The sequence below is a fragment of the Ensifer sp. 38_S197 genome, assembly GCF_056924495.1.
The window spans coordinates 1,233,115-1,289,978 of sequence record NZ_JBXOVZ010000002.1 but is presented as its reverse complement, the minus strand read 5'-3'; the positions used below and the strand labels follow the sequence as shown (position 1 = coordinate 1,289,978).

The following is a 56,864-nucleotide window of genomic DNA, read 5'->3' as shown; positions in this document are numbered from 1 at the left end:
GGCGAGCCACGCCATCGGCACCTTCTCGCCATCGCCGAACCCATGGGCCGCCGCCACCGACCAACTCCCGGTCGCAAGCGCCTTGGCGCCGGCTTCGGCCACGGCCTTGGCGCTGCCGGCGTCCCAGATGTTGTAGAGCACCACCGGATCGCCCTTCCGGTGCAAGGCAGCAAAGGCGACCGCCTTTTCCTTCTGGTTCATCGTATTTCCTCCACGAATCCCATGAGCGCGTATTCCCGGAACGGTGACAGCCGCCTTCCGCCCGGAATTGCGCCGTTTCACTGAATGAGAGTCTTGCCTTCGTGCCGGAGCAGCCATTGCTTCCGCCAGAGCCCGCCGCCATACCCCGTCAGTGAACCGTCCGAACCGATGCAGCGGTGGCAGGGGATGACAATGGCGATCCGGTTGGAACCGTTGGCCTTGGCCACGGCACGAACGGCCCGGATCGTATCGACCTCGCGAGCAATGTCACCATAGGATCGCGTTTCACCGGCGGGAATTTTTGCGAGCTGCGCCCAAACGTTGCGCTCGAAGGTGGTGCCGCCGGGCGCAAGCGGCGTTTCGAAAGCACATGCCTGGCCAGAGAAATAGGCTTTCAATTCGCTTTCGATCTGGTCGATCGGCGCTGTCCTGCCAGGCACGATGGCCGAACGTGTGCCTTTTTTCAGTTTCTCCAGTTCCGTTGGCAGCGCCTTGCGATCGTGAAACTCGAGCAAATGCAGATGCGTGGCATCGGCGACGGCTACCATGGGCCCAAGCGGCGTTTCGATCCAGTCGGAGAAGAGCAAGGCTCTTCCCTGCGCCGCCGCCGGTGCGTCACCGAGCAGGTTCTGGAATGCGGCGCGAAAGCCGCTCGGCAATTCGTAACCGGCTTCAAGCTGGGCATCGATCACCCTTCCGCCGTCTGCGAGCTGGCGGGCGGCGAGCCCCAGGCGGCGATGGCGCGCGAGGTCGAGGAAGGTGATGCCGAGATTGCGCTTGAAAGCGCGCCGGACGGTCGACGGATCAAGTCCGCGGCGAACGAGATCATCCTCGCTCCAGCGGCGCTCCGGTGCCGCCTCCAGCGCCTGCAGCAGGTCCTCGACGAGCGGATCCTTGGCGCCGTAGGTGGCGAGCGGCCGGCAACGCTGGCACGGACGGAAGCCTGTCTCCAGACAGGTCCCGATGGAGCCCACGAAGATCGTGTTCTCACGCTTCGGCTTGCGGGCGGGGCAGGACAGGCGGCAGAAGACGCCTGTCGTCTTGACGCAAACGAAGGCGGCGCCTTCGTATTCGGTGCTTCGCGCAATCAGGGCGTCGTAAAGCGTTTCGTCGGAGGGAAGATCGAACAACATGCCGCCGTTCTACCATGCCTGCATCCACGGGGGCGCCGGTTTTCGGGCGCCTATTTTCAGATCAGCACCAGCATCACGACGCCGAGCACGATCAACAGGCAGCCGAAAAGTTCGAGCCGGTTAATCCACTCGCGGAAGATGAAGAAGGACGAGGCGAAGGTGAAGAGCATTTCCACCTGAGCCACGACCTTGACGACGGCCGCCTGCTGCAGCGTCATCGCCATGAACCAGCCGAAGGAGGCGGAGGCACCGACGAAGCCGACGACGACGGCCGGTTTCCAGCCGGCGGCGATGCGCGGCAGCTCGTCACGCTCGCGAAACACGATCCAGATCAGCATGAGCACGGTCTGCAGCAGGATGACGAAACCGAGCGTATAGCTCGCCTGCATAATATAGTCGGGCGCCGGCAGGCTCGGCGCGAGCGCCAGTGAGGCCGAACGATAGGAAACGGCCGAAAGGCCGAAGAACGTGCCCGAGAGCAGACCGATGCCTGCCGTACGGGAGAATACCGAGGTTACCAGCGTGCGCGGACTCAGGGTCGTGCGCGCCACCGAGATCAGCATCACGCCGACGACCGAGATGGCGATCGCCACCAGGGTCCCCTGGCTTGCCCTTTCCCCGAGGAAGATGAGGCCAAACAACGCCGCCTGCGCCGGCTCCGTACGGGAATAGGCGGTGCCGACGGCGAAGTTGCGGAAGGAGAAGAGGTGGACGAGCAGGAAGGTCGCAGCGATCTGCGCCAGCCCGCCGATGACGGCCCAGAGGAAGAAGGTGCCGTTCGGTACCGGCAGCTGGCGACCCGCCACCTGCCAGAGCAGAAACAGATAGAGGAAGGCGAAAGGCAGGCCGAAGCCAAAGCGAACGAAGGTCGCGCCCGTCGTCCCCATGACGCCTTTCAGATGTTTCTGCATTGCGGAGCGGACATTCTGAAGGAATGCCGCGGCGACGGTGATGAGGACCCAGGTTTCCATGGCTGCGAGCGAGAGCAATTCAGGAAGAGCGTGAAACGGTCGTTCGCCTGAAATTGCGCAATTTCAGAGCGTTGGATCACTTCACTGTTGCAAGGAAGATCGGGCCATCTAACACGCGGGTCCGGCCATTGCCAAGAACTCAGTCCGCCTTCTCGGCGGCCTCCACGGGAAGATTGACCTGTTTGAAGGTGAGCGGCGGCGCTTCTTCTTCAAACGTCTTCACCCGCTGATCGTAGTGCGGCGAGATCGTTCCCAACACACGGTCCCAGAACGAGAAATAGTTGCCGTAGTTGTAGCGGAACGCGGAATGGTGCTGATCGTGGAACGTCGTGCACAACAGCGGCGAAGGGTAACGCGCCGTCGATGCTGCGAAATATTCGAAGCCGCAATGCCCGAACATGCCGTTGAAATGTTCGAACAGCCGGTGCCCGACGAGGATCACGGGCGGAAACGGGACGATGAAGACGACGGCGGCCGAATAGCTCTGCAAGAGGAAGTTGTCGAAGACATCCTCCGAATAGGTGCTCCAGATCGTTGGCGCGACGCTTTTGTGGTGCAGGGCATGCAACGGATAGAGCCACTTGGTGTGCAGCAACCGGTGCATGAAATAGAACCAGGTGTCGTAGAGGAACATGCACAACACGAAGAGCGGTACTGCTGCCCACCAATTGAAGGCCCAGAGCGCCGGTGCCCAACCCTTCTGCTGGACGTAGAGGCCGATCGTCAGCGGCAGGCAGGCGCTGAACATCGACGCCAGGCTCTGGCGAATTTCGGCGTTGCGCCGCTTGTCGGAGCCGCGCCCCTTCTGGATCTTTCGCTCGGGATTGCGTTCGTTGAACCAGGTCAGGCCGTAGCCCAGGGCAAAGTAGGTGACGACGGTGAACGTATAGAACCCGAACAGGAAAAGCAGATAGAACAGTTCGTCAGACATTGGCACCTGCATCCCCGAGCCAAAACCGTGTGCCGGAAGATGACACGCCGTTTTGACAATTCAAAGTGGAATTCCATGCACTGGCATTGCGGCCCGAGCAGCGATTTGCATTTTTCTCGTTTGCCGCCACCTTTCCCCATGCCATAAGGCGGTCATGAAAAAGCTCGACCGCCTGCCGAACCATTCCGACTTCGCCCATGTCACCGACTGGGTGTTCGATCTCGACAACACGCTCTATCCGCACCACGTCAATCTGTTCGCGCAGATCGACCGCAACATGACGGCCTATGTGGCGAAGCTGTTGTCGCTGGACCCGGCCGATGCGAAGAAGCTGCAGAAAGACTACTACCGCGACCACGGCACGACGCTCAAGGGCCTGATGGTCAACCATGGCGTCGACCCGAACGAGTTCCTCGAGCAGGCCCACGCGATCGACTACTCGATCGTTCCGCCGGATCCGGCGCTTGGTGAAGCCATCAGGTCGCTTCCGGGCCGCAAGTTCATATTCACCAACGGCAGTGTCGCCCATGCGGAGATGACGGCCCGGGCGCTCGGGATCCTCGATCATTTCGACGACATCTTCGACATCGTCGCCGCCGACTTCGTGCCGAAGCCGGCCGGTGAAACCTATGACAAGTTCATGAGCCTGCACCGGGTCGATACCCGGAATGCCGTGATGTTCGAGGACCTGCCGCGCAACCTCCTGGTGCCGAAGGCGCTCGGGATGACGACGGTGCTGCTGGTGCCGCGCAATCTCGAATACACCTTTGCCGAATCCTGGGAAAAGTCGAACGACACGGACGAGCAGATCGACTACGTGACGGAAGATCTGACCAGCTTCCTGCGCCGTCTGGTCACCGATCTCTAGATCGGGATTGGAGTGCGAAGCGGGCGGAAGCCCGCAAACAGATTCCCCCGCTTCGACACAATTCGGCCGCCGAAAAACCCCTTTTCGGCCAATGACTTATTACAAAAGTTTAACTGGTGCAGCGCGCGCTGCCGTCTATCCTTTCGATCAGGGCAACCCGATCGAAAGGAAGCATGATGTCGAAGAAGACCCTGATCCTCGGTGTGACCGCGCTGGCCGTCGCCATCACCGGAATGGCCGCCCCCTCCTTTGCAGCGCGCGAAAAGCTGACGCCGGAACAGCGGGCCGAGCGCATGATCCAGCGGCTCGACGCCAACAAGGACCAGAAGGTTTCGCTTGCCGAGTTCCAGGCGCGTGTCGCCACCAACTTCAAAACCTTCGACGCCAACGGTGATGGCCAGATCAGCGCCGACGAGATGAAGGCGAAGCGCGAAGCCTTCCGCGAGGCGCGCAAGGCCTGGCGCGAAGCCAAGGACAAGGGCGGCACGGAGCGCGAAACAGCCCTTGCCAAAAAGGAAGTCCACCCCGCCATGCTGCCGGGTCTGCGACCGAAAGCTTTCAAGCGTGTCGACACCGACGGCAACGGCTCCCTCAGCACCAGCGAAGTTTCGAACGCCGCCGAGGCCATGTTCAAGCGCCGTGACAAGAACGGCGACGGTGTCATCGACGCCGCCGACTTCACCAGGAAGATCTGAACCGGATGACGATGCCCTCTCCCGCCCGGCAGAGCGTGTCGTCTGCGTGGCGCCTCCCCCTCGCATCGGACGCGATCGCCAGGGGGAGGCGTGAACTCCCGATCCTCCCAAACGACAATGCCGTGCGCCAGCTAGGGCGCACGGCATTGTCGTTTCATCTGACGGCCCAATCGGACAGCTATCCCCGGAACGCCGTGCGTTCGGATGAACGCACCAGCGTCGCCCAGCGCTCTGCTTCCAGAGCACCTTTTCGCCTCCGGTGATTCCGCCTGGACACAGAGGCTCTAGCGTCGTCCGCTCGCCATCGGCACCGACTTCGGATCGACGGTTTCATAAAAGCGGGAAATGATCTCCCAGGCCTCTTCCGCCGTTTCGACGAAATGCACCAGATCGATGTCATTGGGCGCGATCGTGCCGAACTCGGCAAGCGCCTCGAAATTGATGATCGAACGCCAGAACTTTTCGCCGAAGAGAATGAGCGGCACCAGCGCGAGGCGCCCGGTCTGCATCAGCGTCATCGTTTCAAAGAGTTCATCGAGCGTACCGAAACCACCGGGGAAGACGGTGACGGCCTTGGCGCGCAAGAGGAAATGCATCTTGCGGATGGCGAAGTAGTGGAAGTTGAACGACAGTTCCGGCGTCACGAAGCGGTTCGGCGCCTGCTCGTGCGGCAGTACGATGTTGAGGCCGATCGACGGTGCACCGACATCATCGGCGCCGCGGTTGCCCGCCTCCATCACGCCCGGTCCACCGCCTGTGACGACCACATATTCCTTGTAGTGCAGCTTGGCCGAATGCTCGGAGCAAATCCGTGCGAACTTGCGCGCTTCCTCGTAATAGACCGAGGCGGCTTCAAGGTTCTTGCGCTGCGTCTCGTTCTTTGCCGCCCAGGCGTCGCCGCCGGGCTCGGGAATGCGGGCGCCGCCGAACATCACAACCGTCGAGTTGATGCCGCGTTCTTCCAGCATCATTTCGGTCTTCAGCAATTCGAGTTGCAGCCGAACCGGGCGCAATTCCTCGCGGCAAAGGAAATCGTCGTCGATGTAGGCGAGACGATAGGAGGGCGAGGCCGACTGCGGCGTGACCGGAACCGTCAGCACTCGCTGCCGGCTCTGCGAGCTGTCGGCCAGAGGATCCCAAACCCCGTCCTTGCGGCGCAGGGCGCGCTTCTTCATGCGTGCCATCGTGTCGTCTTTCCCGTCGCGTTCCGGACAATCGGCATCTCGTCCAGACGCGTCCTATCCTCATTTCTCGATCATGAAGGCCGTATGCGCATTTCCTGGATCGGATCCGGAAATGGCGCAGCAGACCAAGGCGCTGCCGCGGCCCTTGCGCATCTCGCACAGGCGCGCGGCGCTGTAGTGCCGGAGTCGCCCGACTTTGCCAAGCCCTCGCGGCCCAAGGGACCTGAAAAGCCCTTCAACTTTTCAGGATCACGCGCCGAAGGGCCGCGCGTTCTTCCGCTCACGCCAAGGTCGCGCGACGCCTACTGCATGTTTCCTTTAATCGTAGCCGATAAAAGGACAAAAACATGCAGCAATTCAAAGTGCTACAGCGACCTTTGCGCGTGTGATAAGACGCGCGGCGCTGTAGACCTGCTGCATTATTTTGTCCTCAAATCGATTCCGATTTAAGGAATTATGCAGTAGAGCTTTCGCAGGATAACCGCCGAACTTTAAGGAATTCCGATGACCAACCACGACCTCGCCTCCCTGTCGCAGACGATCGAGACCGCCTTTGAAGACCGCGATTCCGTGAACACCGCTACGCGCGGCCCGGTGCGCGATGCCGTCGAGACAGCGCTCAACCTGCTCGACAGCGGCAAGGCCCGTGTCGCCCAGCGCGGCGAGGATGGCGTGTGGACGGTCAATCAATGGCTGAAGAAAGCGGTGCTCCTGTCCTTCCGCCTCAACCCGATGGAGATCGTCAAGGGTGGCCCGGGCCAGTCCGTCTGGTGGGACAAGGTACCGTCGAAGTTCGATGGCTGGAGCGTCAACGAATTCGAGAAGGCCGGCTTCCGCGCCGTTCCGAATTGCGTCGTGCGCCGCTCGGCCTATATCGCCCCCAACGCGATCCTGATGCCCTCCTTCGTCAACCTCGGCGCCTATGTCGGTGAAGGCACGATGGTCGATACCTGGGCGACCGTCGGCTCCTGCGCCCAGATCGGCAAGAACGTGCACCTTTCGGGCGGCGTCGGCATTGGCGGCGTACTGGAGCCGATGCAGGCCGGTCCGACGATCATCGAGGACAATTGCTTCATCGGCGCCCGCTCGGAAGTCGTCGAAGGCTGCATCGTGCGTGAGGGCTCGGTTCTCGGCATGGGTGTCTTCATCGGCAAGTCGACCAAGATCGTCGACCGCGCCACCGGCGAAGTGACCTACGGCGAGGTTCCCCCCTACTCCGTCGTTGTCGCCGGCTCGATGCCGTCGGGCTCGACCATGGCCAACGGCCAGCCGGCGCCCAACCTCTATTGCGCTGTCATCGTCAAGCGCGTCGACGAGAAGACCCGCTCGAAGACCGGCATCAACGAACTGCTTCGAGACTGATGCGATGACACCGGAGGGGCCACAGCCGAGCATGATCTGGCTGTTCTTCAGCCCCTCCGGTCGCATCGGCCGCCTGCCATTCTTTCTATCGTGGCTGTTCTGGTTCCTGATCGGCGGTTTCGTCGTCGCCAGGATGCTCGCCAACGAAGAACACGAGACGGCGCTGGCCCTCTGGACGCTGGCGTTCGTCGTCTCGGCTCTCATTTCGCTGCCGTCGATCGCCATGCTGGCGATCAAGCGCCTGCACGATATCGGCTACCCTGGCCCGCTGTCGCTCTGTCTGTTCATTCCCGTCCTGAGCCCCGTGGTTTTCATTGCGCTTTGCCTGTGGCCGGGAGAACCGGGACCGAACGAGTTCGGCGCCCATAGCGACGAACCCGGCCCCTGACGTTCGCCCCTGTACAAGAACCGCGCGACCGCGTATGTAGCGCGCCATGACAGGCCCGCGACGTGTTGGCCGCGGCAATTGGCGCCTGTGACGATCCTCTCGTCCAGGGCATGACGACCGAAATCCGAAAGACAAGATATGATTGAGTTCGAAGGGATCGCGCCTGCGATCGCCGAGGCGTTGGCAAAACGCGGTTACAACGAATTGACGCCCGTTCAAAAGGCGATGCGCGATCCGGAACTCGCCGACAGGGACGCACTCGTCTCGGCGCAGACCGGCTCCGGCAAGACGGTCGCCTTCGGCCTGGCGCTGGCGCCGACCTTGCTCGGCGACGAGCGCCGCTTCGGCCCGGCCGCCGCTCCGCTGGCGCTGGCGATCGCGCCGACGCGCGAACTGGCGCTGCAGGTCAAGCGCGAGCTCGAATGGCTCTACGGTGAGACCGGCGCGACCATCGCTTCCTGCGTCGGCGGCATGGACATGCGCACGGAGAAGCGAGCGCTGGAGCGCGGCGCGCACATCGTCGTCGGCACGCCCGGACGTCTCTGCGACCATATCCGCCGCAACTCGCTCGACATTTCGTCGCTCCGCGCCATCGTGCTCGACGAGGCCGACGAGATGCTCGACCTCGGCTTCCGCGAGGACCTCGAATTCATCCTCGAGGAATCCCCCGACGATCGTCGCACGCTGATGTTCTCGGCAACCGTGCCGAAATCGATCGCCACCCTTGCCAAGAACTACCAGCGCGATGCCGTACGCATCAGCACCGCTTCCGAACAGAAGCAGCATGTCGATATCGAATATCGCGCGCTGACGGTGGCGCCGAACGACCGCGAAAATGCGATCATCAACGTGCTGCGCTACTACGAGGCCAGAAACGCGATCGTCTTCTGTTCGACGCGCGCCGCGGTCAACCATCTGACGGCCCGCTTCAACAATCGCGGTTTCTCGGTCGTGGCGCTTTCGGGCGAACTCAGCCAGAACGAGCGTACCCATGCATTGCAGGCCATGCGCGACGGCCGCGCCCGCGTCTGCATCGCCACCGACGTCGCCGCCCGCGGCATCGACCTGCCGGGCCTGGAACTGGTCGTTCACGCGGATCTCCCGACCAACTCCGAGACGCTGCTTCACCGCAGCGGCCGCACCGGACGCGCCGGCCAGAAGGGCGTCAGCGCACTGATCGTGCCGGTCAACCAGCGCCGCAAGGCCGAGCGGCTGCTCGACGGCGGCCGGATCACCGCGACCTGGGCGCGGCCACCGTCGGCCGACGAAGTCAGCCAGCGTGACGACGAGCGCCTGCTGGCCGATACGAGCTTTGCCGAGCCGATCCGCGAAGACGAAGAGGCGATCGTGGCAGCTTTGCTCGAGCGGCACGGCGCCGAACAGATGGCCGCCGCCTTCGTGCGCCAGTTCCGCTCGGGGCGTTCGGCTCCGGAGGATCTGGTCGAGGTCGCCGTTGGCGACAATCGCGCTAAGACGCGCCGCGACGAGCGGTCGGGTCCGCGTGAGGATTTCGGCGCCGAGCGCGCCGACTTCAGCGACGGTAGCTGGTTCTCGCTGTCGGTCGGCCGCAAGCAGAGTGCCGAGCCGCGCTGGCTGATCCCGATGCTCTGCCGCCACGGCAAGCTGACCAAGCGCGACATCGGCGCCATCCGCATGCAGCAGGAAGAGACCTTCGTCGAGATGACGGCCGAGGGCGCCGAGCGCTTCCTGTCGGCGATCGGCAAGGACAAGACGCTGGAAAAGGGCATCCGCGTGAAGCCGCTGGCGGGTGCGCCCGATCTTTCGCAGCAGCGTCAGGAAAAACCGGCCTTCGCCAAGAAGCGCCCGCGCCCAGAGGACGGCCCGCGCGACGAGCGCAAGGACTTCAAGCCGAAGCGCAAGTTCGACAAGAAGCCCGCCTATTCCGACGGACCGGCTTACACCGAAGATCGGCCGCCGGCGAAGGCCGCCGACAAGCCCTGGGGCAACAAGAAGAAGGGCAAGCCGGATTCCGGCAAAGACGGCGGCTTTAAGCCCAAATCCAAGTCCAAGGGCAACGCCAAGAACCGCCAGGGCTAAGCCGGCACGGCAGAGTAATAAACAGTCAAAAGCGCCGCGAGCCGATCGCGGCGCTTTTTCGTTTTGAGATCAACGATCCGCGATGTTCAGGCTTCCAGGAAGCGCAGGCCGGCGACGGCGACGATGATCATCGCGATACAGGTGATGCGCATCCAGGAGACCGGGTCGCCGAAGAGCACGATGCCGAGCACCGTGATGCCGACCGAACCGATGCCGGTCCAGGCGGCATAGGCAGTGCCCGCCGGCAGGTCACGCATCGCTATCGTCAGGAGATAGACGCTGCCGAGGGCAGCGGCGATGCCGATGGCGCTCGGCACCAGCTTCGTCCAGCCCTCCGCATATTTCAGTGCCAAGCCCATGACGATCTCGATGAGGCTCGCCGCTATCAGAATGATCCATGCCATGTTCGTCTCCATTTGGAATTCTCACATGGCGAAGAAGCTGGTAGCGTAGGCACCGAATGACAATTACGCACCTTTTGGTAACTATGGAAAATTCCGACAAGCCAGCGTCCGCGACCTCCGTTCCCGACGTCTTCGATCCGACCTGTTCGTCACGCCATGCGCTGGAACTGATCGCCGGCAAGTGGCCGATGCTGATCCTCTCGGCGCTCGAAGGCGGGCCGATGCGCAATGCCGGGCTGATGCGAAGGCTCGGAGACATCTCGCAGAAGATGCTGACGCAGACGCTGAAGGAATTGGAGCGCAACGGCCTGGTCATCCGCGAGGACAAGAAGACGGTGCCGCCGCACGTGGAATACAGCCTGAGCCCGCTCGGCCGCTCGCTCAGCGAAACCCTGCTGGTGCTCGACCGCTGGGCGGAGACGCATTTCGGCGCACTGGATGCGGCACGCGAGCGCTACGATGCCGAACGAAACCGGTGAGGATCAGGCGGCATCGAGTTGCGACTGGGCAACGACCTTGACCAGCCAGTCGGCAAAGACGCGCAGGCGGCTGCTGAGGTGCCGGTTCGGCGGATAGACCAGATAGATCGGCATGGGTTCGACCTCCCAGTCCTGGAGAACCGGCCGCATGGCCCCGGACACCAGGTCGTCGCGCACCATGAAGCGTGGTGCCTGGATGACGCCCAGGCCAGCGCGTGCGGCGGCAAGATAGGTCGTCGTTTCATTGGCCGCCACCGCGTAGCGGCCATTCACCTCGATCTCCTCATTGCCGCGCTTGAAATAGAACGGCATCTGCTGCCCAGTTTGCGGCCGGAAGTAACCGACGACGTAGCAGTTCTTCGAGAGATCGGACGGGTGCTGCGGTATTGCGTGACGCTGGAGATAATCCGGAGCGGCGCAGGCGACGAAGCTCATCTCGGTGATGCGGCGTGCGATCAGCGACTGGTCGGTGAGCGTGCCGACACGGATGGCGCAATCGACGTTCTCCGCGACATAGTCGATGGTTCTGTCGGAAACGCCGAGATCGATCTGGATATCCGGATAGCGCTTATGGAACTCGGGCAAGGCCGGGATGACGATCAGATTGGCAATCGCGCTGGCCATTTCCACCCGCAAACGCCCCTTCGGCAAGGTCTGGGCGCTGGAAAGGCTGCCGTCGAGTTCGTCGAGATCGGTCAAAAGGCGTGCGGCGCGTTCGTAATAGAGCGCACCATCGGGCGTTACCAGCACGCGGCGGGTGGTGCGGTTCAAAAGTTTTGTGCGCAGGTGCGCCTCCAATCCCTGAATGAGATTGGTGAGGGTCGCCTTGGGCATATTCAGCGAAGCGGAGGCGCGGGTGAAATTACCGGTTTCAACGACCCGGAGGAACGCGCGCATGGCCGTGAGCTGGTCCATTTTCAAGAGCCGTGATTGTTCGAGAATACGAATAGTGTAGTCAGTTTGAAAATACTATTCCAGACAGAAGACAATGTTATTCTCCTATCGTGGCGTGTTGCCGCCACATGTGGGTTGACCTCTGGCCGAAGGCAAGAGAGATGGGCGAACTGTTCAAAGTGGAGACGATGCAGACCGGCCAAGGCTGCTGCACGGCACGCGTCTACCGCGGCGAAGCTTTGCTCAATCCGCCGCCGGTCGTGTTGCACCTGCACGGCGGCTCCTTCGTCGGCGGAACGATCGCCGCCGGCGAGCGCGTCGCCGAGGCGCTTGCGGCGGCTGGAGCGGTGGTGATCTCTCCGGAATATTCCGCGGCTTGCCTCAATCCATTTCCCGCGGCGCTCGATGTCGCCTACGCCATGCTGTCGTCGATGCGCTCGCGCTGCCCGCAGTTCGCGCACAAGAAGTCGTCGCTGTTCGTGGCCGGCGAAGAGGCAGGCGGCAATGTTGCCGCCGGCGCCGCGCTGATGGCGCGTGACCAGTATCTGACCGATCTCAAGGGCCAGATCCTGCTGTCGCCGATGCTCGACCCTTGCCTGGCAACGGAATCGTTCCGGCAGCACTGTCCGCAGTCCTCGGCGCAATCGATCGCCGATGGCTGGCAGCGCTACCTCGGGCAAAGCGGTGGCTTCACCCATCCTTACGCCGCGCCGGCCCACTGCACGCGGCTTGCCGGCCTCGTGCCTTCGCTGATCGTGACCAGCGAAGAGTGTCCGATGCGCGACGAGGCCGAGGCCTATGCCGAGCGTCTGCGCAAGGCAGGTGTGATGGTTGAATCCCATGTCCTGCCCGGACGAGCCGGATGGCTGCCGCAGAATGCGGGTTCCGGCGAAGGCTGGTCGGCACAGCAGAAAGAGATTACCGGCATCTTCTCCCGCTTCTTCCAGAAGGCAGGGGCAAAGCCGGCGGAAATGACGGTGCGTTAGACGGGGGTGGTCACCCAGCCCAATCCCTCGATCTGACGTCGAAAACAAAGCGCCGGCTCCCAACCGGCAAGGAGAGAAAGATGACATCGACAGTGACCCGTCGGGCCCTTTGGGGCGCCGGCCTGAGTATCCTTTTGTCTGTCGCCGGCGGTGGTGCCGTCATGCTCGGCTTGCCGCAGCATTTCGAGGCCGACGCCGCCACCGAGACCGCCGCGGCGCCACCTCCGGCCGTGCCGGTTTCGGTGGCGCGGGCGCAGTCCAAGCGCATCACCACCTGGGAAGAATTCTCCGGCAGGCTCGAAGCGATCGAGCGCGTCGAGGTTCGCCCGCGTGTCGGCGGCGCCGTCCTCAAGGCGCACTTCCGCGAAGGCGCGCTCGTCAAACAGGGCGATCTCCTGGTGACGATCGATCCGGAGCCCTATGCGGCGGCCGTCGAGCGGGCGAAGGCCCAGGTCGAAGCGGCCGAAGCGCGCGTCGCGCTTGCCAAGATCGAACTCGAGCGTGGCCGCAAGCTGGTGACCACGAGCGCCATTCCGCAGAGCGGCGTCGACCAGCGCGCCAGCGCCTATGACGAAGCCCAGGCAGAGGTACGCTCGGCCAAGGCGGCGCTGCGCACCGCCGAACTCGACCTGCAATATACCGAGGTGCGCGCGCCGATCTCCGGCCGCGTCGGCCGGCTCGACGTCACCGCCGGCAACCTGGTCGCCGCCGGCTCCGCCTCGCCTGTGCTGACGACGCTCGTTTCGGTCGATCCGATCTATGCGAGCTTCAACGCCAGCGAAGAGGTGGTCACGACGGCACTCGCCAAGCTCGCGGCCTCGGCCGGCGGCAACGCGATCGAACGTCTTCCGGTCCAGGTCGGCACCGCCGCCGACGAGGGCACGCCGATCACGGGCCATATCCAGCTCATCAACAACGAGGTGGATGCGGCAACCGGCACGATCCGGGTGCGTGCGGCGCTCGAAAACGCCGACGGCAAACTGATCCCAGGCCAGTTCGTCCGCATCCGCATCGGCGAGCCGGACCCCGAGGAAAAGCTCGTGATCAGCGACCGCGCCATCGGCTCCGACCAGGACAAGAAGTTCGTCTTCGTCGTCGGCACCGACAACAAGGTCGAGTATCGCCAGGTGAAGCTCGGGCCGAATTCCGACGGTCTGCGCATCGTCGAAAGCGGCCTGAAGTCCGGCGAGAACATCGTCGTCAACGGCCTGCAGCGGGTCCGCCCCGGCGTCGTCGTCGCGCCGCAGCAGGTCGAGGAAACGACCGCTTCGATCGCCAAGTAGATTAGTCGACCCTTCGTGCAGGCGAAGGGTCCGCCAGCCAAGGCATCACTCAGCAGACAGCGCCGCGCGGCGAGGATTTCGCCGCGCACGCTTGAGGTCTGCCCGAACTCGTCCCAAGGGGGATACCATGAACTTCTCACGCTTCTTCGTCGACCGCCCGGTCTTCGCGGGCGTCCTTTCGGTCCTGATCTTCGTGGCCGGTCTGATCGGCATGACCGGTCTGCCGATCTCCGAATATCCCGAAGTCGTTCCGCCGCAGATCGTCGTGCGCGCGCAATATCCGGGCGCCAACCCGGCGGTCATCGCCGAAACGGTGGCAACCCCGCTCGAAGAACAGATCAACGGCGTCGAAGGCATGCTCTACATGCAGAGCCAGGCGACCGCCGACGGCCTGATGACGCTCACCGTCACCTTCGAGCTCGGCACTGATCCCGACCAGGCCCAGCAGCTCGTGCAGAACCGCGTCTCGCAGGCCGAGCCGCGGCTGCCCGAGGAGGTACGCCGCCTCGGCGTCACCACCGTCAAGAGCTCGCCCGACCTGACGCTGGTGGTGCACCTGATCTCGCCGAACGGGCAATATGACATCAACTATCTGCGCAACTACGGGGTTTTGAACGTCAAGGATCGGCTGGCCCGCATCGAAGGTGTCGGCCAGGTACAGATCTTCGGCGGCGGCGACTATTCGATGCGCGTCTGGATCGACCCGCAGAAGGCCGCCGAACGCGGCCTGGCGGCAAGCGACATCGCCAATGCGGTCCGCGGCCAGAACGTCCAGGCGGCCGCCGGCGTCATCGGCGCCTCTCCGTCCGTTCCCGGCCTCGACCTGCAGCTTTCCGTCAACGCGCAAGGCCGCCTGCAGACCCCTGAGGATTTCGCCAACATCGTCGTGAAATCCGGCGCCAATGGCGAAGTCACCCGCCTCGGTGACGTCGCCCGTGTCGAGATGGGTGCCGCCGATTATTCGCTGCGCTCGCTGCTCGACAACAAGCCGGCCGTTGGCATGGGCATCTTCCAGGCACCGGGCTCGAATGCGATCCAGATCTCGGAAAACGTGCACAAGGCCATGGCCGAGCTGAAGCTCACCATGCCCGAGGGCGTCGACTACGAGATCGTCTACGACACCACCCAGTTCGTGCGTGCCTCGATCGAGTCGGTCATCCACACGCTGCTCGAGGCGATCGCCCTCGTCGTCATCGTCGTCATCGTCTTTCTGCAGACCTGGCGCGCCTCGATCATCCCGCTCGTCGCCGTGCCGGTCTCGATCGTCGGTACCTTCGCGGTGATGTATGTCTTCGGCTTCTCGATCAACGCGCTCAGCCTCTTCGGCCTGGTGCTGGCGATCGGCATCGTCGTCGACGACGCGATCGTGGTGGTGGAAAACGTCGAACGCAACATCGAGCGGGGCCTGTCGCCGGTTCAGGCAACCTATCGCGCCATGCAGGAAGTCTCCGGTCCGATCATCGCCATCGCGCTGGTGCTCGTCGCCGTCTTCGTGCCGCTCGCCTTCATTACCGGCCTCACCGGCCAGTTCTACCGCCAGTTCGCGCTGACGATCGCGATCTCGACCGTCATCTCGGCCCTCAATTCGCTGACGCTGTCTCCGGCGCTGGCTGCCCTTCTGCTCAGGGACCATCATGCGCCGAAGGATTGGCTAACGCGGGCGATGGACAAGCTCTTCGGCTGGTTCTTCCGCGGCTTCAACCGCTTCTTCGGAGCAAGCTCGGAAGCCTATGGCCGCGGCGTCGGCCGGATCCTGACGCGCAAGTCGCTGATCATGGTCGTCTATGTCGTGCTGCTCGGCGTCACCTTCACGCTGTTCCGCGCCATCCCCGGCGGCTTCGTGCCGGCCCAGGACAAGCAATACCTGATCGGCTTCGCCCAGCTTCCGGATGCCGCGACGCTCGATCGCTCGGAGGACGTGATCAAGCGCATGAGCGAGATCGCGCTGAAGCATCCGGGTGTCGAAAACGCCATTGCCTTCCCGGGCCTGTCGATCAACGGCTTCACCAACTCGTCGAACTCCGGCATCGTCTTCGTCGCCCTGAAACCCTTCGAGGAACGCCAGACACCCGAACTGTCAGGCGGCGCGATCGCCATGCAGCTCAACCAGGAATTCGGCGCGATCCAGGATGCCTTCATCGCCATGTTCCCGCCGCCGCCCGTCCAGGGTCTCGGCACGACCGGCGGCTTCAAGCTGCAGATCGAGGACAAGAACGGTCTCGGCTACCAGGCACTCGACGAGGCGGCCAAGGCTTTCCTCGCCAAGGCCCACCAGACGCCGGAACTGGCCGGGCTCTATTCGAGCTACCAGATCAACGTGCCGCAGCTCTATGCCGACCTCGACCGCGTCAAGGCGCGCCAGCTCGGCGTGGCCGTCACCGACGTCTTCGAAACCCTGCAGATCTACCTGGGCTCGCTCTACGTCAACGACTTCAACGCTTTCGGCCGCACCTACAGCGTGCGCATCCAGGCGGACGCCAACTACCGCAGCCATGCCGACGACATCGGCAAGCTGAAGGTGCGTTCGCAGTCCGGCGAGATGATCCCGCTGTCGGCGCTCTTGAAGGTCGAGCAGACGGTCGGAGCCGAGCGGGCGATCCGCTACAACGGCTTCCTGTCCGCCGACATCAACGGCGGCCCGGCACCGGGCTTCTCCTCCGGCCAGGCACAGGCTGCCATCGAGAAGATCGCCGCCGAAACCCTGCCGCCGGGCATCAGCTTCGAATGGACCGACCTTACTTACCAGCAGATCCTGGCGGGCAACTCCGGCATCCTGGTCTTTCCGCTGGCGCTGCTGCTCGTCTATCTCGTGCTCGCCGCCCAGTATGAAAGCCTGACGCTGCCGATCTCGATCATCCTGATCGTGCCGATGGGCATCATGGCGGCGCTGATAGGCGTCTGGCTGACGGGCGGCGACAACAACGTCTTCACCCAGATCGGTCTGATCGTGCTGGTCGGCCTGTCGGCGAAGAACGCTATCCTGATCGTCGAGTTCGCCCGCGAACTGGAACTGTCCGGCAGCACGCCGGTCAAGGCTGCGATCGAGGCGAGCCGGCTGCGTCTCCGCCCGATCCTGATGACCTCGATGGCCTTCATCATGGGCGTGGTGCCGCTGGTGACGTCCACCGGCGCCGGTGCGGAAATGCGCTCGGCCATGGGTATCGCGGTCTTTGCCGGCATGATCGGCGTCACGGCCTTCGGCATCTTCATGACCCCGGTCTTCTACGTGCTGATCCGCAAGCTCACCGGCGAGCGGCCGCTGAAGCACGCCGGAGCCCAAATCGAAGCGCCGCATCTCGCGCCCGGCGAGTAAGGCCCTCCCCTCCTTTCGCGATCTTCAGGCGGGCCGGATCACTCCGGCCCGTCGAAGCTGCGGCGCCGCGCCTCCGCCCAGGCCCGGCGCCGTTTTGCGTCCTGCGTGACGGTTCCCATCCCACGTGACAGTTCCTTGGCGATCGGATAAACCAGCAGCCTCCATTCCTTTGGCCCAGCGGCCATGCAGACGGCATAGCGTTAGATGACCCCCACCGATCCGATCGCCAATCTCGCCACCCTCATTCGCTGCCCCTCGGTCACCCCGGCCGAAGGCGGAGCGCTTTCCGCCCTCGAAGCCATGCTGAAGCCGCTCGGCTTTACGGTCGATCGCGTCTTGGCGAAGGACGTCGGCACGCCCGATATCGAAAACCTCTATGCGCGGCTCGGAACCGAGGGCCCGCACCTGATGTTCGCCGGTCATACCGATGTCGTTCCGGTCGGCGACGAAGCCGCCTGGAGCCACGGACCATTCTCGGCCGAGATCGCCGGCGGCGAAATGTACGGCCGCGGCGCCGTCGACATGAAGGGCGGCATCGCCTGCTTCGTCGCGGCGGTCGCCCGCCACATCGAAAAGCACGGGCTCCCGAAGGGCTCGGTCTCCTTCCTCGTCACCGGCGACGAAGAGGGACCGGCGATCAACGGCACAACGAAGCTCTTGCAATGGGCGGCTGACAAGGGCGAGCGCTGGGATGCCTGCCTCGTCGGCGAACCGACCAACCCGGAGAGCCTCGGTGACATGATCAAGATCGGCCGGCGCGGCTCGCTCTCCGGCCGCATCACCGTCAACGGCGTGCAGGGACATGCCGCCTATCCGCATCTCGCCGACAATCCGGTGCGCGGCATCCTGCAACTGACGCAGGCGCTGATGGATCCGCCCTTCGACAACGGCACCGAGAGTTTTCAGGCATCGAACCTGGAGGTGACGACGATCGACGTCGGCAATAGCGCGGTCAACGTCATTCCGGCCAAGGCCACTGCCGCCTTCAACATCCGCTTCAACGACACCTGGACGGCCGAAAGCCTGATGGCGGAGATCGCCGCGCGGCTCGATCGCGCCGCCGCCGCCGGCAGCCTGCGCCCGGATCGTGCCCCCGTCCGCTACGAGATCACCTGGGCCGAGAGGCCGAGCCACGTGTTCCTGACGCGCAACAACGCATTGATCGATTCGCTTTCCGGTGCGGTCGAGGCGGTCACCGGCCGGCAGCCGAAGCTGTCGACGACAGGTGGTACCTCGGATGCGCGCTTCATCAAGGACTATTGCCCGGTGGTCGAATTCGGTCTGGTCGGCCAGACCATGCATATGGTCGACGAGCGCGTCGCCGTCGCCGACCTGGAGACTTTGACCAATATCTACGAGACCTTCATCTACAGCTGGTTCGGTCATGCCGCTGCTTGACGAGGTGCTTGCCTATATCAAGGGCCTCTGGCTCTTGACGCAGGGCAACGAGGAGGGTTTCCGCTGGCTCGACTTCAGCGAGAGCGGCCTCTGGCGATCCTTCGCGTCGATGCTCTGGTGCCTGCCGGCGATCGCCGTCACCTGGGCGTCCTGGCGGCTCTATTATCTCTCGGCGATGCCCGCCGGCACGACCATCGGCGCCGGCTTTATCTTCAAGCTGCTCGTCGTCGATCTCGTCAGTTGGCTGCTGCCGCTGGTGCTGATCGCCTTTTTGTCGCGTCCGCTCGGTTTTGCCGGAGCCGTCGTCCCGATCGTCGTCACTACCAACTGGCTCTCCGTTCCGCTTTCCTATGCGATGGCGATGCCCGCGGCGATACGGCTCACCATTCCCGGCAGCCAGGGCCTGACGAGCCTGATCTGGCTGACGCTGCTCGTCGTCAGCATCGCCGTGCTCTTCCGGCTTCTGCGCATGGTGACGGGCAACCAGACCCTGCTGGCCTCGGCGCTGACCGCCCTCTTCCTGCTACCCTCGATGATGATCGGCGATCTCTTGCAGCGCATCTTCGGCCTGATCCCGAGCTAGAGCTTCGAGATCAGTAATCCACCTGAAGGAAATAAAGCCCCTCGGGCGGGGCTACGGGGCCGCAGGCCTTGCGGTCGCGCGCTTCGAGCGCCGCCTGCAGGTCGTCCGGCGTCCACTTGCCCTCGCCCACCAGCTTCAGCGAACCGGCAAAGGAGCGGATCTGGTTGTGCAGGAAGCTCTGCGCCGTCGCGCGGATCTCGATGACGCCGCCGATGAGCGCGACGTCGAGCCGGTCGAGCGTGCGCACCGGGCTCGTCGCCTGGCAATGAGCGGAGCGGAAGGTGGTGAAATCGTGATGACCGACGAGGCGCTGCGCGCCTTCGTGCATCGCCGCGTGGTCGAGCGGCTTCGGCACCCACCAGGCCCGCCTGGCTTCGAGCGCCAGCGGCGCCGGCCGTGAAATGATCCGGTAGAGATAATGTCGGCGCAGGGCCGAGAAGCGCGCGTCGAACTCCGGCGACACTTCTTCGGCTTCCAGGATCGCCACCCGCTCGCCGGCAAGCCCCAGATGCGCGTTCAGCGCGTTGCGCAGCGTATAGGGTTTCCATGGCCGCGTGAGATCGGCGTGCATGACCTGGCCGCTGGCGTGCACGCCGGAATCGGTACGGCCCGCACCGCGGATCGAGACGGTCTCACCGGTCAAGGACAGGATCGCCTTTTCGATCGCCCCCTGCACGGATTGACCGTTGTCCTGCCGCTGCCAGCCGACATAGTCCGAGCCGTCATATTCGACGGTCAGCTTGAACCGCGGCATCAGCCGACCCTCGTACCGGCGGCCACCGGCGTTCCACGCAGGAAGTCGGCGGCGCCGAGCGCCTTGCCGCCGGCGCGCTGCAGGCGCGTAAGCCGCACCGCACCTTCGCCGCAGGCGATCGTGAGGTTGTCGTCGAGCACCGTGCCGGGCTCGCCGGAGCCTGAGGCCGGTTCGGAGTTCAGCACCTTGATGCGTTCCGGCTTGCCGGCAATCTCGAGCTCGAACCAGGCGCCCGGGAAGGGCGACAGGCCGCGGATATGGTCGTGCACCTCGCGGGCACGACGGGAGAAGTCGATGCGGGTTTCCGCCTTGCTGATCTTCTGGGCGTAGACGACGCCTTTTTCGGCCTGCTCCGTCAGCGGCAGATCGCCGGCCGCGAGCTTCGCCATCGCCTCCCGCATCAAGGTAGCGCCGACCTGCATCAGCCGGTCGTGCAACTCGCCCGCCGTCATCGTCTCGCCGATCTGGACCGCCTTCGTCAGCGCGACCGGGCCGGTATCCAGCCCCTTGTCCATCTTCATCACCATCATGCCGGTCTCGTGATCGCCGGCCATGATGGCGCGCTGGATGGGCGCCGCACCCCGCCAGCGCGGCAGAAGGGAGGCGTGGCCGTTGTAGCAGCCGTATTTGGTGCCGGTGAGAATCGCCTCCGGCAGAAGCAGACCATAGGCGACGACGACGGCGACATCGGCCTCGAAGTCGCGGAAGGTCTGGCGATCGGCCTCGTCTTTGAAGTTGACCGGCGTCAGCACGCGTACACCCAGAAGCTCCGCCGCCTGGTGTACCGGCGATTTCTGCAAATCGAGCCCGCGACGGCCGCCCGGTCGCGGCGGCTGCGTGTAGACGGCGACGATCTCATGGCCGGCTTCGGCGAGTGCTGCCAGCGTCGGCACCGAAAACTCCGGCGTGCCCATGAAGATGATGCGAAGCGACAAGGCGGTGGACTCCGTCCTCTCAGTTCAAATTGCGCAATTCCGGACGGAAAACCGTTTCACACTTTTCCTGGAATTGCTCCAGAGATTCAGGCCTCTTCAAACGGGTTTCCCGCCCGCAAATCAAGCCCTCGGCGCAATTCGTCTCGGCCGCTGCCCGTTCGGCGGCTCAGATCGCTTTCGCGCCGCGGGTCTTGGCGGCCTTGGTAAACTTGCGGATCACCATGTCGCGCTTGAGCTTGGAAATATGATCGATGAACAGCACGCCGTTCAGGTGATCGATCTCGTGCTGCAGGCAGGTGGCGAGCAGGCCATCGGCCTCGATCGTCTGCTCCTTGCCGTCACGGTCGAGATGCTTGACGGTGATCGAAGCCGGGCGCTCGACCTCCGCGTAATAATCCGGGATCGACAGGCAGCCTTCCTCGTAAACCGAGCGCGCATCGGACGAAGCGACGATCTCGGGGTTGATGAAGACCAACGGGGACTTCTCCTCACCCTCCTTCGATACGTCGAGCACCAGCATGCGCTTGGCGACGCCGATCTGGATCGCGGCAAGGCCGATACCAGGGGCGTCGTACATGGTTTCGAGCATGTCATCGGCCAGGCGGCGGATGTCCGCGTCGATGGTTTCGATCGGCGTGGAAACCTGCCGAAGCACAGGATCGGGAAGGATGATAAGCGGCTTGATCGTCATGCTGCTCCCATAGCCGATCTTTCCATCGGCGCGCAAGGAAATTGCCTTGCTGCCTGCGCCACCCGCTCGCGCTTCGCTTGACGTTAACCGCCCCATGCAAATGTTCTCGTTTTGATCTACACTTCACGAGAGAATCTGTTAGGTTTGGCGCATGGAACCTGCGCCCCTCCCCCTTGCCCAACCGCTATTTTTCGTCGGCTCCCTGCCGATCACGCTGGGCCATCTCGCGATTGCCGCCGGGCTTGTGGTCATCGTCGCCGTCCTGATGGCGCTTGCGCGGCGGCGGGATACCCGCGACGAGGAGCGCCAGGAACAGATGGCGATGCTGCTTGCGGCGCAAACGGAGATGCAAGGGCGGGTCGCCGCCATGGCCGAGGTTTTCGGCGCCCGGCAGGCGGAACTCAACCAGACGCTCAGCCAGCGCATCGACGGCATGACTCACCGCATCGGCGCATCGATCACGGAGCAGACGAAGGCGACACACGAGAATCTCAGGCGGCTTCAGGAGCGGCTGGCGGTCATCGACACCGCCCAGAACAATATCCAGTCGCTGGCCAAGGACATGGCCGGATTGCAGGCGATTCTGTCGAACAAGCAGACGCGCGGCGCCTTTGGCCAATCGCGCATGGAAGCGATCATCGCCGACGGGCTGCCCATGGGCGCCTTTGAGTTCCAGACGACGTTGTCCAACGGCGCGCGGCCCGACTGCACCATCCGCATGCCGAATGGCCAGCCACCGCTCGTCATCGACGCCAAGTTTCCGCTGGAAGCCTGGAATGCAATGCGTGATGCAGAAACCCCGGAGCGTCGCCAGCAGATCGCCCAGCTCTTTCGCCGCGACATGGAAACGCATGTACGCGATATAGCCAGCAAATATCTGATATCAGGAGAAACGCAGGACACCGCCTTTCTCTTCGTGCCATCGGAATCGATCTTCGCCGAGATCCACGAGCATTTCGAAGCGATCGTACAGAAGGCGCATCGCCAGCGGGTCGTCATCGTCTCGCCATCGCTGCTGCTGCTCTCGATCCAGGTGATCCAGGCGATCCTCAAGGATGCGCGCATGCGTGAGCAGGCGCATCTGATCCAGGGCGAAGTCGCCAGGTTGATGGAAGATCTGGGCCGCCTTGACGAGCGCGTGCGCAAGCTTCAGGGCCACTTCGCCATGAGCCAGAAGGATGTTGAGGATATCCTGGTTTCCTCCGGCAAGTTGACCCGCCGCGGCGCCAAGATCGAGGCGCTCGAGCTCGAGGCCGAGGGGGGCACGCGAGAGGCAAGCGATCAGCGCGCCGCTGCCGACAACCGCGTCGGGCAATTGCGCCTGCGGGTGGTTGACGAGGACTGACGCAGTCGGGCACTCTCCGGCCCACTTTGCCAGTCAACAGGATGTTCACATGATCACTGTTTTTGGGTCCATCAACATGGACCTGATCGCCACCACCGCACGCCTTCCAAAGCCCGGCGAGACCGTCGCCGGAACGGGCTTCTCGACCGCCGCCGGCGGCAAGGGCGCCAATCAGGCGCTTGCCGCACGACGCGCCGGCGCGACGGTGCAGATGGCGGGCGCAGTTGGCGCCGACAGTTTCGCCGACGGCGCGCTGGAACTCCTGAAGGGCGCCGGCACCGACCTGTCTCTGACCAAGACGGTAAACGAGCCGACCGGCACCGCGCACATCCTCGTCGGTGGCGACGGTGAAAACGTCATCGTCGTCGTCGCCAGCGCCAATGCGACCGTCGACGAGGCCGATGCGGTCAAGGCCGTCGACGGCATGACGCCCGGCGACACGCTGATGCTGCAGCTCGAAATCCCGGCCACCTCGGTCGAGAAGGCACTCACCGCAGCGAAGCAGAAAGGCGTGCGTTCGGTCATCAACATCGCCCCGCTGACGCCGGAGGCAGCGCGCCTCGGCCGCATGGCCGATATCGTGATTGCCAACGAGACCGAGTTCGAACTGCTCGCCGGCAGGAGCGGTATCAGCACTGCCGAGCGCGAGGAGGCGATGAAAGCACTTCATGCCGAAACGGGGCAGACGGTCATCGTCACGCTCGGCGCCGAAGGCGTCGTGGCCGTACATGAGGGTGAGATCCAGCGAGCCAAGGGCCTGAAGATCGAACCGGTCGACACGGTCGGCGCCGGCGACACCTTCTGCGGCTACCTCGCCGCCAGCCTCGATGCCGGCATCGCTTTCCCCGACGCGCTGCGCCGTGCGGCCGTTGCCGGTTCGCTCGCCTGCCTGAAACGCGGCGCACAGCCCTCGATCCCGCTTGCTTCGGAAGTGGCGGCGCGCCTCTAGTTCGCGATGGGTTTGAGCCGGAGCGGCCAAACACGCAAACCAACGCATCGCAAAATCGAGCTTGGCGTGGGCGGAAATCTGCCCGCGCTTTTTCTTTGTCGCCTCCAGCGTTGCGTTGTTTTCACCCCTCGAAATCACCGCTTGCGCAATCCGGACAGCCGATGTCGCGGAGATAAAACTTCGCGCGCAATTTTATCAAAGCAACACGTAAAACAACGTCCGCGTTGGCCCTATCTTAAGATTCTCCAGTCTATTCAGGACCCTGAGAGAGCCGGCTCGAAAGACCCGGTCGCCTCCAACATGCCGGTCGGCATCTGACGCTCCATGATGGAGTTCACCCCCATTGCGAAATGCGTCCGCCGCAGGTGAAAGCCTGCGGACCTCCAGCACGTGAGGATTTCATGTTCAAGTTCCAAGCCAAATCGCTGGCGACCAAACTGATCGCGGTGACAGGCGGCACGATCGCACTTGTCCTGCTCGCCTCGAATTTCGTTCTCATCTCCCAGACCCAGGATCGCGTCGAAACGCTGGTCCTCGAACAGGCGAGCGGTGAAGCCCGGGCAATCGCCTCGGACATCGCCGGCGACGTCGGCGAGCTTGCCAGCGCTGCCCGCTCGATGGCCGGCATCCTCGGCCGCGCGCATGCCGAAAAGTCGCTGGAGCGTACCGGGGTGATCAACATCCTCAGGGCGAACCTGGAGCAGAACCCCTTCGCCTTTGGAAGCTGGTTCGCGGAGGAGCCCAAGGCCTTTGACGGTCGCCAGGAGGACGTCGTCAACAACAAGGAACTGGGCGGCAACGACCAGGGCATCTTCACGCCCTACTGGTCGAAGAGCCGCACCAATGAAATCCAATACTCCACCTTCGGCGCCGATTACGCGGCCGAGTGGTACAAGCTCGCGGCTAAGAGCGGCAAGGGCGCGATCACCCAGCCCTACACCGCACAGGACACCGACGTTCCGACCGCGATGAGCTCGATCGCCTACCCGGTCATGTCCGGCGGCAAGCTTCTCGGGGTCACCGGCGTCGACATTTCGCTCGCCTCGCTGGCCGACGGCCTCGCGAAGCTGAAGCCCTTCGAAACCGGCCGCGTCTACCTTCTGTCGCAGAGCGGCAAATGGCTGGTCGCGCCGATCCCCGACCTCCTGCTCAAGCAGTATGACGGCGAGGGCAACGACGTCGTCACGAACGCGCTCGCCTCGGGCAAGCCCGGCATCATCTCCAACCTTACCTATGATGGCAACGAGCCCTTCGACCGTCTCGTCTATCCGTTCGCCCTGTCTGGCGTGAACACCAACTGGGTCGTGCTCGTCGACGTGCCGCGCTCGGCGATCAATGCGCCGGTCAAGGACCAGACCTATATGATGATCGTCGGCGGCCTCGTCGTGCTCGGCGCCGTGCTTCTCGGTCTCTATCTCGCCGTCCGCGGCTTCGTGCAGAAGCCCCTCGCCGCGCTCGTCAAGGATGTGAACAGCCTCAGCCACGGCGATTATGGCAAGGCAATCACCGGCCAGGATCGCTCCGACGAAACCGGGGAAGTTGCCAAGGCGCTCGAAGGTTTCCGCCACCAGCTCGCCGATACCAAGCGCCTCGAAGGCGAGGCCCGCCACGAGCGCGAACAGGCCGAGCACGAACGCAACCGCTCGGAAACCGAGCGCGCCGAAAGCAGCGCGCTGCAGCGCGACATCGTCGCCCGGCTCGGCAAGGGCCTGTCGCACCTCTCCTCCGGCGATCTCGCCTTCCGCATCACCGACGAGTTTCCGGGCGAATACGCCCAGCTCAAGCGCGACTTCAACGCGACGATGGAAAGCCTCGAAGAGACGATCCGCACCGTCAACCACTCGGTCGTCAATATCGGCAACGGCACGAGCGAAATCAGCAGCGCCGCCAACGACCTTTCGCACCGCACCGAACAGCAGGCCGCAAGCCTCGAAGAAACCGCGGCAGCCCTCGACGAGCTAACGTCGCAGGTTAATGCCAGCGCCGAAAACGCCAAGGTTGCCGCCAAGTCGGTGGAAGTCGCCAGCGGCGACGCCGAACAGTCCGGCGAAGTGGTGCAGAAGGCGATTGCCGCCATGCAGGGCATCGAGCAGTCCTCGCACGAGGTCAGCCGGATCATCGGCGTCATCGACGAGATCGCCTTTCAGACGAACCTCCTGGCGCTGAATGCCGGCGTCGAAGCGGCCCGCGCCGGCGAAGCCGGCAAGGGTTTTGCCGTCGTCGCCCAGGAAGTACGCGAGCTCGCCCAGCGTTCCGCCAATGCCGCCAAGGAGATCAAGACGCTGATCAACACCTCGGCCGGCCAGGTGCGCGAAGGCGTCGAGCTCGTCGGCAAGGCGGGCGGCGCGCTCGAGAAGATCGCCGAGCAGGTGGTACAGATCAACGGCCTCATCCGCCAGATCTTCGAGCTCGGCCTCCGAGCAGGCCGTCGGCCTCAAGGAGATCAACTCGGCCGTCAACCAGATGGATCAGGTGACGCAGCAGAACGCCGCCATGGTCGAAGAAACGACGGCCGCCGGCATGGCGCTCAACGAAGAGGCGCGCACGCTCAACGCGCTGGTCGCACGCTTCCGCGTCGCCCAGTCCCCGGCATCGGCCCAGCCCTCGTCCTCCGAGATGCTGCGCGGCACGGCCGAGCGCATGCGTGCCGCCGAACGTCCGGCTTCCGCGCCGGCCCGCGAGGCGCGGCCGGCCTCGGCAAGCCCGGCACGAAGCAGCTACTCGGCTTCGACACAGCGGGTGCTCACCCAGACCTCGGGCGCCAACGCCCTTGCCCAGGATAACTGGGAAGAGTTCTGATCAACAGATCGGACCAAACGAAAACGGCGCCTCCCGGGGCGCCGTTTGTGTTTGGAGCATAGTGATCGAACCCAGGCTCAGATGCGCGCCAGGCGCTCGGTCAAGAGATCGAAGAAGCCCTGGTCGTCGACGAAGCGCATGACCTTGGCATTGTGCGGCCGGCCGGTGACCTGCCACCAGTCGACAACCGTCATGCCAGCCGTGAGCTCCGACTTGGTTTCAATCTCGACGTTGCAATCCCGGCCGGTGAAGAGCTCCGGCCGCAGCAGATAGGCAATGACCGTCGGGTCGTGCAGCGGGCCGCCATCGGTGCCGTATTTCTCGATGTCGAAGCGCTCGAAGAATTCGAGCATTTCGGCCATGGCGATCGCCGGGCGGCTGCCGATGTCGCGGATCTTCTGCACGCGCGCCTTGTGCGTGAGCACGCGGTGGGTGACGTCGAGCGGCATCATCACGATCGGAATGCCCGAGCGGAAGACGATGTCGGCGGCTTCCGGATCGACATAGATGTTGAACTCGGCCGCCGGGGTGATGTTGCCACCCTCGAAGAAGCCGCCGCCCATCATCACCAGTTCCTTGACCCGCGGCGCGATCTCAGGCGCCTTCTGAAGCGCAAGCGCAATGTTGGTGAGCGGCCCCAGCGTGCAGAGCGTCACCGTGCCCTCCGCCTCGTTGCGGAGCGTCTCGACGATGAAGTCAACCGCGTGCTGCTCCTCGAGCTTCATCTTGGGCTCGTCGAGCGTCGGGCCGTCGAGGCCGGTCTTGCCGTGCACATGCTCGGCGGTTACCAGCGCGCGGGCGATCGGCTTGTCGGCACCGGAGAAAACCCGGACCTTCGGCCGGTCGCAGAGTTCGCAGAGAATGCGCGCATTGCGGGCCGTCAAGGCCAGCGGCACGTTGCCGGCAACGGTGGTGATGCCGAGCAGGTCGATCTCTTCCGGGCTGCCGAAGGCGAGCATGATGGCGGCGGCATCGTCCTGCCCGGGATCGGTGTCTATGATTATCTTTCTCGGCGCGGGCACTCTTTCGTCCTCCCTGGATCACGTTCGTTTGTTCGATCTGGCCCAAAGCCGACAGCGCCGCGCGTCCGATCAGACGCGCGAAGGCCGCTGTCGCACTTTGAAGTGCTGCATGTTCCGATAAAGGGAACATGCGGTGAGCGCGATCGATTTCAATGTACCGGAGCGGAAACGAGGCAACGTCTGCGGCGCGCTGCTCGCCTCACTCTTGGATTCTGCGAGAGCGGACTATGATTTGCGTGCACGTCGGAGGCAAGCGGCTTGCACTCGTTGCGCACAGCTACCATATTGCGGCGAGGATGCTGCTGGGCAGGTCCGAACAACGGTCGCTTGATCTCGCAAGGACTTGAGGAATGAGCCGAATTACGCCCTTTACGAGCCCGCTGCTGCTGGGTTTCGACACGATGGAAAAGACCCTTGAGCGGATCGCCAAGGGCAATGACGGATACCCGCCGTACAATATCGAGCGCATCCGCGGCGATGCAGCCGTTGACGCTCCGGAGCGTCTCAGGATCACGCTCGCCGTGGCCGGGTTCTCCGAAGAAGACCTCGAAGTCACGACCGAAGAGAACCAGCTCGTCATTCGCGGCCGCCAGGTCGATAACGGCGATCGCGACTATCTGCACCGCGGCATCGCTGCGCGCCAGTTCCAACGTACCTTCGTTCTGGCGGACGGCATGAAAGTGCTCGGCGCCGAGCTGCGCAACGGCCTGCTCTCCGTAGACCTCGTCCGTCCCGAACCGGTGCGTATGGTAAAGAAAATTAACATTTCAGTCCCAGAGTAGGATAACCGGCGGGATTTTCCCCTGGCCGGCGACCACGGAGTATCACCATGGGACTGAAAGCCATCAGCTCGTCACTGTCGAAAAACGACCTCGCACATCTCGGCGAAGGCGAAATCGGCTACATCCGGAAAATGCGTTCGGAAGAAGTCTCGCGCTGCTTCCCGGAAGCGCCCGAGATGGGACCGGGCATCGATCTCTGGGCCCTGTTCGGCGCCGACGGCACGCCGATCCTCCTGACCGACAATCGTTCCAGCACCTTCTTCAAGGCTGCCGAGGATGACCTGAAGACGGTCACCCTGCATTGACCTCGCGCCCGTCTTTGACGGTGCGCCCCGATCGAACGGGATGACGCCTCCGCTCTCGTGACCCCGCAATTCCGGCGGAAAACCGCTTCACACTTTCCCTGGAATTAGCTTTCCAGTGCCCGCAATTCCGGACGGAAAACCGCTTCGCACTTTTCCTGGAATTGGCTTTCCAGTGCCCGCAATTCCGGACGGAAAACCGCTTCGCACTTTTCCTGGAATTGCTTTCCAGTGCCCGCAATTCCGGACGGAAAACCGCTTCGCACTTTTCCTGGAATTGCTTTAGACGCGCCGGAAAGTGAGATAGGCGGAACTGCGCCCTTCCCGGCGTGCCTTGGCCTCGTAGCGTGTGCTCGGCCACCCCTCGTACGGCGTCAGCCAGTCGGCTGCCTTCTCCGCCGTCCAATCGAAGTCCTCGTGATCGCGGCAATGCAGCAGCGTCCAATTGACATAGGTGTCGATATCCGAGGCGAAGCAGAACAGCCCGCCCGGCTTCAGCACGCGCGCAAACCGGTCGAGATTGACCTTGGAGACGAAGCGGCGCTTCCAATGTTTGCGCTTCGGCCACGGGTCCGGATAGAGCAGGTCGATCTGGTCGACGGATGCGGCCGGCAGCCAGTCGAGAACCTGCGTGGCGTCGTCGTCATGGAGACGAATGTTGCTGACGCCGCGATCCTCGATGTGGCCGACGAGTTTGGCCATGGAATTGACGAAGGGTTCGACACCGATGAAACCGGTCGACGGCGCCTCGGCGGCGCGGTGAATCAGGTGTTCGCCACCGCCAAAGCCGATTTCCAGCCGGATGCGTTCGATATCCCCGGGAAACAGCGTCTTCAGTTCCGCCGGAGCCGCATTCGAAAGATCGAGCTTCAGCGTCGGCAGCACGGTTTCCAGATGCGCCGCCTGCCGCTCGCGCAACGGCTTGCCCTTGCGGCGGCCGAAGAAGGCCTCGGTTGCTCTGGCACGGCGCGGTTCAGTCATGTCGTTTGTCCCTTGGTCACGCTGATCCGGGTCAAAGACCCAGAATCAAAATGAACGAAGCGGGCGCTCCTTGCCGGAGCGCCCGCCCTGAATATCGCAAGCGCCTGATAGCAGGCGGCTGCGCTATCTTCAATGCACGGCGCTAAAGCGCCGCACCAATCGCACGCTTAGGCAGCGACCCGGCCATTGACCGCACCGCTCTGCTCGATCGCCGCCTTCAGCGGCTTGACCAGATCGAGCTTCTCCCAGGAGAAGGAACCATCGCGACCGGCCTTGCGGCCGAAGTGACCGTAGGCGGACGTCTTGGCATAGATCGGCTTGTTGAGGTCCAGGTGACGGCGGATGCCCGACGGTGACAGGTCCATCGTCTTGCGGATCGCCTGTTCGACCTGGTCTTCCGAGACCTTGCCGGTGCCGTGCAGGTCGACATAGATCGACAGCGGCTGGGCAACGCCGATGGCGTAGGAGAGCTGGATCGTGCAACGGTCCGAAAGGCCGGCAGCAACGACGTTCTTCGCCAGGTAGCGTGCGGCATAGGCGGCCGAACGGTCGACCTTGGTCGTGTCCTTGCCCGAGAATGCGCCACCGCCGTGCGGTGCTGCACCACCGTAGGTGTCGACGATGATCTTGCGGCCGGTAAGGCCGGCGTCGCCGTCCGGGCCGCCGATGACGAACTTGCCGGTCGGGTTGATGTACCAGGTGCAATCGTCGGCGATCTTCAGATCGTCAAGCGCTTCGCGGATATAGGGCTCGACGACCGAGCGAACCTTGGCCGAATCCCAGGTGTCATCGAGGTGCTGCGTCGACAGAACGATCGAGGTAACTTCCGTCGGCTTGCCGTCGACATAGCGCACGGTGACCTGGCTCTTGGCGTCCGGGCCGAGCTTGGCGACCTCGCCCTCGCCCTTCTTGCGGGCGGCGGCGAGCAGATTGAGGATGCGGTGCGAGTAGTAGATCGGCGCCGGCATGAGTTCTGCGGTTTCGCGGCAGGCGTAGCCGAACATGATCCCCTGGTCGCCGGCACCTTCTTCACCCTGCTTGTCGGCAGCGCTGTCGACGCCCTGGGCGATATGGGCGGACTGGAAGTGCAGAAGCACGTCGATCTTGGCCGTCTTCCAGTGGAAGCCGTCCTGCTCATAGCCGATCTCGCGGATCGCCTTGCGGGCGGCGGACTTGAACTTCGAGGGGTTGATGACGTCGTTGCCGTCCTTGTCCTTCTTTAGAAGGCTCGGCGGCAGGCGCACTTCGCCGGCGATGACGACGCGGTTGGTGGTCGCCAGGGTTTCGCAGGCGATGCGAACGCCCCACGGGTCGACACCGGTCTTGGCCGCTTCGCGGTAGACCAGATCCACGATCTCGTCGGAGATACGGTCACACACCTTGTCCGGATGACCTTCGGCTACGGATTCACTCGTGAACAGGTAGTTTGCACGCATGCGGGAAGTCCCCTCAATGAAGAAAAGCGCTGGCATGGTGTTAGTGGTTTTGCGTCCGAAAAACAAGCGCACAACGACATAAATATATCTTTATATCATCATCGGCGCCAATCACTTTGAGGCGCCCGGGAAAAAGCGCGTATGAAAAAAGCGGCACAAAAGGCCGCTTTGTTTTCAAGTCCCGACGGGAACGTTGGAACTATTCGCTTTCCGCTTCCGCAGCGAGCGCCTTGACGAGATCGACGAGGCGGCGACGAACTTTCGGGTCCGTGATCTTGACGAAGGCACGGTTGAGTTGCAGCCCCTCGGAGGACGAAAGGAAATCCACAACGTAGTTGGAGCTGGAGGCTTCCGCCATGCCTGACTGGCCGCTGGTGCCTTCTCCCGGCGCATCTTCGAAGAAGAAGGAAACCGGTACGTTCAGAATGCCCGAAATGTTCTGCAGCCGGCTGGCGCCGACGCGGTTCGTGCCCTTCTCGTACTTCTGAATCTGCTGAAAGGTGATCCCCAGACTTTCGCCGAGCTTCTCCTGGCTCATGCCAAGCATCGTGCGGCGAAGACGAATCCGACTACCGACATGAATGTCGATCGGGTTCGGCTTCTTTTTGTTTTCGATCATATCTGCGTTCCCAAACACGCTGTTTCGTTGATCCATCGCCTGACACACGGGCAACGCTCACCGGAGCAACCGCCACGGTGATTAGTGCAAAGCCGCCACAACAAGGACGATGGTGCGGATCACTATGCAATTTTAGGGGTTTTAGGTCAATTCTTCCTAATATTAAAACCAAAACGCGAAAACACTGCAACCAGAAGGAGGAAGAGTGCAGTCAGCCAGAAGATTCGGCTTCGCATAGCGTCGTCCAAAAGCGTAGGCATCTTTCCCGGCAGAAGTGTGTCGACCACTCCCCTATAATTGTAAGACAATCCTACCATTAAAACCCCACGTGCATCAACAATTGCTGATATACCGCTATTGGCTGCGCGGATAAGGGGGGTTCCGGTCTCGACGGCGCGTAGCTGCGCCTGATGGAAATGCTGGCGCGGACCGGGCGTATCGCCGAACCAGGCATCGTTGGTGATGTTGAGAAGCGCATCCGTTCCGCGGGCGGCGCCGTCGATTTCGTCGGGGAAGATCGCCTCATAGCAGACCAGCGGGTAGAGCGTCTTGCCGCCGGGCAGCGTCAGCAGCGAGCGGCTCTTTGCAGCCGAGAAGCCGCCGGGCATCGAAGCGGCGACGGAACTCAAGCCCCAGGAGGACAGCACCTCCTCGAACGGCAGATATTCGCCAAACGGGACGAGATGCACCTTGTCGGCCGCACCAACGATCTGGCCGCGACCGTCGATGACATAGATCGAGTTGTAGTAGCGCGGCGGCAGTCCGGAGCCGGCATCTTCGGCGCGCACGGCACCGGCGATCAGGATCTGATCGTCGTCGAGCACCTCGGCGATGCGTGCCAGGGCGTCCGGATTGTCGGTGAGAATGAAGGGGATCGACGTCTCGGGCCAGACGACGATGTCCGGTCGCTTGCCGCCGTTTTCGGGCGCGGCGGCGGTGAGCGAAAGATGCTCCTCGAAGACCGCGGCACGCTCGCGGTCGTCAAGCTTTTTCGCCTGGTCGATCACCGGCTGGACGAGACGGACCGTCAGCGGCGGTTCGGGCACGGCCGGGGCCGGCTGTGCCAGGCGATAGAAGCCGAAGCCTACGTGAGCCGTCAGGAGGACGAGCGCTGCCGCCAGTCCGATCCGGCTCCCCCGGCCGGTGGCGATGAGCGCGGGCGCCGCGAAGACGAAGACCGCCAGCATGTTGATGGTCGCCAGGTTGACGACACTTGCCGACTGCATCATCAGCGGCATCTGCGTAGCCGCGTAGCCGATGGCATTCCAGGGAAAGCCGGTGAAGAGGAAGCTGCGCAGCCACTCGCAAAGACCGAAGGCCAACGCAAGCGCCGCGATCCGCCCCACTCCGTCGGACCAGAACAGGCGGGCGATCAGCGTCGCAAGCGCATAGAAGAGCGCCAGAAAGGCCGGAAGACCGACGACGGCGAGCGGCAACGCCCAGGCGAATTCGTCGGCTTCCACCAGGAGCGCGTTGCCGAGCCACCAGAGGCCGCCGAGGAAGTAGCCGAAACCGAACCACCAGCCGATCGCCGCCGCGGGCCAGAGCCGCCTGACGATGCCTCCATCCGGATTTCCGGTCGCGCCGTCGAGCAGCCAGACGAGGATGGGGAAAGCGACGAAAGCGAAGGCGAAGATGCCGAAGGGCGGCTGTGCCAGAACCGCGAGAAGCCCTGCGAAGAATGCGAGCAATGCCCTGGGGAGCCCGGAGAGAAGCATCACCCTGCCAGCCAGTCTTACCATGCAGCCTCCCGTCGATTCCGGCCGCCAGACACGGCGCCGGAGCGAAACAACAACCGAATCAATCGGCGCCAGTCTTCCAAAAAACGGGCTGCTTGTCCCCGTCAGGGGCGGAATTGGGTGCGGAAGGCATGTCTTGCCGTTCGGTCGGCAATAGGCGACGGGGCCTCACGAACCTTGTTCAAGCCGGGAGAGGTCAAGCGGATGGGTGGGAGGCATCTGCCCGCGCACGTGGAACGTGCGCGGGGGCCGAGCGATCATTGCTCGTCGGCCGTTGCTTCGGTAGGGGCTGCGCCGTCGGCACGATTGACGATACCCGTCTCCGGAACGGTTTCGCCCTCCGGCCGCGACACGCGGCGGCGCGCCGGCGGACGCTTGCGCATGATGCGAACGCGTTTCACCCGGCGCGGGTCCGCATCGAGGATCTGGAACTCGAAGCCCGGAATGGCCTGGACGACCTCGCCACGCACCGGGATGCGGCCGAGCGAGGCGAAGATCAGACCGCCGAGCGTGTCGACATCTTCGAGCTGCTCGCGCACGTCGAAGTCCGGACCGATCGCCGCGGCGAACTCTTCCAGCTCGACGCGGGCATCGGCGACGAAAACATCATCCGAGGTGCGGGCGAACATGACTTCGTCGTCGTCGTGCTCGTCCTCGATGTCGCCGACGACCATCTCGACAATGTCTTCGAGCGAGACGAGGCCATCGGTGCCGCCATATTCATCGATGACGAGGGCCATCTGGATACGGGCGGCCTGCATGCGCTGCATCAGGTCCGAAGCCAGCATCGAAGGCGGCACGAACAGGAGCTGGCGGACGATGCCCGCCTCTTCCAGCGACTTGCCGAGATCGACGCGGGAGAGGTCGAAGTTCGCCTTCGGCGAGCGCGGTGTCTTCTCGGTCTTTTCGCTTGACGCCGGCACGGCAGCCGGCGCCTTGCCGTTGCGGCGACGGTTGCGGGCCTGCTTGGTGACGTAGGAAAGCAGGTCGCGGATGTGCACCATGCCGCGCGGGTCATCGAGGCCGTCGTTATAGACCGGCATGCGCGAGCGGCCGGATTCCTCGAAGATCACCATCAATTCGCCGATGGTGATGCTCTGGTCGACCGCTTCGATGTCGGCGCGCGGAACCATGACGTCCTCGACCCGGATCTCGCGGAAGCGCAGGATATTGTTGAGCATCGCCCGTTCGCCGGGCGAGAAGGCCGTGTTGCTGTCGGCATCGGTCTGAAGCGCGTCGGCAAGATCCTCGCGCAGGCTCGATGGGCTTGCGCCGCGCAACAGGCGCGCGGCCCGGCTCCAGAAGGAAGAAGTGGATTTCGTGCCCTCGTGTCGAGTGGCGGTGCTACTACTGCCCGCCTCCGCCTCTCCGGAGGCGTCTGCCTCCTCGGTCGCCAGCGCGACGGGCTGTGTTTTGTAATCGCTCATCGGTCCAAACTGTTAATCCGGGGTACGATCCCCGTAGGGGTCAGATAAGCCAAGACGCGCCAAAATGCGAGTCTCCAGGCTTTCCATTCTTTCGGCTTCGTCATCGTCCATATGATCATAACCGAAAAGATGCAGGAATCCATGCACGAGAAGATGCGTCAGATGCGCATCGAAGGACTTCTCCAGTTCCACGGCCTCGCGATCAAGCGTCTCACGGGCGACGATGATGTCGCCGAGCATCGGCCCGGGCATCGCACCCGGCGTCACCGGAAAGGCAGGAAAGGACAGCACATTCGTCGGCTTGTCCTGGTTGCGCCATTCGGCGTTGATCGCCCGCATGGAAGCGTCGTCGGTGAAGACAAGGGAAAGTTCCGGCGGCGCTTTCGGCAGCGGCTGTTTCTCTTCGGCCGCAAGATAGGCTGCTGCCGCTTCGAGAACGGGCGCGCAGAAGGCAAGCAATGCCTCTTCCTCGGGCCAATCGCCTTCTTCCACGCTGATTTGAATGTCCAATGCCGTCATGATCGCAACGACCGCCGATCAGCGGTCGCTCTGCTCGCTTTCGTCGTGAACGGCCGTGTGCGACTCGTATGCCCTGACGATCCGCGCCACCATCGGATGACGGACGACGTCGACGTCCTTGAAGCGGACCACCGAAACGCCCTCGACGCCCCTGAGGATCTGCAGAGCCTCGACCAGGCCCGACTTGACGCCGCGCGGCAGGTCGACCTGGCTCGGATCGCCGGTGACGATCATGCGGCCGTTTTCGCCGAGACGGGTCAGGAACATCTTCATCTGCATCGATGTCGTGTTCTGCGCCTCGTCGAGGATGACGGCGGCATTGGCAAGCGTTCGGCCACGCATGAAGGCGAGCGGCGCGATTTCGATGACGCCGGCGGTAATCGCCCGTTCGACCTTGTCGCCCGGCATCATGTCATAGAGCGCGTCGTAGAGCGGCCGGAGATAGGGATCGACCTTCTCCTTCATGTCGCCGGGCAGGAAGCCCAGGCGCTCGCCCGCCTCGACTGCGGGACGCGACAGGATGATGCGATCAACGGCGCCGCGTTCCAACAACTGCGCGGCATGGGCAACGGCAAGATAGGTCTTGCCGGTGCCGGCCGGGCCAACGCCGAAGACCAGTTCAGCACGCTCCATCGCGCGGATATAGGCATCCTGTGTCGGTGTGCGCGCTGCAATCGTCTTCTTGCGCGTCGAAATCTGCGCCATTGTCAATTTGGCTTTACGCTCCATGGTCGGCAATTGTAGCTGATCGTCGGCGGCAACCGCCATACGGATCGCGCCCTCGACATCCGAAGAATCGATCGACGCGCCGCTCTGCAACCGCCCATAGAGATAATCGAGGGCACGGCGCGCCTGATTGGTGGCGACGACGTCACCGGAAATCGCGACGGAATTGCCGCGCGGCCGGGCGTCGATGCGCAGGCGCTCCTCGAGAAGCTTCAAGTTCTGGTCGAACTGGCCGAAGAGCTCGCTGGCGAACCGATTGTTCTCGAATGTCAGCACGAAGTGATTGGCGTCTGTCGCAGAGGTTTTCGACTGGCGCGAGGATGAAGAGATCAGTTCGTGTCCGTTCAAGCGGTTCAGGCTCCTTGTTTTCGGTCCTTACCCGATCATCTCCGCAAACAGGCTGTTCGGCCCGGCCTTGATGATTCGCACCTTGATAATGTCACCGATTTGCGATGCTTTTGCATCAACATTCACGGGCTGCAGCCAAGGGGAACGCCCGACGAGCTGGCCCGGCATGCGTCCTTCTTTCTCCAAAAGTAGGTCGATTTCGCGGCCGACGCAGGATTCGGCAAAGGCGCGCTGCTGCGAAAACAGCAAAGCCTGCAATTTTTCCAAGCGCTTGGCTTTCACGTCCTCGGGAATCTGGCTGCCGAGTTCGGCGCCGGGCGTTCCGGGACGCGTCGAATATTTGAACGAAAATGCCTGTGCATAACCCACCGTCTCGACGAGGCGCATGGTGTCTTCGAAGTCCTCGTCGGTCTCTCCGGGGAAGCCGACAATGAAATCGCCTGACAGAGCGAGGTCCGGTTGGACGGCGCGGATACGCTCGATCAACGCCAGATACTCGGCCGCCGTATGCCTCCGGTTCATCGCCTTGAGGATGCGGTCGGAACCGGACTGCACCGGCAGGTGCAGATAGGGCATCAGCTTCGCCATCGAGCGGTGCGCTTCGATCAGGCTGTCGTCCATGTCCCGCGGGTGGCTTGTGGTGTAGCGCAGCCGGGCAAGGCCTTCGATCTCGCCAAGCCGCCTCAGCAGATCGCCAAGTCCCCATTCGCGGCCGTCGGGCCCGACGCCGTGCCAGGCATTGACGTTCTGGCCGAGCAGGGTGATTTCACGAACGCCGCCGTCGACCAGCTTTTCCGCTTCCGAGACGATCTGCGCGACCGGGCGGGAGACTTCGGACCCACGGGTATAGGGCACGACGCAGAAGGTGCAGAACTTGTCGCACCCCTCCTGCACCGTCAGGAAGGCGGTGACGCCGCGCGCGCGGGTCTTTGCCTTGTCGGGCGCCGGCAGGTGTTCGAACTTGTCCTCGACGGCATAGTCCGTCTGGACGACGCGTTCGCCGCCGCGGGCACGCCTCAGCGCTTCCGGCAGGCGGTGATAGGTGGTCGGGCCGATCACGAGATCGACCGCCGGCGCGCGCCTGAGGATCTCGTCGCCTTCGGCCTGCGCAACGCAGCCGGCAACGCCGATCACCATCTCGCGGCCTTCCTTGGCTTTTGCTTTCTTGAGGTCGCGCAGGCGGCCGAGCTCGGAATAGACCTTTTCCGCCGCCTTCTCGCGAATATGGCAGGTGTTGAGGAGCACGAAATCGGCATCCTCGAGCACGTCGGTCGAGACGTAGCCATCGCGCGACAAGGCATCCGACATGCGGTCGGAATCATAGACGTTCATCTGGCAGCCGTAGGTCTTGACGAAGACCTTGCGGGCCGGCGCGCGCTCGTCGCCCGTGGCGGGCGTAGTCGACAGAAGGGCTGTTTCCTGGGTCATGGCCGGTTACTTAGTGCAAAGTGGCCCGAAGTTGAAGTATTTTCGGCAAGACTGCCTTTGCCGGCAGACGTCAGGCGCGCCCGCGCAAGCGATCCGACAGCATGCCGCGAATGCGCTGCTCGATCTTGCGGCTCACCTCCTTGCGATTGGTGTGCCGGTCGTAGTCGACCGCTTCGCCGAAATCGACGTCGACCTCGATCGCGCCTTCTCGCAGTATCCCGAGCAAATGCGGAACCAGGCCGATATCGCCCGGCCATGCGGCAATCGGTCTGTTGTAGCGCCCCATGGGCATACCGTGGATGCCGGTATAGGAAATGGCGACCGGCTGGACGTGCACCAGACCGGTCGGCGAGTGCGGCACGGCCGAGGCGGCCGCGCCGAAGAGGGAGGTCTTGATCTCCAGCAGGCGATTGCCGTCCGACGTCGTTCCCTCCGGAAAGAGCACGACGATCTCGCCCGCCGCCATGCGCCCGCCCATCTCGTTGACCTGCTTGCCGGTCGAACGCTTCTGCTCGCGCTCGACGAAGATCGACGCCTGCAGCCGTGCGAGAATGCCGAAGACAGGCCAGCTCTTCACTTCGGACTTCGCGACGAAGACGACGTCGGCGACCGAGGAGAGCACAAGAATGTCTTTCCAGGAGGCGTGATTGGCGCAGATGAGCAGCGGTCGCCGGCGCTCGACCTCGCCGTGGACCCGCACCTTGATGCCGAGAAGGTAGCAGGCGAGCCGATGCCAGTATCGCGGCAAGCGGCGGCGGGGTTTCAGATCGAGCCAGAGGCAGACGACCTGGATCGGCATCAGCACAAGCGAAACCAGCGCCAGAAGCGCTGCGAAGATCGCAATCCGTAGCCAATTGATCATCCGGAAAGAGTTCCCGCGCGCGACCCTAGAAAGTTAAAGCGGGATGCGGGCGGAAAACCGCATACACTTTTCCTCATCCCGCTCTTGTGCGCTTGGGACTAGCGAAGATCGAGCCGCATGACAAGCGCGGCGGTCCGTTGACCGGCCTTGTCCTGGTAATAGGCGCGACGTTCGCCGACCTTGTTGAAACCGAGCTTGCGATAGAGCCCGATCGCCGCCTGATTGGTCTCGTCCACTTCGAGGAACAACGCCTCGGAGCCCTTGACCAGGGCCTCGCGCATGGCCGCCTGCATCAGCCGCCAGCCGAGACCGGAGCGTGCATAACGTGGCTCGACGCCGATCGTCAGGATTTCGGCCTCGCCGGCGACGGCGCGCGACAGGACGAAGCCGCCAAAGGCCGGACGGAAGCTGCCATTGGTCTGCCGCGCGACGAAGCCGAACACCGTGTCCTGAACGAGCAGCGCGTGAATTTCGCCATCGCTCCAAGGAGAAGCGAAACGCTGGCGATGCAGCGCCGCCGCCGCGAGCAGGTCGGCTTCCTCCAGCGGGAAGATGTCGAATTCGGTGCGGCGGGTGAAGTAATCGGTGAAGCTCATCTCAGTCTACGCTCGGGCAATCGCGAAGCCCGCCTGCGGCTTGGCATCGGGGCCTCTCAGATATAGCGGTCGCGGCTTGGCCGAGGCTGGATCAGCAGCGGCGCCGAGCGCCGCGACGAAGGCAACATCGATGAGTTCGGGGGGCTTGGACGGCATGTCCTCAGCGATCAAATGCGCGCCGGAACCGCCGATGACACCATCAAAACCGGAGTAGCGTTCGCGCGCCGCTTCGACGGAGAGCGCCTCCGGCTCGCCCGCCGCAACGCCCGCCGCGTCGAAAGCCTGGAGATAGACTTCATCGCGCTTGGCATCGATGGCAGCGAGAACGGGCTTTCCGGGCGTAGCCGCTCGCAACCCCTCCGCCAGAACCGCAAGCGTCGAGACGCCGACTGCGGGTTTGCCAAGCGCCAGCGCCAGCCCGCGGGCAGCCGCCACGCCGACACGAATGCCCGTGAACGAGCCCGGACCGACGGTGACCGCGATGCGATCGATATCGGGAAGCGCGCGACCGGCCAAGGCCAGTGCCTCGTCGACGAACTCCATCAGCCGCTCGGCATGGCCCTTGCCGAGATCGGCACCGGAGCGCCCGAGCACAACGGCCGTTTCGCTGTCGTAGACGGCAGCGGAGCAGCCGGAGCCGGACGTGTCGATCGCAAGTACAATCATTTCAACGCTGGATCTTTCAGACGCCACAGGCCGCAAAGCCGACCGGTTTTGCGGCAAATCAATACTACTACAGTGCCGCGCGTCTTAGCAGACACGCAATGGTCGCAGTAGCACTTTTGAAGCGCTGTGTGTCTTTGCCCTTAAGCGGCTCGGATTAAAGGAAGCATGCACCAGGTTGGGTCCGGATACAGACGGAAAACCGCGCACACTTTTCCCCACCCCGCCTTCGTTCACAAAACGCCGGACGACGTCCGGGGTCAGACGGACTCGACGGCTTCCACCTCGGGAACGAAATGGCGCAGCAGGTTCTGCACGCCATGCTTCAGCGTCGCCGTGGACGACGGGCAACCGGAGCAGGCGCCCTTCATGTTGAGGAATACGGTGCCGTCCTTGAAGCCGCGGAAGGTGATGTCGCCACCGTCCTGGGCAACGGCCGGGCGCACGCGGGTTTCCAGCAGTTCCTTGATCGTCGCGACGATCGTCTCGTCACCCTCGTCGAAGAACTCGTCCTCCTGGTCCGACTGCTCGGCGCGGCCGCTGCCGGCCATGATCGCCTGGCCCGACATGAAGTGCTCCATGATCGAACCGAGGATCGCCGGCTTCAGATGCTGCCATTCCTGGCCTTCCTTGCTGACGGTAATGAAATCATAGCCGAAATAGACACCGGTGACGCCCGGGATCGAAAACAGCCGTGCCGCCAGCGGCGAGCCGGCGCGCGCTTCTTCCTCGTCGCGGAACTCGGCGGTGCCGTTTTCCAGAACAACCTTGCCCGGCAAAAACTTCAGTGTGGCCGGGTTCGGCGTGGCTTCGGTCTGAATGAACATGTCTGTCTCCGTTTCGCCGGGAGCGGCTTTCGCCCAGCTCTTTAGAATAATTCAAAAGAATATAAGGGCATGGCCCTGCGGCCGCAAGGGCACATAGCGACGCAGATCAACTGAGCGCGTCGATCTCCTCATCCGTCAGCGCATCGGGGATGACGGTGACGGGAATCGGGAAAGCTGCAGCCTTGCCCGCGATCGACGACACCAGGGGACCTGGGCCCTCTTTCGCCGATCCTGCGGCCAGCACCAGAATGGCGATGTCGCGGTCCTCTTCGATCGCCGCATGGATCTGCTCCGTGGCAGTCCCCTCGCGGATGACGATCTCGGGTTCGATACCGATCCGCTCGCGGACCGACTGAGCCACCTTGGCGAGCGTCGCCTCGGCTTCCTCGCGCGCTTCCGCACGCATGATTTCCTCGACCCCCAGCCATTGCTGGAAGTCGCCATCGGCGATCACATAGAGCAGGACGAGACCGCCATTGGAGTTCTTGGCGCGCATGCCCGCATAGTGCACGGCGCGGTCGCATTCCGGGGTATCGTCTATCACCGCCATGAATTTGCGGCGGTGACCTTCAAGTCGAGAGAGTCGGGTCGAGACCATAGGGTGAACATTACATCCCGGGCGTGCCGCCGCAAGGTCTCATTTTGGCGTTTTGGAGCGGGACGAGGAAAAAGTGCATATGGTTTTCCACCCGTCCCGCTCCGATCCGTCAGGATCGATGGCAACGGTGATTTTGGGTCGTGGGACCCAAAATCACCGGATTACTGCAGAAAACCGATGATCTCGCGCACTTCGCGCATCGTCTTTTCCGCGCGCACCCGCGCACGCTCGCCGCCATCGCGGAGAATTGCGTCGATATGGGCGGTGTCGCCCATCAGGCGCCGCATCTCGCCGGTGATCGGCGACAGGACCTCGACCGCGAGGTCGACGAGCGCCGGCTTGAAGACCGAGAACTGCTGCCCGCCGAACTCGGCAAGCACCTGTTCCTTGGTCTTGTCCGAGAGCGCGGCGTAGATGCCGACGAGATTTTCCGCCTCCGGGCGTCCCTTCAGGCCATCGAGCTCGCTCGGAAGCGCGTCCGGATCGGTCTTGGCCTTGCGGATCTTCTTCGAAATCGTCTCGGCATCGTCCATGAGGTTGACGCGCGAAAGATCCGACGGATCGGACTTCGACATCTTCTTGGTGCCATCGCGCAGCGACATGACACGCGGCGTCGCGCCACCGATCAGCGGCTCCACCGGCGGGAAATAGGCATGGATCGGCTCCTCGCCGACGACGATGTCGACACCGCAGCCGGCGCTGCGAATATGCTCCATGAAATCGATATTGAACTTCTGCGCGATGTCGCGCGTCAGCTCCAGATGCTGCTTCTGGTCATCGCCGACAGGAACATGGGTGGCGCGATAGACGAGGATGTCAGCCGCCATCAGGCTCGGATAGGCGAGCAGGCCGAGCGAGGCGTTCTCGCGGTCCTTGCCGGCCTTGTCCTTGAACTGCGTCATGCGGTTCATCCAGCCGATGCGGGCGACGCAGTTGAAGATCCAGGCGAGTTCGGCGTGCTGCGGCACCGCCGACTGATTGAAGACGATATGTTTCTTCGGATCGATGCCCGAAGCGATGAAGGCGGCGGCGATCGAGCGGATCTGCCCCTTCAGGTCCTCGTGCACGAGCTGAGCGGTGATCGAATGCAGGTCGACGACGCAATAGATGCAGTCGTTGTTTTCCTGCAGCGCCACGAACTTGCGGATCGCGCCGAGATAGTTGCCGAGATGGAGATTGCCCGTCGGCTGAACGCCGGAAAATACGAGCGGCTTGAATTCGTTCATGTCGTCCTCAATAGGCTGGTGGAGGGCCCCAGGGCCGGCTGGCCCATGTTGCTAACGGCATGGCTTATGCACGGGTCCCGGGAGGCAATCAAGAGGGCGAAACGCGGTCTACTCGGCAGGCTGCAGCAGGTCCCAGTGGTTGCCGAACGGGTCGCTGAAGACGGCAACGGTGCCATAGGGCTCGTGACGCGGCGCTTCGAGAAAGACGACTCCCTCGGCAAGCATCGACCTATGGTCTCGGGCAAAATCGTCGGTAAACAGGAAGAAGCCGACGCGGCCTCCGGTCTGGTTGCCGATCGCCGCCTGCTGGCGTTCGCCATCGGCCTTGGCGAGCAGCATCGATGTTTCGACGGCCCCCTTGGGACGGACGACGACCCAACGCTTATCTGCGTCGAGTGCGGTGTCTTCGACGAGATCGAAGCCGAGCTTGCCGCAATAGAAGGCGATGCCCGCGTCGTAGTCCGGCACGACCAGGGCAATGCGTGCGATGGTCTGGCGCATCAGTCCCCTGTCTCCGGTGCCGCGACGGGCGCCGCGGGCGCTTTCGCCCCGCGTTTGAGATTGCGACGGATCATGCCGAGGCTGGCACCACCAAGGCCGAAAGCAAGCGCGAAGTAGATGACCATGGCAACAGCGACCAGACCCGATAGCGTCACCGTCCGGGTGAGCAGCGGCGCGGCAGAGGAGAGCTCGAAGGCAAACCAGTCGATGGCGAAATAGAGCGCCGCGGCCATGCCCGCCGCCGCTATGACGAGACGCGGGATACGGGTGAGCAGCGGCATGTCCCTGCCCCAATGGCCGCGCCAGACGAGTGTCGCAAAGAGCAGGACGGCATTCACCCAGCCGGCAACGATCTCGGCCGTCGCGATGCCGCTGGCGCCGAGCCGCGGAAACAAAGTGAGCGCAAGCGACACGTTCACAACGACGGAGATGGCAGCGAAGATCATCGGCGTGCGCGTATCCTCGCGCGCGAAGAAGCCGGGAATGAAGGCCTTGATCAGCACGAAAGCCGGCAGGCCGAGACCGTAGATAGCCAGGATGTGACCGACGATGACGGTCGAATCCGGCGAGAACTTGCCGCGCTCGAAGAGCAGCCGAACGATCGGCTCGGACATGACCAATAGCGCGGCCGCGGCCGGAAGCGTCAGGAACAGCGTGAACTCGACCGAGCGGTTCTGCAGGTTCGACGCTTCAGCGAGATTGCCGGAACGCAGCGCCCGGGCGAGTTCCGGCAGAAGCACGGTTGCGACCGCGATGCCGACGACGCCGAGCGGAAGCTGGTAGATGCGGTCGGCATAAACCAGCGACGAGACCGCGCCTTCGCTCGCCGAAGCGATGTTGGTGTTGATCAGCAGGTTGATCTGGGTGATGCCGCCCGTGATTGCCGCCGGCAGGGCGAGCACCAGCAGGCGCCTGACGCTGGCGGTCATCTTCGGTCGGCGGAGGCCGATCTTTATGCCGGCGTCGCGTACGGCGAACCAGACAATGGCAAGCTGCACCAGGCCGGCCGCCATGACGCCCCAGGAAAGGGCATAGCCGACGGCCACCGGATCCTGCCCCGCAAACCAGGCATAGGCCAATACCCCGATCAGGATGACGTTGAGGAACACCGGCGCAATCGCTGCCGCGAAGAAGCGGTGCAGCGAATTCAGCATGCCGCCCATCATCGCCGCCAGCGACATGCAGGCGAGATAGGGGAACATGATGGCTGCAAAGACGATGGTGTTGCCGAGCTTCTCGGGATCGTCAGCAAAGCCCGGGGCGATCAGGTTGCTGACGATGAAGGGCATCGTCAGTTCCATCGCGATCGTCAGGAACAACAGGACAGTGAAGAGAACGCCGAACACTTCCTCGGAGAAACGCCGCGCGCCCTCCATGCCGTTCGCCTCGATCTCCTTGGCAAAGAGCGGCACGAAAGCGGAATTGAAGGCGCCCTCGGCAAACAACCGGCGAAAGGTGTTGGGCAGGCGAAAGGCGGTATTGAAGGCGTCGGCGACCGGGCCTGTGCCGAGAGCGGCGGCCATGAAGGTTTCGCGGATGAAGCCGAACAGGCGGCTTCCAAGGGTCGCGCCGCCGACGGTTGCAAATTTCTTGACCAGACTCATGTTTCGGCTTTTGTCGTTCTTTGAGCGGAGGAGACGCCCGGTGGCGGCGCGATGATGCCGGAGGGCATGCGGTCGCGGGCTTCGTCACCCTCGCCGGCCATGACGGCCTTGAGGCGGGCGGCAATGTTCATCTGACGGTTTTCGCTCGTCACCTTCTGGCCGACGAGGTCGGTGACGTAGAAGGTATCAATCACCTTCTCGCCGAAGGTGGTGATGTGCGCCGAGGCGATGTCGAGCGAGAGATCGGAGAGCACAGCGGTGATCTCGGACAAGAGGCCCGGACGGTCGAGACCCTCGACCTCGATCACCGTGAACTTGTTCGACAGCGTGTTGCTGATCGTCACCTCGGGCGTCACGGTGAAGGCCCTGGTGCGCTTCTTCACCTTGGTTCTGCTGGCGATCACTTCCGGCAAGCGCTTGCGGCCGGCAAGCACATCCTCGATCAGCTTGCCGATGCTGGCAGCCCGCCGCATCTCGTCCTCGTCCACGGAGAACTCGCGGTTGACCAGGATCGTATCCAGCGCCCGACCGTCCGACGTCGTGAAGATCTGGGCGTCGACGATGTTGGCGCCCGCAGCCGCGCAGGCGCCGGCAATCACGGTCAGGAGACGCGGATGGTCCGGTGAGAGCACCGTGATTTCGGTGATCGCATGGAACTGGTGCGTGCGCACCATGGTCGCCAACGCCTTGCCGGCGGCATCGGCCTCGCGGATGAAACGCGCATGGCGCATCTGGTCTTCCAGCGCCACCGTCAGCAGATAGGGCTGATAATGCAGGCGAACATAGGCGTCGCGCTCCTTCTCGGACCAGTCCGTCAGTGCCTCGCCCAACATCGTCGCAGCGTGGGCCGCGCGCTCCTTGCGTGACAATTCGGAGAAACCGCCCGACAACAGCAGCTCGGTCTCGTAGTAGAGCGTGCGCAGAAGCTGGCCCTTCCAGCCGTTCCAGACACCGGGGCCGACGGCCCGGATATCGCAGACCGTCAGCACCAGCAGCATCTTCAGCCGGTCGAGCGACTGCACCCGTTCGGCAAAGTCGACGATCGTCTTGCGGTCGTTGAGGTCGCGCGTCTGGGCGACCATCGACATCGTCAGATGTTCCTCGATCAGCCAGGCGACGAGTTCGGTCTGTTTCGGCGAAAGCCCGAAGCGCGGGCAGAGACGCCGGGCCACTTTGGCGCCGGCGACCGAATGGTCCTCCGGCCGGCCCTTGGCGATGTCGTGCAGGAGCACGGCGACATAGAGCGCCTCGCGATCCTCGATCCCCGGCATCAACTTGGCGACCAGCGGATGCGCCTCTTCCTCGATGCCGCCCTCGATGCGCGAGAGAACGTCGACGGTGCGCAGCAGGTGCTCATCGACCGTATAGTGATGATACATGTTGAACTGCATCATCGAGACGATCTTGCCGAAATCCGGAATGAAGCGGCCAAGCACGCCCGCCTCGTTCATGCGCCTGAGGATCAGCTCCGGCTTGCGGCGCGAGGTGAGGATCGACAGGAACAGACGGTTCGCCTCCTCGTTCTCGCGCAGGTGCGGTGTGATCAGGCTCAGCGAGCGCGTCACCTGGCGCAGAGCCGCCGGATGAAACTCGAGCCCGTTGATATCGGCGATGTGGAAGAAGCGCAGCAGGTTGACCGGGTCGCGCTTGAAGACATCGGGGCTTGCGAGCGCGATGCGGCCGCCATCGTCGACGAAATCCAACGTGCCGGCGATCTTGCGGCTGCGATGGGTGAAACGGCCGATGATCCCGGAAATGCCGGGCGCGTCCTTCGCCTGCTGGTCTTCGAGCGCTGCGCAGAAGATGCGCGTCAGGTCGCCGACATCTTTCGCCACCAGGAAGTAGTGCTTCATGAAGCGTTCGACGGCAGAGAGGCCGGGATGGTCGTGATAGCCGAGCGCTTCTGCGATCTCGCGCTGGATGTCGAAAGACAGCCGCTCTTCCGCCTTGCCGGTCAGGAAATGCATGTGGCAGCGCACGGCCCAGAGGAAGTCCTCGGCCTTCTGGAAGAGCTTGTATTCCTGCCGCGACAAGACCCCAAGCTTGACGAGGTCGGCGGTATCCTTGAGCCGGTAGAAATACTTGGCGATCCAGAACAGCGTGTGCAGGTCGCGAAGGCCGCCTTTGCCTTCCTTGACGTTCGGCTCGACGAGATAGCGCGTATCGCCCGCCTTGCGGTGGCGCTCGTCACGCTCGGCAAGCTTGGCGGCGATGAAATCCGGGCCTGTGTTGCGCACGATCTCGTGGTCGAAACGCGTTTCGAGCTCGGTGCTCAGCGCCCCGGAACCGCAGATGTAACGCGTCTCCAGAATGGCCGTGCGGATCGTCATGTCGGCGCGCGACAGTCGGATGCATTCGTCGATGGTGCGGGTGGCGTGGCCGACCTTGAAGCCCAGATCCCAGAGGATATAGAGCATGAACTCGATCGCCGGCTCCGCCCAGACGGCCTTCTTGACCGGTAGCAGGAACAGAAGATCGATATCCGAACCCGGCGCCAGCGTGCCGCGGCCATAACCGCCGACTGCAGCCACCGCGATGCGCGAGGCCAGCGGCGCGTTGGCGGCGTCGAAGATCTCGTTCAGCACGAAATCATGCAGCACGGTGATCAGCTGATCCTGCAGCCAGGAAATGCGCTCGGCGCAGAGAATACCGGCGCCGTCGGCGTTGAACAGCTCGCGCGCCTTCGTCCGGCCAGCGGTATTCGCCTGCTTGAAGGCGGCAAGCAGCGCCTGGCGCATCGGCTCGCGCTGCTCGGCATGGGCCGAGGCGATGAAGTCGCATTTCGCCCGCAGCGCTGCGACGTCGAGGATCTCGGGGAAGGATATTTCGTGTCTGCCCATGAAGTGCCGAGGGGCGTCCTGTCCGACTGGTTGCGTGGTCGCTCTAGCAAGAGCTCCTGCATGATCCTTGCGACCGAGGCCGAAAAAAGACCACACAGCATTTCAATCGCCGCGCCGGCAAAGGCGCGCGGCGCTGTATAGCCTTTTTACCGGCACCTGCACAGGAAAAAGGCGCGCACCGTTTCAGCCCATTTCAACGGTTGGCGGGATGCCGGCGGAAAGCCGCACACACCTTTCCTCATCCCGCCTTGGCGGCGCTCAGTTCCTTCTTCAGCGCGTAGAGCGCGTCGAGTGCTTCGCGCGGCGTCATGTCGTCCGGGTTCAGCGCCTTCAGCGCCTCCTCGACCTTGGACGGACCTGCGGCCTTCACCTCTTCGCGGCGGATCGCCACCTGGAAGAGCGGCAGATCGTCGATCAGCTGGCTCGCCGGGTTCTTGCGGTCGGCATCCTCGAGCTTGGCGAGCACGTCCTTGGCGCGCGCCACCACCGAGGCCGGCAGGCCGGCAAGGCGGGCGACCTGAATACCGTAGGAGCGGTCGGCAGCGCCCGGCCCCACTTCGTGCAGGAAGATCACGTCGCCGTGCCATTCCTTCACGCGCATGGTCGCGTTCGAGAGACGTCCGAGCTTTTCCGAAAGCACGGTCAGCTCATGGAAGTGGGTGGCGAACAGGCCACGGCAGCGGTTCGCCTCGTGCAGATGTTCGACCGCCGCCCAGGCGATCGAGAGGCCGTCGAAGGTGGCGGTGCCGCGGCCGATCTCGTCGAGGATCACCAGCGAGCGGTCGGTCGCCTGGTTGAGGATTGCCGCCGTCTCGACCATCTCGACCATGAAGGTCGAGCGCCCACGCGCCAGGTCGTCGGAGGCGCCGACGCGGGAGAACAACCGGTCGACGATGCCGATATGGGCGCTCGCGGCAGGAACGAAAGTCCCCATCTGCGCCATGATCGCGATCAGCGCGTTCTGGCGCAGGAAGGTCGATTTACCGCCCATGTTGGGACCGGTGAGCAGCCAGATCGCGCCGCCCTCCTCGCCGTCCGGCGGCGAGAGATCGCAGCCATTGGCGACGAAGGCATTGGCCGCCTGGCGTTTCAAGGCCTGCTCGACCACCGGATGGCGGCCGCCGTCGATGGCGAACATGCGCGAGCGGTCGACGGTCGGGCGGGCATAGGCCTGCTCTTCGGCAAGCACGGCGAGACCGACCGAGACATCGACCGTCGCAAGCGCCAATGCCGCCGCCTTGAGCGTCTCGGCGGCGGCGACGACCTCGGCCGTCATCTGGTCGAAAGCCTCGATCTCGATCGACAGTGCCCGGTCGGCGGCGTTGGCGATCTTGCTTTCGAGCTCGGCCAGTTCCGTCGTGGTGAAGCGCATGGCATTCGCCATGGTCTGGCGATGGATGAAACGGGCACGGCCGGCATCCGTGTCGGTCATCGAGCCGGCATTGCCGGCGGTTACCTCGATGAAATAACCGAGCACGTTGTTGTGCTTGATCTTCAGCGACTTGATGCCGGTCTCTTCGGAATATTGCAGTTGCAGGCCGGCGATCACCCGGCGCGACTGGTCGCGCAGAGCTCGCACTTCGTCGAGCTCGGCATTGGCGCCTTCGCGCAGGAAACCGCCGTCGCGTTTGAGGAGCGGAAGTTCCTCGCCAAGCATGGCGTCGAGCAGGCCGAGCAGACTGGCGGGCAGCGCGTCGATCGCGGCCCGCGCATCCTTCAGCTCATCCGACAGCGTGCCCGCCGCCATCAAGCGTGAAATCGACGCGGAGGCACGCAAGCCGGCCTGAATGGCGCCGAGGTCTCGCGGGCCGCCGCGGCCGAGCGCCAGCCGCGACAGGGCGCGCGGCATATCCGGCGCCCGCCGCAGCGCGTCGCGCAGGTCGCCCGCGAAGGAAGGCTGGTCCGCAAGGATCTCGATCGAGTCGAGACGCTGGTTGATGCGATCCGGATCGGTCAGCGGCGACATCAGCCGCTCGGCGAGAAGCCGTGCGCCGCCGCTTGTTACCGTTCGGTCGAGCGCCTTCAGAAGCGTCCCTTCGCGCGCGCCCGACAGGGTCTTGACCAGCTCGAGGTTGGCGCGGGTCGCCGGATCGATGAACAGCGTCGATGCGGCGCTTTCGCGCTCGGGGATGCCGAGCGCCGGACGCTCGGCAAGCTGGGTCTTCTCGACATAGGAGATCGCGGCCGAGGCGGCCGCCAGCTCCGCACGCGAGAACGTGCCGAAGCCATCGAGCGTCTTCACGCCGAAATAGCGGGCGATACGCCCCTCGGCCGTCGCGCTGTCGAACAGCACCGCCGGCTGCGGCACCGCCACGCGGCCGAGCACGTCGAAGACAGCCCTCACTTCCGGGTCGTGGAAGACGGTATCGGCAAGGATCAGTTCGCGCGGCTCGATACGCAGGATATCGGCGAGGAGCCGGTTTTCCGCGGTCTCGGCCAAGCGGAAGATGCCGGTGGAGATATCGATCCAGGCGAGCGCGTATGCCGGTTCGGATCCGCTCCTGATCCGCGCCAGGGCCATCAGATAGTTGGTCTCCGACGGCGACAGAAGCTTCTCTTCGGTGATCGTGCCAGGCGTCACCAGGCGCACGACGTCGCGGCGCACCACCGACTTGCTGCCGCGCTTCTTTGCTTCCGCCGGATCTTCCACCTGCTCGCAGACGGCAACACGGAAGCCGAGCCCGATCAGTTTCTGCAAATAATCGTCGGCGGCATGCACCGGCACGCCGCACATCGGGATCTCCTGGCCCATGTGCTGGCCGCGCTTGGTAAGCGTGATGCCGAGCGCCCGCGACGCCTCGACCGCGTCCTGGAAGAACAGCTCGTAGAAGTCGCCCATGCGATAGAACAGGAGCGAATCCGGGTTGTTCGCCTTGATCTCGATGAACTGCTCCATCATCGGCGTCGCCGAGGAGCGGCTCTCCTCGGTCGCCAGATCGGCTGCGGACAACACCTCGCCGGCGCGGTTCGATTGGTCTGACACGAAATTCATGATTGTCCCGAAAAAAGAGATGGCACACTATCCCCAAGCAATTATAGACGACAACCATAAAGAGGCGCGCCGCAAGGCTCGCCCACAGGAGGATGGAGTAAACATGCCGGCTACCGACAAGACCGATCGCGCCGTGACGACCGTCACCGCGCAGGAAGCGCTCGACTTTCACTCGCAGGGCCGTCCCGGAAAGCTGGAGATTTCCCCCACCAAGGCCATGGCCACGCAGCGCGACCTTTCGCTCGCCTATTCGCCTGGTGTCGCCGTTCCGGTAAAGGCCATCGCCGAGGACCCCTCCACCGCCTACGACTATACGACGCGCGGCAACATGGTGGCCGTGATCTCGAACGGCACCGCCATTCTGGGCCTCGGCAATCTCGGGGCGCTCGCCTCCAAGCCGGTCATGGAAGGCAAGTCGGTGCTGTTCAAGCGGTTCGCCGACGTCGATTCCATCGACCTCGAGGTCGATACCGAGAATGTCGACGAATTCATCAACTGCGTGCGCTTTCTCGGCCCCTCCTTCGGCGGCATCAACCTCGAAGACATCAAGGCGCCGGACTGTTTCATCATCGAGCAGAAGCTGCGCGAGGTCATGGACATTCCGGTGTTCCATGACGACCAGCACGGCACCGCGATTATCGCCGCCGCCGGCCTCATCAACGCGCTGGCACTGACGGGTCGCGACTTCAAGACCACCAAGCTCGTCTGCAACGGCGCCGGTGCTGCCGCCATCGCCTGTATCGAGCTCATCAAGTCGATGGGCTTCAACTCGGAAAATGTCATCCTCTGCGACACCAAGGGCGTCATCTTCGAGGGCCGCACCGAGGGCATGAACCAGTGGAAGTCGGCGCATGCGGTCAAGACCGACCGCCGCACGCTCGCCGAAGCGCTCGATGGCGCCGATGTGGTCTTCGGCCTTTCGGCCAAGGGTGCGCTGTCGGAAGACATGGTCCGCTCGATGGCGCCGCGGCCGATCATCTTCGCCATGGCCAATCCGGATCCGGAAATCACGCCGGAGGAAGTCACTCGCATCCGTGACGACGCGATCGTCGCCACCGGCCGCTCGGACTATCCGAACCAGGTCAACAACGTGCTCGGCTTCCCCTACATCTTCCGCGGCGCGCTCGACGTGCGCGCGACGACGATCAACGACGAGATGAAGATCGCCGCCGCGCAAGCGCTGGCGAGCCTTGCCAAGGAAGACGTGCCCGACGATGTCGCCGCGGCCTATCAGGGCAACCGGCCACGCTTCGGCGCGCAATACATCATTCCGGTTCCCTTCGACCCGCGCCTAATCTCGGCGATCCCGATGGCGGTCGCGAAGGCGGCAATGGAAAGCGGCGTCGCCCGCAAGCCGATCACCGATCTCGAAGCCTATGGCCGCCAGCTCTCCGCCCGGCGCGACCCGATCGCCTCGACGCTGCAGCGTATCTACGAACGCGTCCGGCGCCAGCCGAAGCGCATCGTCTTTGCCGAAGGCGAAGAGGTGCAGGTCATGCGCTCGGCAATCGCCTATGCCAACCAGCAACTCGGCACCGCCATCCTGCTCGGCCGCGAGGAACGCATGCGCGAGACGGCGGAGCGCGAGGGCATCGACCTCGACCGCCCGGGCATCCAGATCGTCAATGCACGGCTTTCCAAGCGCGTCGGCGCCTATACGGACTATCTCTACGCCCGTCTGCAGCGGAAAGGCTTCCTTTTCCGCGACGCCCAGCGCCTGATCAACAACGACCGCAACCACTTCGCCGCCTGCATGGTGGCGCTCGGCGATGCCGACGGCATGGTCACGGGTATTACCCGCAACTATTCGACGGCGCTCGAGGACGTGCGTCGCTGCATCGATCCGAAGCCAGGTCACCGCGTGATCGGCGTCTCGATCGCGCTCTGCCGCGGCCGCACCGTGCTCGTCGCCGACACGGCAGTGCACGACATGCCCTCTTCGGAAGAGCTTGCCGATATCGCCGAGGAAGCCGCCGGCCTCGCCAAGCGGCTCGGCTATGTGCCGCGCGTGGCAATGCTTGCCTATTCCACCTTCGGCCATCCCTCGGGCGAACGCTCCGAGCGGGTGCGCGAAGCGGTCAACATCCTCGACAAGCGCCGCGTCGACTTCGAGTATGACGGCGAAATGGCGGCAGACGTGGCGCTCAACGCCCGCGTCATGGAGCAATATCCGTTCTGCCGCCTCTCGGGCACGGCCAACGTGCTCGTCATGCCGGCGTTCCACTCGGCATCGATCTCGACCAAGATGCTGCAGGAACTCGGCGGCTCCACCGTGATCGGTCCGCTGCTCGTCGGCTTCGACAAGTCGATCCAGATTGTTTCGATGTCGGCCAAGGATTCCGACATCGTCAACATGGCAGCCATTGCCGCCTACAATGCCGGCATGTGACCCCGACGAATGTACTATTTTGACACAGGCCTGGCACTCGAAGTCGCCGGGCCTGCCGAAATAGTAACAAATCGGCACAATTTGTAAAAAGAAGAGCTCGCATCTCCCGTAGAGAAGAGGCGAGCTCAAAATCAGGCAACAGTACTACGTTTCAGGTAATGAAAGACGGAGGATTTTGGTCTCTATGCCGACCGATCTCCGGAAATGATCGGCCATTCCTCCGTTATTTTCTCTATTCTCTCGTCATGAAATTAGAGAAGAACTTGACAATACAAGTCTCTCTTTCAGGCTAGAAAGTCAAACTCGTCATTAATATTTGGTTAATCCCGGCAGGCGCCCGTCAGGAGACGGACGTCGCGAACCGCCCGGCATCGGCGCCGTAATAATTGAGATAGCGGCCGGAAATATTGCTGATCGGCAGGACGATCAAAACATCCGTCGTATGGAAGGCATGATCGACCACCGCGCCGTCGCCAACCATTGCGCCAAGGCGCATGTAGCCCTTGATCAACGGCGGCAGGGCGGCGAGAGCCTTTTTCGCATTGATCGCCTCGGCCGGCATCAGGTCCATGGTCCGATGCAGTTCCGGACGCGCGCTCACCGCCCATTCGTCACGGGCGCGAATGTTGTGGTGCAGGAAGGAGAGCGCCAGCGCGTGCTCGGCCGGCACGACACCGGGGAAGGAGCCGCAGCCGAACATGGCGTCCATGCCGTATTTAAGGGCATAGGCCCAGTTTCCCTGCCAAAGCAGCTCCACCGTCCGCTTGGTGCGGTAGTCCGGCAATACGCAGGAGCGGCCGAGCTCCATGAAGCGCTTGGTCGGGTGGCGCGCGAGAAGCTGATCGATCGCAAATTCGGAAGCCGAATAGAAGCCGCCTGCCCGCTCGGCCACATCCTGGCGCAGCAAGCGATAGGTGCCGACGATCTGATCCTCGGTATCGCCCTCGATCGAGGTGTCGAGAACCAGAAGGTGATCGCAGATCGCGTCCCAGCTATCGACGTCGCGCTTGCGGCGGTCGGCTTCGGCGCCAACCTGCGCCTTCATCTCTTCGACGAAAACCCTGTAGCGGACGGCCTGGGCAGCATCGATCTCCGATGCCGTGCGCGCCAGGCGCGTCTCGAGATTGGCGATCCGGCCAAGAACGTCGGTCGTCGGGACGGCGGCCTTCTTGCCGATGCAAGCCTGAGAAGTGTCTACCACGTTCGCCGAATCCAGTAGCTCGATGGCCATCCGCGTCATCCCGAATCAATTCCGTCTGCCGGGCTTAGACCACGTTTCTGCAACAACATAGTGACATGAAGGCGGCGCACAACCCCCGCTCCCCGATCGATACCGTTACCACTGCCGAAGTTACCGTTTGCGCAGCAGGCGGTCGATCTCCGAAGTCAGCAGTTGCGGATCGGCGGGCTTCGACAACACCGCGTCCGCACCGGCGCCCATCAGCTTGTCGCGCATATCGGCGCGCACATCCGACGTCAGGATGATCACGGGCAAGCGTGGCGCCGAACGCGCGGTCTCGTCGGCGCGCAGGTGCTGCAGCAGCGAAAGCCCGTCGCCGCCCGGCATGTTGAGATCGGTCACCAGCAGTTCCGGAAGTGGACGCTCGCCGGGCGCATGCAGGGCCTCGGCAACGGCGCCGAAGTCGCTGACGACGCGGACCGAATGCCCCGAGCGCTGGAGCACGGTGCGAACGATCAGCGCGTTGACCGGATCGTCTTCGGCCAGAAGGATCCCATTCGCCCTGTTGCGGACGGGAGCGGTCGCCGGCTCCTCCCGCAGGACGGGCCGGTTGTCGTTGATCGCGTCGCGCTTCTCGATTCCCTTCAGGCGACCGAGCAGCACCTCGACCAGGGATTTTTCGCGCAGCGGCCGGATCAGCCAGGCCTCGTAGCCGTCCATCTGGTTGACGGGATGGCTGTTGCGTTCCTCCGGATTGATCAGATAGGTGCGCCGCACTTCCAACCGCGCGATCGCCGGCTGCAGCGAAAGCAACTGCTTGTATTGCTGGGCGTGGCGGTGGTCGACGATCACGTCGGTCAAGGGCGCACCGCCGGCGAGCACGTCCGCAAGGACATGCTGGGCCGCAGCAAGCGTGGTCGCGCGGTGGCACCGACCGCCGAGTGTGGCGATCGTCGCCGCGAGCGCCGCCGAGGCCGGACCATCCGGCGCCATGACCAGGACATGGGAGCCGGCAAGGCACGTCTGGCGCTCCGGCGCCACCGGCTCGATCTCGGCAAAAGGCAGGCGAATTTCAAAGCGACTGCCGCGCCCGGGCGCGCTTGCCGCCGTGAGGCTGCCGCCGCAGGCCTGCATGATCCGTCGGGAGATGGCGAGGCCAAGCCCGGTCCCCTTCGCCCGCTGCTCGTCGTTGCCGGCCTGCTCGAACTCCTCGAAGATGCGTTTCAGATCTTCCGGCGACATGCCCGGGCCGGTGTCGTCGATGCGAATCCGAACGCATTCGTCGACCGTATCGGCGCTGACAAAGACGCCGCCGACTTCGGTGAATTTGACCGCGTTGCCGATGACGTTGAAAAGCACCTGACGCAGACGCGCCGCGTCGAACGCCATTTCGGCGGGCACGTCGACGGCGACCGTCGCGCCGATCTCGATGCCTTTTTCATGCGCCCGGTTGGAGAGCATCTCCACCACGCTCTCGACGACGGCGCGCGGATCCTGTCGGGTCGGGCGGAACTGGAAGCGGCCGGCCGAGAGCGACGAGAAATCGATCAGATCCTCGACGAGCTGGACCAGCGCATGGCCGGATTGCTGCATGCCGGCGAGGTAGTTCTTCTGCTCGCTCGACAGTCGGGTCTGGCCGAGAAGATGGCTCATGCCGAGGATGCCGGAAAGCGGCGTGCGGATCTCATGGCTGACGGTGGCAAGCAGCCGCGACTTCGCCTTGCTCGCCTCCTCCGCCCGCCGGCGTGCCGCTTCGCGTTCGCGCGCGGCCTTCGCCTCCTCGGTGACGTCTCGGGCGATGCTGTGGCGCATGAGCTTGCCGCTGGCCGGATCGCGGGCGATCACGTCGTGCCAGTCGTAAAGACGCACGCCATCCGATACCGCAATCCGCACCAGGTAGTGATTGGGCGCGACCTTCGGCTCGAAGCTCAGGCCAAGCGTCGCACAATCGAGGCCGCGGACATCGGAGCGGCCGCAGACCTGATGGAAGACCGCGTTGGCATGAACGATCTTTCCGTCCATGCCGCGCATGATCGCGAGGTCACCGAGCGCATCATGAATGGTCGAGAGCAACGCGGACGTTTCGGAGCGGTGCCAATCGCCATCCCTGTCCGCTTCGTCGCGTGCCTGCCTGCCATCGAAAGACCGTATGGCTTCGACGACGAGTAGGAGCACGCCGACCGAGCCTGCCGCCGCGATCGCCGCCGAAAACAGGTAGAAGCCGGCACTCATGCCGATGACGAGAATGAGCCCGGAAGCGATCAGGCCGAGCAAGGCCAGCGAGGCCTGACTGACCGCATGGCGCTTGCCGTCGACGGGTGCTTCCTGCGCGGGGACCGGAGGCGGCACCTCGACAGGGAGCGGAGCAACCAGCGGCGCTTCTCCTGTCCGGCCCCCTCTCCGGAAGCCGGATTCGATCCGCTCCAGCAATCGTGACGGTTCGCTCATGCGATCCGGCTAACACGACAAGCGTTCCGAATGGCTTCAATGCACCGATAAAATCTTAACGATCGGCCTTTTTCGCGTGCAACAGCTCGTCAAGGATGATCGCGCCTGCGCCGATGGTGATGAAAGTATCGGCGAGGTTGAAGACGGCGAAGGACCAGGTCTCCGTATAGAAAAGGATGTAGTCGATCACGTAGCCGAAGATCAG

49 protein-coding genes and 1 pseudogene (2 of these 50 only partly in view) are annotated in these 56,864 nt (G+C 63.6%); 18 read left to right on the top strand and 32 right to left on the bottom strand.

What is annotated here, in order from left to right; genetic code table 11:
- The 4 genes from AC1Z3V_RS19375 to AC1Z3V_RS19360 form a co-directional block, all read right to left on the bottom strand.
- Nucleotides 1-201, bottom strand: the beginning of a protein-coding gene (locus AC1Z3V_RS19375; RefSeq protein ID WP_429811087.1) for an isocitrate lyase/PEP mutase family protein. It extends 567 nt beyond the left edge of the window; 201 of the gene's 768 nt are visible here — the first part of the coding sequence; the start codon lies at nt 199-201; its stop codon lies off the left edge, out of view.
- A 77-nt stretch (nt 202-278) separates the two neighbouring features.
- Nucleotides 279-1,334: a bifunctional transcriptional activator/DNA repair enzyme AdaA gene (locus tag AC1Z3V_RS19370; RefSeq protein WP_483501165.1), complete on the bottom strand. Its 1,056-nt coding sequence runs from the start codon at nt 1,332-1,334 to the stop codon at nt 279-281.
- Nucleotides 1,335-1,390: 56 nt separating this feature from the next.
- The gene (locus AC1Z3V_RS19365) at nt 1,391-2,305 is read right to left on the bottom strand and encodes an EamA family transporter (RefSeq protein ID WP_483501163.1); all 915 of its coding nucleotides are present in this window, start codon (nt 2,303-2,305) and stop codon (nt 1,391-1,393) included.
- Between the two features lie 139 nt (nt 2,306-2,444).
- Nucleotides 2,445-3,236, bottom strand: a complete 792-nt coding sequence (locus AC1Z3V_RS19360; protein WP_483501161.1) for a sterol desaturase family protein — start codon at nt 3,234-3,236, stop codon at nt 2,445-2,447.
- A gap of 154 nt (nt 3,237-3,390) precedes the next feature.
- Here AC1Z3V_RS19360 and AC1Z3V_RS19355 point away from each other — a divergent pair, with 154 nt between their 5' ends.
- Both AC1Z3V_RS19355 and AC1Z3V_RS19350 read left to right on the top strand, forming a co-directional pair.
- On the top strand, nt 3,391-4,104 hold the full coding sequence (locus AC1Z3V_RS19355) for a pyrimidine 5'-nucleotidase (protein ID WP_429811079.1): 714 nt from the start codon (nt 3,391-3,393) through the stop codon (nt 4,102-4,104).
- A 176-nt stretch (nt 4,105-4,280) separates the two neighbouring features.
- Nucleotides 4,281-4,799, top strand: coding sequence for an EF-hand domain-containing protein (locus AC1Z3V_RS19350; RefSeq protein ID WP_483501159.1), 519 nt, complete (start codon nt 4,281-4,283; stop codon nt 4,797-4,799).
- Between the two features lie 284 nt (nt 4,800-5,083).
- Here AC1Z3V_RS19350 and AC1Z3V_RS19345 read toward each other — a convergent pair whose 3' ends face one another.
- On the bottom strand, nt 5,084-5,983 hold the full coding sequence (locus AC1Z3V_RS19345) for an LOG family protein (RefSeq protein ID WP_483501158.1): 900 nt from the start codon (nt 5,981-5,983) through the stop codon (nt 5,084-5,086).
- Between the two features lie 84 nt (nt 5,984-6,067).
- Between AC1Z3V_RS19345 and AC1Z3V_RS19340 the strand changes: the two genes are divergently transcribed.
- The 4 genes from AC1Z3V_RS19340 (at nt 6,068) to AC1Z3V_RS19325 (ending at nt 9,791) form a co-directional block, all read left to right on the top strand.
- A complete protein-coding gene (locus AC1Z3V_RS19340) occupies nt 6,068-6,433 on the top strand; it encodes a hypothetical protein (RefSeq protein ID WP_483501156.1) in 366 nt (121 codons plus the stop codon).
- 54 nt (nt 6,434-6,487) lie between these two features.
- Nucleotides 6,488-7,345, top strand: coding sequence for a 2,3,4,5-tetrahydropyridine-2,6-dicarboxylate N-succinyltransferase (gene dapD / locus AC1Z3V_RS19335; RefSeq protein WP_173515384.1), 858 nt, complete (start codon nt 6,488-6,490; stop codon nt 7,343-7,345).
- 4 nt (nt 7,346-7,349) lie between these two features.
- Nucleotides 7,350-7,733, top strand: coding sequence for a DUF805 domain-containing protein (locus tag AC1Z3V_RS19330; protein ID WP_483501154.1), 384 nt, complete (start codon nt 7,350-7,352; stop codon nt 7,731-7,733).
- A gap of 138 nt (nt 7,734-7,871) precedes the next feature.
- A complete protein-coding gene (locus tag AC1Z3V_RS19325; protein WP_483501152.1) occupies nt 7,872-9,791 on the top strand; it encodes a DEAD/DEAH box helicase in 1,920 nt (639 codons plus the stop codon).
- 86 nt (nt 9,792-9,877) lie between these two features.
- Here AC1Z3V_RS19325 and AC1Z3V_RS19320 read toward each other — a convergent pair whose 3' ends face one another.
- Nucleotides 9,878-10,195: a DMT family transporter gene (locus AC1Z3V_RS19320; protein ID WP_429811071.1), complete on the bottom strand. Its 318-nt coding sequence runs from the start codon at nt 10,193-10,195 to the stop codon at nt 9,878-9,880.
- 56 nt (nt 10,196-10,251) lie between these two features.
- On the opposite strand from AC1Z3V_RS19320, the gene AC1Z3V_RS19315 reads away from it, so the two are divergent.
- The gene (locus AC1Z3V_RS19315; protein WP_483501150.1) at nt 10,252-10,674 is read left to right on the top strand and encodes a winged helix-turn-helix transcriptional regulator; all 423 of its coding nucleotides are present in this window, start codon (nt 10,252-10,254) and stop codon (nt 10,672-10,674) included.
- A 3-nt stretch (nt 10,675-10,677) separates the two neighbouring features.
- Here AC1Z3V_RS19315 and AC1Z3V_RS19310 read toward each other — a convergent pair whose 3' ends face one another.
- Nucleotides 10,678-11,589, bottom strand: a complete 912-nt coding sequence (locus AC1Z3V_RS19310; RefSeq protein WP_483501149.1) for a LysR family transcriptional regulator — start codon at nt 11,587-11,589, stop codon at nt 10,678-10,680.
- Nucleotides 11,590-11,729: 140 nt separating this feature from the next.
- Here AC1Z3V_RS19310 and AC1Z3V_RS19305 point away from each other — a divergent pair, with 140 nt between their 5' ends.
- From AC1Z3V_RS19305 to AC1Z3V_RS19285, 5 genes are all read left to right on the top strand, one after another.
- Entirely contained in the window at nt 11,730-12,554 is an 825-nt protein-coding gene (locus AC1Z3V_RS19305; protein WP_483501147.1) for an alpha/beta hydrolase fold domain-containing protein, read from the top strand.
- An 80-nt stretch (nt 12,555-12,634) separates the two neighbouring features.
- Nucleotides 12,635-13,837, top strand: a complete 1,203-nt coding sequence (locus AC1Z3V_RS19300) for an efflux RND transporter periplasmic adaptor subunit (RefSeq protein ID WP_483501145.1) — start codon at nt 12,635-12,637, stop codon at nt 13,835-13,837.
- Between the two features lie 127 nt (nt 13,838-13,964).
- Complete coding sequence (locus AC1Z3V_RS19295; protein ID WP_483501143.1) at nt 13,965-17,150, top strand: efflux RND transporter permease subunit; 3,186 nt, start codon at nt 13,965-13,967, stop codon at nt 17,148-17,150.
- A 204-nt stretch (nt 17,151-17,354) separates the two neighbouring features.
- Nucleotides 17,355-18,548: a succinyl-diaminopimelate desuccinylase gene (gene dapE, locus AC1Z3V_RS19290; protein WP_483501141.1), complete on the top strand. Its 1,194-nt coding sequence runs from the start codon at nt 17,355-17,357 to the stop codon at nt 18,546-18,548.
- Nucleotides 18,535-19,131, top strand: coding sequence for a hypothetical protein (locus tag AC1Z3V_RS19285; protein WP_483501139.1), 597 nt, complete (start codon nt 18,535-18,537; stop codon nt 19,129-19,131). The genes dapE and AC1Z3V_RS19285 overlap by 14 nt, the downstream gene beginning before the upstream one ends.
- 10 nt (nt 19,132-19,141) lie before the next feature.
- On the opposite strand, the gene truA is transcribed toward AC1Z3V_RS19285, so the two are convergent.
- From truA to def, 3 genes are all read right to left on the bottom strand, one after another.
- A complete protein-coding gene (gene truA, locus AC1Z3V_RS19280) occupies nt 19,142-19,885 on the bottom strand; it encodes a tRNA pseudouridine(38-40) synthase TruA (protein WP_483501137.1) in 744 nt (247 codons plus the stop codon).
- Nucleotides 19,885-20,820 (bottom strand): methionyl-tRNA formyltransferase, encoded by a 936-nt coding sequence (gene fmt, locus AC1Z3V_RS19275; protein WP_483501135.1) that lies wholly within the window; start codon nt 20,818-20,820, stop codon nt 19,885-19,887. The genes truA and fmt overlap by 1 nt, the downstream gene beginning before the upstream one ends.
- 166 nt (nt 20,821-20,986) lie before the next feature.
- Nucleotides 20,987-21,511, bottom strand: a complete 525-nt coding sequence (gene def / locus AC1Z3V_RS19270; protein ID WP_429811054.1) for a peptide deformylase — start codon at nt 21,509-21,511, stop codon at nt 20,987-20,989.
- Nucleotides 21,512-21,662: 151 nt separating this feature from the next.
- Here def and AC1Z3V_RS19265 point away from each other — a divergent pair, with 151 nt between their 5' ends.
- The 3 genes and pseudogenes from AC1Z3V_RS19265 to AC1Z3V_RS19255 all read left to right on the top strand — a co-directional run bounded on the left by AC1Z3V_RS19265 (nt 21,663) and on the right by AC1Z3V_RS19255 (nt 26,604).
- Nucleotides 21,663-22,856 carry a DNA recombination protein RmuC gene (locus AC1Z3V_RS19265; protein ID WP_483501133.1) on the top strand — a complete coding sequence of 398 codons (1,194 nt, stop codon included), beginning with the start codon at nt 21,663-21,665 and terminating at the stop codon, nt 22,854-22,856.
- Nucleotides 22,857-22,905: 49 nt separating this feature from the next.
- A complete protein-coding gene (locus AC1Z3V_RS19260; protein WP_483501131.1) occupies nt 22,906-23,805 on the top strand; it encodes a ribokinase in 900 nt (299 codons plus the stop codon).
- Between the two features lie 401 nt (nt 23,806-24,206).
- Nucleotides 24,207-26,604, top strand: a pseudogene (locus tag AC1Z3V_RS19255) (methyl-accepting chemotaxis protein).
- 77 nt (nt 26,605-26,681) lie between these two features.
- Here the strand turns inward: AC1Z3V_RS19255 and AC1Z3V_RS19250 are convergent.
- The gene (locus AC1Z3V_RS19250) at nt 26,682-27,626 is read right to left on the bottom strand and encodes a nucleoside hydrolase (RefSeq protein WP_483501129.1); all 945 of its coding nucleotides are present in this window, start codon (nt 27,624-27,626) and stop codon (nt 26,682-26,684) included.
- Between the two features lie 350 nt (nt 27,627-27,976).
- On the opposite strand from AC1Z3V_RS19250, the gene AC1Z3V_RS19245 reads away from it, so the two are divergent.
- Nucleotides 27,977-28,408, top strand: coding sequence for an Hsp20 family protein (locus tag AC1Z3V_RS19245; RefSeq protein ID WP_173515367.1), 432 nt, complete (start codon nt 27,977-27,979; stop codon nt 28,406-28,408).
- A gap of 47 nt (nt 28,409-28,455) precedes the next feature.
- Nucleotides 28,456-28,713 (top strand): BQ00720 family protein, encoded by a 258-nt coding sequence (locus AC1Z3V_RS19240; RefSeq protein ID WP_336173194.1) that lies wholly within the window; start codon nt 28,456-28,458, stop codon nt 28,711-28,713.
- Nucleotides 28,714-28,992: 279 nt separating this feature from the next.
- Here the strand turns inward: AC1Z3V_RS19240 and trmB are convergent, their stop codons facing one another.
- The 18 genes from trmB to mutS form a co-directional block, all read right to left on the bottom strand.
- Entirely contained in the window at nt 28,993-29,691 is a 699-nt protein-coding gene (gene trmB / locus AC1Z3V_RS19235) for a tRNA (guanine(46)-N(7))-methyltransferase TrmB (protein WP_483501127.1), read from the bottom strand.
- 167 nt (nt 29,692-29,858) lie between these two features.
- Nucleotides 29,859-31,127 (bottom strand): methionine adenosyltransferase, encoded by a 1,269-nt coding sequence (metK, locus tag AC1Z3V_RS19230; protein ID WP_429811042.1) that lies wholly within the window; start codon nt 31,125-31,127, stop codon nt 29,859-29,861.
- Nucleotides 31,128-31,326: 199 nt separating this feature from the next.
- Complete coding sequence (locus AC1Z3V_RS19225; RefSeq protein ID WP_429811040.1) at nt 31,327-31,746, bottom strand: helix-turn-helix domain-containing protein; 420 nt, start codon at nt 31,744-31,746, stop codon at nt 31,327-31,329.
- A gap of 146 nt (nt 31,747-31,892) precedes the next feature.
- Nucleotides 31,893-33,488, bottom strand: coding sequence for an apolipoprotein N-acyltransferase (gene lnt / locus AC1Z3V_RS19220; RefSeq protein ID WP_483501124.1), 1,596 nt, complete (start codon nt 33,486-33,488; stop codon nt 31,893-31,895).
- 254 nt (nt 33,489-33,742) lie between these two features.
- On the bottom strand, nt 33,743-34,912 hold the full coding sequence (locus tag AC1Z3V_RS19215; RefSeq protein ID WP_429811036.1) for a hemolysin family protein: 1,170 nt from the start codon (nt 34,910-34,912) through the stop codon (nt 33,743-33,745).
- 12 nt (nt 34,913-34,924) lie between these two features.
- On the bottom strand, nt 34,925-35,431 hold the full coding sequence (ybeY, locus tag AC1Z3V_RS19210) for an rRNA maturation RNase YbeY (RefSeq protein ID WP_483501122.1): 507 nt from the start codon (nt 35,429-35,431) through the stop codon (nt 34,925-34,927).
- Nucleotides 35,432-35,449: 18 nt separating this feature from the next.
- Nucleotides 35,450-36,505: a PhoH family protein gene (locus tag AC1Z3V_RS19205; RefSeq protein WP_429811032.1), complete on the bottom strand. Its 1,056-nt coding sequence runs from the start codon at nt 36,503-36,505 to the stop codon at nt 35,450-35,452.
- 27 nt (nt 36,506-36,532) lie between these two features.
- The gene (gene miaB, locus AC1Z3V_RS19200) at nt 36,533-37,933 is read right to left on the bottom strand and encodes a tRNA (N6-isopentenyl adenosine(37)-C2)-methylthiotransferase MiaB (protein WP_483501120.1); all 1,401 of its coding nucleotides are present in this window, start codon (nt 37,931-37,933) and stop codon (nt 36,533-36,535) included.
- A 70-nt stretch (nt 37,934-38,003) separates the two neighbouring features.
- Complete coding sequence (gene olsA, locus AC1Z3V_RS19195; RefSeq protein ID WP_483501118.1) at nt 38,004-38,795, bottom strand: lyso-ornithine lipid O-acyltransferase; 792 nt, start codon at nt 38,793-38,795, stop codon at nt 38,004-38,006.
- Between the two features lie 98 nt (nt 38,796-38,893).
- Nucleotides 38,894-39,391: a GNAT family N-acetyltransferase gene (locus tag AC1Z3V_RS19190; RefSeq protein ID WP_483501116.1), complete on the bottom strand. Its 498-nt coding sequence runs from the start codon at nt 39,389-39,391 to the stop codon at nt 38,894-38,896.
- Nucleotides 39,392-39,397: 6 nt separating this feature from the next.
- The gene (gene tsaB, locus AC1Z3V_RS19185) at nt 39,398-40,057 is read right to left on the bottom strand and encodes a tRNA (adenosine(37)-N6)-threonylcarbamoyltransferase complex dimerization subunit type 1 TsaB (RefSeq protein ID WP_483501114.1); all 660 of its coding nucleotides are present in this window, start codon (nt 40,055-40,057) and stop codon (nt 39,398-39,400) included.
- A gap of 257 nt (nt 40,058-40,314) precedes the next feature.
- Nucleotides 40,315-40,881, bottom strand: coding sequence for a NifU family protein (locus AC1Z3V_RS19180; protein ID WP_483501112.1), 567 nt, complete (start codon nt 40,879-40,881; stop codon nt 40,315-40,317).
- Between the two features lie 106 nt (nt 40,882-40,987).
- Complete coding sequence (locus AC1Z3V_RS19175; RefSeq protein ID WP_483501110.1) at nt 40,988-41,479, bottom strand: universal stress protein; 492 nt, start codon at nt 41,477-41,479, stop codon at nt 40,988-40,990.
- Between the two features lie 161 nt (nt 41,480-41,640).
- Entirely contained in the window at nt 41,641-42,705 is a 1,065-nt protein-coding gene (gene trpS / locus AC1Z3V_RS19170) for a tryptophan--tRNA ligase (RefSeq protein ID WP_483501108.1), read from the bottom strand.
- A gap of 108 nt (nt 42,706-42,813) precedes the next feature.
- The gene (locus AC1Z3V_RS19165; RefSeq protein ID WP_483501106.1) at nt 42,814-43,206 is read right to left on the bottom strand and encodes a VOC family protein; all 393 of its coding nucleotides are present in this window, start codon (nt 43,204-43,206) and stop codon (nt 42,814-42,816) included.
- Entirely contained in the window at nt 43,206-44,810 is a 1,605-nt protein-coding gene (gene murJ / locus AC1Z3V_RS19160) for a murein biosynthesis integral membrane protein MurJ (RefSeq protein WP_483501105.1), read from the bottom strand. The genes AC1Z3V_RS19165 and murJ overlap by 1 nt, the downstream gene beginning before the upstream one ends.
- Nucleotides 44,807-47,650, bottom strand: coding sequence for a [protein-PII] uridylyltransferase (locus tag AC1Z3V_RS19155; RefSeq protein ID WP_483501104.1), 2,844 nt, complete (start codon nt 47,648-47,650; stop codon nt 44,807-44,809). Before AC1Z3V_RS19155 ends, murJ begins: the two co-directional genes overlap by 4 nt.
- Before the next feature lie 238 nt (nt 47,651-47,888).
- Nucleotides 47,889-50,642 carry a DNA mismatch repair protein MutS gene (mutS, locus tag AC1Z3V_RS19150; RefSeq protein ID WP_483501102.1) on the bottom strand — a complete coding sequence of 918 codons (2,754 nt, stop codon included), beginning with the start codon at nt 50,640-50,642 and terminating at the stop codon, nt 47,889-47,891.
- A 103-nt stretch (nt 50,643-50,745) separates the two neighbouring features.
- On the opposite strand from mutS, the gene AC1Z3V_RS19145 reads away from it, so the two are divergent.
- Nucleotides 50,746-53,031, top strand: coding sequence for an NADP-dependent malic enzyme (locus tag AC1Z3V_RS19145; RefSeq protein ID WP_429811014.1), 2,286 nt, complete (start codon nt 50,746-50,748; stop codon nt 53,029-53,031).
- A gap of 340 nt (nt 53,032-53,371) precedes the next feature.
- On the opposite strand, the gene olsB is transcribed toward AC1Z3V_RS19145, so the two are convergent.
- From olsB to lspA, 3 genes are all read right to left on the bottom strand, one after another.
- Complete coding sequence (olsB, locus tag AC1Z3V_RS19140; RefSeq protein ID WP_483501100.1) at nt 53,372-54,262, bottom strand: l-ornithine N(alpha)-acyltransferase; 891 nt, start codon at nt 54,260-54,262, stop codon at nt 53,372-53,374.
- 120 nt (nt 54,263-54,382) lie between these two features.
- Complete coding sequence (locus AC1Z3V_RS19135; RefSeq protein ID WP_483501099.1) at nt 54,383-56,659, bottom strand: hybrid sensor histidine kinase/response regulator; 2,277 nt, start codon at nt 56,657-56,659, stop codon at nt 54,383-54,385.
- A gap of 55 nt (nt 56,660-56,714) precedes the next feature.
- Nucleotides 56,715-56,864, bottom strand: the 3' end of a protein-coding gene (gene lspA, locus AC1Z3V_RS19130; RefSeq protein ID WP_483501097.1) for a signal peptidase II. It continues 342 nt past the right edge of the window; the window shows 150 of its 492 coding nt (coding positions 343-492); its start codon lies off the right edge, out of view; it ends in the stop codon at nt 56,715-56,717.

What these genes read in the sequence shown, in the direction of transcription:
- AC1Z3V_RS19370 (WP_483501165.1), bottom strand. Translation starts at nt 1,334, where the DNA reads ATGTTGTTCGATCTTCCCTCCGACGAAACGCTTTACGACGCCCTGATT.
- AC1Z3V_RS19365 (WP_483501163.1), bottom strand. Translation starts at nt 2,305, where the DNA reads ATGGAAACCTGGGTCCTCATCACCGTCGCCGCGGCATTCCTTCAGAAT.
- AC1Z3V_RS19360 (WP_483501161.1), bottom strand. Translation starts at nt 3,236, where the DNA reads ATGTCTGACGAACTGTTCTATCTGCTTTTCCTGTTCGGGTTCTATACG.
- AC1Z3V_RS19355 (WP_429811079.1), top strand. Translation starts at nt 3,391, where the DNA reads ATGAAAAAGCTCGACCGCCTGCCGAACCATTCCGACTTCGCCCATGTC.
- AC1Z3V_RS19350 (WP_483501159.1), top strand. Translation starts at nt 4,281, where the DNA reads ATGTCGAAGAAGACCCTGATCCTCGGTGTGACCGCGCTGGCCGTCGCC.
- AC1Z3V_RS19345 (WP_483501158.1), bottom strand. Translation starts at nt 5,983, where the DNA reads ATGGCACGCATGAAGAAGCGCGCCCTGCGCCGCAAGGACGGGGTTTGG.
- AC1Z3V_RS19340 (WP_483501156.1), top strand. Translation starts at nt 6,068, where the DNA reads ATGCGCATTTCCTGGATCGGATCCGGAAATGGCGCAGCAGACCAAGGC.
- dapD (WP_173515384.1), top strand. Translation starts at nt 6,488, where the DNA reads ATGACCAACCACGACCTCGCCTCCCTGTCGCAGACGATCGAGACCGCC.
- AC1Z3V_RS19330 (WP_483501154.1), top strand. Translation starts at nt 7,350, where the DNA reads ATGACACCGGAGGGGCCACAGCCGAGCATGATCTGGCTGTTCTTCAGC.
- AC1Z3V_RS19325 (WP_483501152.1), top strand. Translation starts at nt 7,872, where the DNA reads ATGATTGAGTTCGAAGGGATCGCGCCTGCGATCGCCGAGGCGTTGGCA.
- AC1Z3V_RS19320 (WP_429811071.1), bottom strand. Translation starts at nt 10,195, where the DNA reads ATGGCATGGATCATTCTGATAGCGGCGAGCCTCATCGAGATCGTCATG.
- AC1Z3V_RS19315 (WP_483501150.1), top strand. Translation starts at nt 10,252, where the DNA reads ATGACAATTACGCACCTTTTGGTAACTATGGAAAATTCCGACAAGCCA.
- AC1Z3V_RS19310 (WP_483501149.1), bottom strand. Translation starts at nt 11,589, where the DNA reads ATGGACCAGCTCACGGCCATGCGCGCGTTCCTCCGGGTCGTTGAAACC.
- AC1Z3V_RS19305 (WP_483501147.1), top strand. Translation starts at nt 11,730, where the DNA reads ATGGGCGAACTGTTCAAAGTGGAGACGATGCAGACCGGCCAAGGCTGC.
- AC1Z3V_RS19300 (WP_483501145.1), top strand. Translation starts at nt 12,635, where the DNA reads ATGACATCGACAGTGACCCGTCGGGCCCTTTGGGGCGCCGGCCTGAGT.
- AC1Z3V_RS19295 (WP_483501143.1), top strand. Translation starts at nt 13,965, where the DNA reads ATGAACTTCTCACGCTTCTTCGTCGACCGCCCGGTCTTCGCGGGCGTC.
- dapE (WP_483501141.1), top strand. Translation starts at nt 17,355, where the DNA reads ATGACCCCCACCGATCCGATCGCCAATCTCGCCACCCTCATTCGCTGC.
- AC1Z3V_RS19285 (WP_483501139.1), top strand. Translation starts at nt 18,535, where the DNA reads ATGCCGCTGCTTGACGAGGTGCTTGCCTATATCAAGGGCCTCTGGCTC.
- truA (WP_483501137.1), bottom strand. Translation starts at nt 19,885, where the DNA reads ATGCCGCGGTTCAAGCTGACCGTCGAATATGACGGCTCGGACTATGTC.
- def (WP_429811054.1), bottom strand. Translation starts at nt 21,511, where the DNA reads ATGACGATCAAGCCGCTTATCATCCTTCCCGATCCTGTGCTTCGGCAG.
- AC1Z3V_RS19265 (WP_483501133.1), top strand. Translation starts at nt 21,663, where the DNA reads ATGGAACCTGCGCCCCTCCCCCTTGCCCAACCGCTATTTTTCGTCGGC.
- AC1Z3V_RS19260 (WP_483501131.1), top strand. Translation starts at nt 22,906, where the DNA reads ATGATCACTGTTTTTGGGTCCATCAACATGGACCTGATCGCCACCACC.
- AC1Z3V_RS19245 (WP_173515367.1), top strand. Translation starts at nt 27,977, where the DNA reads ATGAGCCGAATTACGCCCTTTACGAGCCCGCTGCTGCTGGGTTTCGAC.
- AC1Z3V_RS19240 (WP_336173194.1), top strand. Translation starts at nt 28,456, where the DNA reads ATGGGACTGAAAGCCATCAGCTCGTCACTGTCGAAAAACGACCTCGCA.
- trmB (WP_483501127.1), bottom strand. Translation starts at nt 29,691, where the DNA reads ATGACTGAACCGCGCCGTGCCAGAGCAACCGAGGCCTTCTTCGGCCGC.
- metK (WP_429811042.1), bottom strand. Translation starts at nt 31,127, where the DNA reads ATGCGTGCAAACTACCTGTTCACGAGTGAATCCGTAGCCGAAGGTCAT.
- AC1Z3V_RS19225 (WP_429811040.1), bottom strand. Translation starts at nt 31,746, where the DNA reads ATGATCGAAAACAAAAAGAAGCCGAACCCGATCGACATTCATGTCGGT.
- lnt (WP_483501124.1), bottom strand. Translation starts at nt 33,488, where the DNA reads ATGGTAAGACTGGCTGGCAGGGTGATGCTTCTCTCCGGGCTCCCCAGG.
- AC1Z3V_RS19215 (WP_429811036.1), bottom strand. Translation starts at nt 34,912, where the DNA reads ATGAGCGATTACAAAACACAGCCCGTCGCGCTGGCGACCGAGGAGGCA.
- ybeY (WP_483501122.1), bottom strand. Translation starts at nt 35,431, where the DNA reads ATGACGGCATTGGACATTCAAATCAGCGTGGAAGAAGGCGATTGGCCC.
- miaB (WP_483501120.1), bottom strand. Translation starts at nt 37,933, where the DNA reads ATGACCCAGGAAACAGCCCTTCTGTCGACTACGCCCGCCACGGGCGAC.
- olsA (WP_483501118.1), bottom strand. Translation starts at nt 38,795, where the DNA reads ATGATCAATTGGCTACGGATTGCGATCTTCGCAGCGCTTCTGGCGCTG.
- AC1Z3V_RS19190 (WP_483501116.1), bottom strand. Translation starts at nt 39,391, where the DNA reads ATGAGCTTCACCGATTACTTCACCCGCCGCACCGAATTCGACATCTTC.
- tsaB (WP_483501114.1), bottom strand. Translation starts at nt 40,057, where the DNA reads ATGATTGTACTTGCGATCGACACGTCCGGCTCCGGCTGCTCCGCTGCC.
- AC1Z3V_RS19180 (WP_483501112.1), bottom strand. Translation starts at nt 40,881, where the DNA reads ATGTTCATTCAGACCGAAGCCACGCCGAACCCGGCCACACTGAAGTTT.
- AC1Z3V_RS19175 (WP_483501110.1), bottom strand. Translation starts at nt 41,479, where the DNA reads ATGGTCTCGACCCGACTCTCTCGACTTGAAGGTCACCGCCGCAAATTC.
- trpS (WP_483501108.1), bottom strand. Translation starts at nt 42,705, where the DNA reads ATGAACGAATTCAAGCCGCTCGTATTTTCCGGCGTTCAGCCGACGGGC.
- AC1Z3V_RS19165 (WP_483501106.1), bottom strand. Translation starts at nt 43,206, where the DNA reads ATGCGCCAGACCATCGCACGCATTGCCCTGGTCGTGCCGGACTACGAC.
- murJ (WP_483501105.1), bottom strand. Translation starts at nt 44,810, where the DNA reads ATGAGTCTGGTCAAGAAATTTGCAACCGTCGGCGGCGCGACCCTTGGA.
- AC1Z3V_RS19155 (WP_483501104.1), bottom strand. Translation starts at nt 47,650, where the DNA reads ATGGGCAGACACGAAATATCCTTCCCCGAGATCCTCGACGTCGCAGCG.
- mutS (WP_483501102.1), bottom strand. Translation starts at nt 50,642, where the DNA reads ATGAATTTCGTGTCAGACCAATCGAACCGCGCCGGCGAGGTGTTGTCC.
- AC1Z3V_RS19145 (WP_429811014.1), top strand. Translation starts at nt 50,746, where the DNA reads ATGCCGGCTACCGACAAGACCGATCGCGCCGTGACGACCGTCACCGCG.
- olsB (WP_483501100.1), bottom strand. Translation starts at nt 54,262, where the DNA reads ATGGCCATCGAGCTACTGGATTCGGCGAACGTGGTAGACACTTCTCAG.
- AC1Z3V_RS19135 (WP_483501099.1), bottom strand. Translation starts at nt 56,659, where the DNA reads ATGAGCGAACCGTCACGATTGCTGGAGCGGATCGAATCCGGCTTCCGG.